The organism is Streptomyces sp. NPDC048637 (genome assembly GCF_040650675.1).
Classification (GTDB): domain Bacteria; phylum Actinomycetota; class Actinomycetes; order Streptomycetales; family Streptomycetaceae; genus Streptomyces.
The window spans coordinates 228,160-284,867 of the sequence record NZ_JBEZHQ010000004.1 but is presented as its reverse complement, the minus strand read 5'-3'; the positions used below and the strand labels follow the sequence as shown (position 1 = coordinate 284,867).

Below are 56,708 nucleotides of genomic sequence, written 5' to 3'. Positions count from 1 at the left end.
TCCTCGCCTACACCGACCACCCCGATCCGAAGGTGGGTCCGGACTCGTTCCTGATCCGGGTCAAGGCGGCCGGGGTCAATCCGGTGGACTGGAAGATCGTCGGGGGGTATCTGGACCCGATGATGGACGGTCACTTCCCGCTCATCCCCGGGTGGGATGTGGCCGGCGTGGTCGAGGCGGTCGGCGCGGACGCCACCGAGTACGCGATCGGCGACGAGGTCATCGGCTATGTCCGCAAGGACGAGGTCCAGCACGGCACCTTCGCCGAGCTGGTCGCCGCGCCGGTCAGGACCCTGGCACCCAAGCCGGCGTCGCTCAGCTGGCAGCAGGCCGCGGGGCTTCCGCTCGCCGGACTGACGGCCTATCAGGCACTGGGCCGGGTCGGTGTGACGGCGGGCGAGACCGTTCTGGTGCACGCCGCCGCGGGCGGCGTCGGCTCGCTCGCCGTCCAGATCGCGGTCGCGCAGGGAGCGCGCGTCATCGGCACGGCCAGCGAGCGCAATCATGAGTTCCTGCGCTCCCTGGGCGCCGAGCCGGTGACATACGGCGACGGCCTCGCCGGACGGGTGCGCGAGCTGACGCCCGAAGGCGTCGATGCGGCTGTGGACTTCGTCGGCGGTGGCGTCGTGGACGTCTCGCAGGAACTGCTCAAGGACCGCGGCCGGGTGGCCTCCATCGCCGACGGCGAGGTGAAGGCGAAGGGCGGCCACATGGTGTGGGTCCGCCCGGACACCGCCGACCTGACCGCCCTCGGCGCGCTCGCGGACGCCGGCAAGCTGACCGTGCCGGTCGCGTCGGCCTTCCCACTGCCCGAAGCGGCCGAGGCGTTCCGGCAGAGCATGACGGGCCGGACCCGCGGCAAGATCGTGCTGGATGTTTCCTGAGGCGGGAGCTGTGCGGCGTCCAACGGGGCGCCGTTGGCGGCAGGCCGAAGCTGCTCAGCGCAGTACGGCCGCCAGCAGGTCGGCGCCCAGCGCCGTCAGATCGGGCAGATTGAGGGTGTAGCGGACGTAACGACCGTGCCGACGGGCCGTGAGCAGGCCCGCGCGGCGCAGGACCGTGAGGTGGCGGGACACCTCCGGGGGTGAGAGTTCCCAGGCGTGGGCCAGCTCACGGGTGGTGTGCGGGCCGCGGGCCAGGGCGCGCAGCAGCCGCAGCCGTACCGGATGGGCGAGTGCCTCCAGCCGTCGTGTGACCGTTTCCAGCGATACCGGCTCTGCGGGACTCGGCTCGGCCACGGGGTACTGCACCACCGGCTGCCACCCGGGTGTGTGGACCGCCACCAGGTGCGGGCGGCCGAAGACACTGGGGATGAAGGTGACCCCGGTGCCGTGGGCCGCGGTCGCCTTGTCCAGCAGCTTGTCCACGATGATGCAGTCGCCGTCCGGTGCCAGGGTGACGGCGTCGGAGACCGAGGCGAGTGCCGCCCCGATGCCCTGGCGCTTGAGCAGGTCGTTCTTCAGGCGCAGGTCGGTGGCGAGCTGCACGACGACGCCCGCCCAGGCGGCGTCGAAGAAGGCCTCGGCGCACTGTTCGAGAGTGTGGCGCACCCGCGCCCGCACAGCGGCCGGGTCCGCGAGCAGCCGTTCCGCGAAGGCCTCTTGCCGCGCGCCGCGGGCCTGGGCGAGGTCCAGGGCCCGCTCGCGCGCGCTCGCGTCGGTGAGCGGCGACGGCGCGGCGAAGCGGCCCCGGCTGCTGCCGCACGTGGTGACGAGGGCGGCGGTCACATACGTGTCGTCGTCGATCCGGTCCACGTCGTCCAACTCCTCGGCGAGGGTCGGCCGGGGCCGGGCGGGGATCAGGAAGTCGGCCTGTGAGGAACGCCAGAGGAACTCCGCCTCCCGCAACCGCTCGGCCGGCTCCGGCCGCAGTCCGGCCCAGACATCCGCGGCCCAGCCGGCGAGCTGCGGATGATGCCCGGGTTCGGCCAGCACATGCAGCATGGCGGTCAGCTCGGCCAGCGGGGAGGCGGTGAACCGCAGCCGCTCGGACGGCAGGCCGCTGATGTCGATCCTCAATGTCACCCCCTCATCATCACGGACCGGTTGGCCGCCGACGGCGTCGATTGACGGTGTCCGTCAACCCACGGAGCCGGCCCGGCGGCCGAACCCACCGTTGACGCCATGGCAACCACCACCAAGATCCAGCCCCGCGCCCTCGTCCGGGCCTCCGGAGGCCCCCGCTATGCCGTCGCCCTGGCCGTGGACGCGCTCGGCACCGGCCTGCTGCGGCCCTTTCTGCTGCTCTACGGGGTGACGGTGCTGAGGCTGTCCGCGCCGGTCACCGGCACCGCCATGACGGTCGGCGTCGTCGTGGGTCTGGTGTGCATGCCAGCGGTGGGCCGATGGCTGGACCGGGGCGCACGCAGCACGGTCGTGGCCGCGTCGATGCTGGTGCGGGTGCTGGGCGTGGCGCTGCTGCTGGCCGCCCCGGCGGGGCACGTCTGGCTGTTCGCGGCGGCGGCGCTCTTCCTGGGCATCGGCAACCAGGCCTGGCCGGCCGCCCATGCGGCTCTGGTGGCCACGGTCGCCCACGGCCGGGACCGGGACGCCGCTCTCGCGGGCGGCCGCGCCCTGCGCAACGCCGGCCTGGGCGTGGGCGCGCTCCTTGCCACCGCCTGCCTGACGGGCGGCACCACCGCACTGCAGGCGCTGGCAGCCGTCACCGGGCTCGCCTATCTCGTTGCGGCGGCCTTGGCATGGTCGGTCCACCTGCGCGCGCAGCCGGCCGGCACCCCGGCCGAGGACAGGGACGACGACGGGCCCGCACCCCGGATGCGCGGGCTGCTGGCCGCCAACGTGCTCTACGTCTTCTGCCTCAACGTCCCCGAAATCGCGCTCCCTCTGGTGCTGGTGACACAGCTGCACGCCTCCCCGGTGTGGTCGGCGGCCATCTTCGTGGCCAACACGGTGCTGGTGGTCACCCTGCAGGTTCCGGTCACCGTCCTGATGTCCCGCTTCCGGCGGCGGACCGTGCTGGCTCTCGCCGGCGTGGTACTCACCGTGTCCTACCTCGGCTTCCTCGCGGCCACCTCGCTGGGACACGGCTGGGGTGCCCCGGCCGTCGCCATGGTGTCCGTGGTCTGCACTCTCGGCGAGATCATCTACGCCGGCAGCGCCACCGCGCTCGTCACCGCCCTCGCCCCGGCCCATGTCCTGGGACGCACCCTCGCCCGCTTCGAACTCTCCACGGGCTTCGGCCTCGCCGTCTCCCCGGCGGCCATCACCGCTCTCGCACCCCACGGCCCGGCCGCCCTCTGGGGCAGCCTCGCCGCTGCGACGCTCGTCTCCGCCGCCGTCGTCGCCCACTGAGCCGGATCCGGCGGGTGAAGTGCAACGGAACAGCCGTTGCCACCGAGAAGGACCGGGGAACGCGGCTCAGCGGTTGCTGCCGCCGGCCGCGAGCAGGCGCATGAACTCGGCAATCGCTGTTGGCGACGGTGTGCAGCAGCGGCGGACGCAGCCGGCTGTGCGGAGCCCGCCAGAGACCGGCACGGCCACCGGACGTCGCACGGTCACCGGGGCGCCGGGGCTACCCACAGAGGGTGGTGTCGAGGAGGGTCAGGACATCGCGCGGGCCCTGCTTGGTGGGCGGTCCGTCGGCGGTGACGGCGACCGTGACGGCGCGGCCGTCATCGGTGACACCGGTGCGTGTGCCGTAGCCGGGGATGTCCCCGCCATGACCCCACGCCAGCCCGCCGCAGCTCAGCGGCGTGCTGGTCACTCCCAGCCCGTACCGGACGCCGGACCCGATACCGGCACTCTCGGGGACCCTGACGGTGGTGCGCATCTGGGCGAGCTGCGCGGGCCGGAGCAACGTGCCGTCGAGCAGGGCGGTGAAGAAGCGGTTCAGGTCGCCCGGGGTGGAGATCACCTGCCCGGCAGCCCATCCCCAGGAGGGGTCCAGTTCCGTGATGTTCTGCAGCGGTCTCCCGGGCTTCACGGCGAAGTAGCCCTGGGGGTGCGCTTCCCGGATGCTCTCGTCGCCCGCGCCGGGGAAGTAGGTGTGGCGCAGCCCGGCCCGGTCGATGACCCGCTGCGTGATCTGCTCGGCGAGCGGGCGGCCGGTGACCTTCTCGATGAGCAGACCGGCCAGGAGGTAGTTGGTGTTGCTGTACGCCCATTTGGTACCGGGAGCGAACAGCGCCTTGTGTGCCAGCGCAGTGTCGAGCAGGGTGCGGGGCTGGACGTAGGTGTGGCGCTCCTTGCCGGTGGGGTCGCCCATGAAGTCGGTGTAGTCGGGCAGTCCGCTGGTGTGCTGCAGCAGTTGGCGTACCGTGATGCGGCGGCCGTCGATGCCCCCGCCGCGCACCAGGCCCGGCAGATACTGCTCGATGGGGGCGTCGAGGGCGACCTTGCCCTCGCCGGCCAGCTGCAGGACAACCGTGGCGGTGAACGCCTTGGTATTGCTCGCCGCCCGCACCTGCCCGTCGACCGGCACCTTCGCCCCGGTCCGCACATCCGCGACACCGGCGGTGAAGTGGTGGATGCGCCCGTCACGGCCGACGGTGGACGCCAGGGCGGCGGGGTACCGGTCCTCGTGCACCAGACGGTCCAGCCCCTTCCGCACGGCATCCGCGGAGCCGTCGGCCTGCGTCGCGGACGGGGGCAGTGCCGCGCCCACCGCCAGCGCGGCGGCCATCACGGCCGTCATCGCGATCACCCGCCGCCGCCCGGACACCGAGAGGCGCACCCGCGGAACCTGACCAGCGCGATCGAGCATGGGGAACCTTCCTTGTGCACCCGGCCGGGCACCTCGCGAATCCGGACCCGCTCAGCCTGCACGTCCAAGATCCACTGAACCATCCGGACAGCGGGTCCCTGCACAGTAGGGGTAACCCCCCGGCCTCGGGCAGCCGTTCACACCCCGCACCCGCCGCACGCCCCGCAGCCTCGCACGATCCCTCCAGCGCACGGACGCCCCGGACGTCACGCCCCGGCACGGGCCGTCGGGCTGCTGCGCGGCGGCCAGGCCGGCTGAAGAGGCCCCTCCGGAAGACAGGCCCTAGCCCTCCCCGTCCTGCTTCCGGTCCACGTACTCGAAGATCGAACCGTCCGGGTGGCGGGCCACCAGATTGCGGCCGATCGGTGTGGGCAGGGGGCCGGCGATGATGTCCGCGCCGACCGCCTTCAGGTCGGTCACCGCGTCGTCCACGTCCTTGACGGCGAGGGTCGCGGTGATCTTCCGCAGCACCGACAACTCCGCCTCGGGGCCGCTCATCAGGAAGAAGCACCCGACGGCCGCGACCGCCACCCCGCCGCGCTGGAAGCGGATGGCCTCGGCACCGGTCAGCCGTTCGTAGACGCCGATCGCGGAATCGAGATCACCGACGCACACCCGCAATGAGGTCCCCAGAATGTCCATACGGGCCACCCTAGTTGGGGGGCCTGCCGGTACGCGATCACTTGCCCATGATCAGACCGCTCTTCGCCGCGCCCCGGGACAGCACGATGTCCCGGATGCTGTCCCGGGCCCGTGCGTAGTCGCTGCGTCCGGGCTGCCCGGCCAGCGCCGCATTGAGGTTCACGACCCGGAATCCGTCGTTCACATCGGTGAGCTGGGGGAGGAACTCCGCCTTGCGGACCGTCCAGCGCCCGCCGGGAGAGGCCGGTCCGGCGAAGGTGAAGCGGGCCATCGAGCTCTGGTTGCCGCGGCCGTCCGGCTGGTCGCTGTGGTTGAACATATGGCCCGCGAGCTGGTCGCCCATTCCGTAGACGACCCAGGTGCCGTTGACCTTCTCGTACGCCTGTGGAACATGCGCATGGGTGCCCAGGATCAGATCGATGTCGGGCCGTCCCCCGGTGCGTGCGGCGGTCAGCGCGCGGGCCAGGGTGCGCTGTTGCTCGTCCGGCGGCTGCTGCCACTCGGTGCCCCAGTGGATGCTGACGACCACCACATCCGCACCGGCCCGGCGGGCCGCGCGGGCATCGGCGAGGATCTTCTTCCGGTCGATCAGATTGACCGCCCAGGGTGCCTTGCCGGGCAGCGGTATGCCATTGGTGCCGTAGGTGTACGAGAGTTGGGCGACCTTCGCGGGGCCGGCCCGCAGCAGCGTGATCCGGGAGGCCTCGGCGGCGGAGCGGGCCGAGCCGGCATGGCGCAGGCCGACCGAGTCCATGGCGCCGAGGGTGCGGTGCACCCCGTCGGCGCCGTCGTCGAGGGTGTGGTTGGAGGCGGTGGAGCAGGAGTCATAGCCGGCGTCCTTGAGGGCGGCGGCGACCTGGGGCGGGGACTTGAAGCTGGGGTAGCCGGTGAACGGCCCGCCGTCCCTGCCGTAGATCGTCTCCATATGGCAGATCGCCAGGTCGGCGCCGGAGACCACCGGTTTCACCCCGGCGAACATGGCGCGGAAGTCATGGCCGTGGCCGTGCGCGTCGTCACCGGACCGCCGGATGATCTCGCGGTGCGGCAGCACATCGCCGGTGGCCAGGAGGGTGAAGCCGGATGTGGCGGAGGCCCGTGCGCCGCCCGGCGGGGCGGGCGGCGCGGAGCGGGCGGGGCCGGCGGGCTGCTGGGTGCCGCAGCCCGCCGCCAGGAGGGTCAGCGCGGCTATCGCGGCCAGGCGTCGTTGTGGGGTCACACCCCATCCATATCGGGATTAATAGGATTTATCTGCCGGGGAGGGGCGTGGCTGGGCCGTCGGAGGGATGTGCGGAGGGGGCCGCGGAGGGGCGGACCGCCCGGCGGTTCGCGGGGGCGGGGCAGCCGCGCACCGCCGGTGCCGGGGTGCGCGGTCCGTGTCCGGGCCGGGCGGGGTGCGCCGCGGTCAGACGCGGCAGAGGACCTCGCCGTGCAGGATGCCGAACCAGCCGTCCTCCTCGGCGCCCCAGCTCCGCCAGGCCTGCGCGATCCGGTGCAGCTGCTCCGTCGTGGCGTGCCCGCCGTCCACCGCTCTCCGCGCGTACGAGGAGCTGACCGTGCGGTCCGCCCAGAGCTCGCTCCACCAGGACCGCTCCTCGGGCGTGCGGAAGAGCCAGGTGGCGGCCGTGGCGGTGATCGCGTCCGGGGCGAAACCGGCCTGCCGCGCCCAGGCGTGCAGCCGGCGTCCGGCGTCCGGCTCGCCCCCGTTGGCGCGGGCCACCCGCTGGTACAGCCGGAGCCAGTCGGTCATCCCGTCGCTCTCCGGGTACCAGGTCATCGCTGCGTAGTCCGAATCGCGGACGGCGACGATCCCGCCCGGCCTGGTGACCCGGCGCATCTCGCGCAGCGCCTGGACGGGGTCGCCCACGTGCTGCAGGACCTGATGGGCGTGCACCACGCAGAAGGTGTCATCGGGGTAGTCCAGTGCGTGGACGTCCCCGACCGCGAAGCGGACGTTGGTCACCCCGCGGCCGGCGGCCGTGGCGCGCGCCTGCTCCAGGACGTCCGGCGCGTACTCCAGGCCGGTGACCTGCCCGTCCGGCACCAGTGCGGCCAGATCGGCGGTGATGGTGCCGGGGCCGCAGCCGATGTCCAGGATCTGCATGTGCGGACGCAGTGCGCCGAGCAGGTATCCGGCCGAGTTGGCGGCCGTGCGCCAGGTGTGGGAGCGCAGTACGGACTCATGGTGGCCATGGGTGTAGACGGCGGATTCCTGCGGCATGGTCGGCTCCTTCACATGCGTCGGAGGGCGACCGGGCGGCGCGCGACGGCATCCCCGGTCGCCGCCCGGGCGCCGCTCGCGTCGCACTGCGGCCGCCCCTCGGTGTGGTGCTCACACCGTACGCCGCCATCCCGAATAATGAGAGTGGGGTCTCATGATTCGGGCAGCAGGCGATAGACCGTCAGCGCCTCGTTCTGCTTCTCCAGCGTCAACTCGCCTGGCGCGTGGGCCACTTCGCCGTCGAACGCCAGCGTGGTGCCCTCCGGGAGGTCGCTGATCCGCAGCCGGGACAGGCGCGCCTCACCGAGCACCGGAGAGCTGCGCGGGGTGCCCGTCAGAGCCGCCAGGAGCAGCCGGGTGCGGGCCAGCCGGCCGCCGTGCACCACCCGCACATCGAGCACCCCGTCCGCCAGATCGTGTCGCCGCACCGGGGCGAACCCCAGCCCCCGGTACTGGCAGTTGCCGACGAACAGCAGCCATACGGCGCGCCGCTCGCCATTGATCCGGAGGGTCAGCGGCTCGGCGGTGCGCAGCACCTCCCACGCCGCCAGCACCCCGGCAGGCCAGGCGCCGATCCGGCCCGCCCACCGCTCGCGGATCCGCACCACCTCCGGATACGCGCCGATCGAGAAGGTGTTGAGAAACTGCCGCCCCTCCAGATGCGGCCCGGCCCGGAAGCGCGCCACATCCACCGCGACGGCCTCACCGGTCTCCACGGCGCGGGCCGCCGCCGCATAGGTCTCGATCCCCAGGTCGTATGCGAAGTGGTTCAGCGTGCCGCCGGGCAGCACCGCGAGCGGCAGCCCGTGCCGTACCGCGACCGCCGCCGCGGCATTGACGGTGCCGTCCCCGCCGAGCACCCCCAGCGCACCGCCCAGCTCCTTCGCCCGCTCCGCGGCATCCTCCAGGGCCTTGTCCAGCGACGGCCCGTCCGGCTCGCCACACACCGTCACCTCGGCCTTCGGCAGCACCCCGTGCACCTCCGCGGCCCGGTCCGGGCGGGGGCCGGAACGCTGCCCCGACCTCTGGTTGGCCACCACGGCCAGACCGCGGCCGCCCGGCAGTGCGGGCGCCTGCGCGCGCGGCCGGGCGGGCGGCGCCAACTGGGCGCGGGTCGGTGCGAAACCGCGCACCGCGAACGCCGCACCGGCCCCCAGCGCGGCACCCGCCAGCACATCACCCGGATAGTGCACACCCGTATAGACGCGGGAGAAGGCCACCGACGCGGCGACCGGCGCCACCGCCAGACCCCACCACTTGTTCTCCATGGCCACACCGGTCGCGAACGCCACCGCCGAGGCCGCGTGCCCGGAAGGGAAGGAAGAGGTGAACGGCTGGCGGTGCAGCTGCCGTATCACCGGCACCGTGTCCAGCAGCGGGCGCTGCCGCCGTACGGAGCGCTTGCCGAGGGTGTTCACCGTCGCCGACGCCACGGCCAGCGAGGCCACGCCGCGCAGCGCGGCCCGACGCATCGGCCGGCCGCCCAGCGCGGCCGCACCGGCCGCGAGGCCGAACCACAGCAGCCCGTGATTGGCGCTCCGGGTCAGCCGGGGCAGCACCCGCTGCGCGCCCGGCCATTCGCGCGCGGCAATCAGGTCGAAGGTCCGCCGGTCGAGATGGGTCAGTAGCGATCGCATGCGCCACCTTGTACCCCAGACGGCCCGGAACAGGCAGGATCCCGCCGCGCGGGCACCACGCGCGGCGCCGCGGAGCGTCCGGACCCGTACGGCCCAGGGGCTGCCGGGCTCCCGCCAGCTGTGCTTCCATGCCCGGATGATCAGGAGACGTCAGGACAGCGACCTCGATGCCTGTGTGGCGGTCCTGGCCGAGGTGCACACCCACAGTGGCTATCCGCACCACTGGCCGGACGATCCGGCGCGCTGGCTGACCCCCGAGGGGCTGACCGCCGCATGGGTCGCCGGGACGGACGGCACGGTCACCGGCCACGCGGCGCTGTGCGGCGCCGAGGTCAGCCGGCTCTATGTCGCACCCGCCGCACGCGGTGCGGGCCTCGGCGGACGGCTGCTGCGCGCCGTCGCGGCGGAGGCGGCGGCCCGCGGCCTGCGGCCCGTACTGGAGGTGAAGACCACGGACACCGCGGCCATCGCCCTCTACGAGCGGCAGGGCTGGCGGCGCCGCGCCACCGAGCGGCAGGACTGGGGCACCGGCGAGGTGGTCACGGTGCACCGCTACGAGGCGCAGCCGGCGTGCCCGGCGTATTGAGCGCCGGTCCCGGAGCGCCGGTCCCACCCTCCGCTGACGTGTCGCCCCCGTCGCCACCCCCGTGATCTGCCAAGGTGGACGCGGCCGCCCTTCATGTGATGGGCCCACGATCGACCCGCCGTCGTGGAGTGGAGGTACGGATGCAGCGGACCGCCCGGGATCCGCAGCGCGAGCCGGACCCGGATCCGCCGGTGGGCCTGCCGGTCCTCCCAGAACTCGCCGCGCACCTCTCCGCGGCCGCCGACCGCACCGAAGCCGAGCCCTTGGGCGGCGCCGCGCCGCTGCGCACCGCCGCCTGCGGCTACTGGGAACGCCGTGGTCTGGTCACCACCCCCGACCGGGTGCTCGCCGCCCCCGGGGCACCGGCCCTGCTCCTCGCGCTGTACGCCGCGGCCGGCGGGGCGGTGGTGCTGCCGCGGCCCTGCTCCGCGTCGTACGCACCCCCCGCCCGGCTGCTGGGCCGGCCGGTGCACCTCGTCCCCGTACCGGCGGAATCGGGCGGGGTGCCCGACCCGTTCGCGCTGCTGGAGACCGTCCGCCGGGCCCGGATGCACGGCGACTCCCCGCGCGTGCTGGTCCTGTCCGTCGCCGACGACCCGACCGGCACCTGTCCCGCGCCGGAACAGCTGCACGAGGTCTGTGAGGCGGCGGCGGACGAAGGTCTGTGGATCATCAGCGACGAGAGCCGCCGCGATCTGCTGCACGATCCGCATGACACCGTGGTGCTCAGCCCCGCCGAGATGCTGCCCGACGGGGTCGTGGTGCTCACCGACCTGCGGGCCACGCTGGTGCCCGCCTCCTGGCCCGCCGCGCTGGCCCGCTTCCCCGGCACCGGCCGGGGAGCCGCCCTCCGGGCCGCCGTGCTGGACGCGCTCGCCGCGGTCCGTACACCGCTTCCGGGGCCGCTCGGCTGCGCCGTCACCCATGCGCTCGGCGAGCCCGACGAGGTGCGCGCCAGAACGGCCACCGTCGCCCGGGTGTACGGCGTGCTCGCCGCGGCGCTCCACCACATCGTCACCGAGGCCGGTGCCGTCTGCCGTCCACCGCACTCCGGCAGCCATCTGTACGCCGACTTCGAGCCGCTGCGCCGGCCTCTCGGGGTCCGCGGAATCGTGGAATCCCACGCACTGGAACGGAAGTTGGCGCCCTGGGCGGCACGCGGCGGACACCACTTCGGTGACGCACCGGGTGCCCTGCGGGTACGGCTCGGCGCCGAGGCGCTGCTGGGCGCCGGCCAGGAGCAGCGGCGGCGCGCCCTGGCGGCCCCCGATCCGCTGGAACTCCCGCACATCACCGAGGCGTTGACCGCCCTGTCCCGCGCGCTGGCCGGACTCACGACCTCCGCGGACGGCTGACCGCCGCCCCGCACGGCGCCCGGCCGCGCCCCACCTCACCCTGAACCCGCCCCGGTTCCGTCCGCCCAAAGGAGCCCCTCGATGACCGAACAGACCGAGCGCTCCCTTGCCGAGCAGCTCCCCGACACCGAGCGGCTCCCCGACACCGAACGGCTCCCCGACACCGAGCGGCTCCCGCCCGCCGCACCCGGCGACGGCGCCGGGCCGGGCGGGGGAGCGGGCGGGGGAGCGGGCCATCCCGCGGGCCCGGCCACCGGGCAGGCAACGGGGCAGGCCACCGGGCAGGCCACCGCGGACGCGCCGGTCCTCCCCCATGCCACCCCGCCCCCGCTCGCCGCACCACGCCCGCTGGGCGAACCCCGCACCTGGCCACGGGACTTCACCCACCGGCTGACCGCGCCGCTGCCCGGTGTCCGCGCCCTGGCCCGGATCGCCCGGGAGGGCAAACTGCGCCCGCCCCCCGAGACGCTCCGGGAGATCCAGCAACTGCCCTTCGCACCGGGCCCGATGCCGGCCGCCGACACCACCACCCTCGCCCTCACCTGGGCCGGGCACGCCAGCTGGATCATCCGGATCGGCGGGCTGACCGTACTGACCGACCCGGTCTGGTCCCGCAAGATCCTCGGCACGCCCGCACGGGTCACCCCCGTGGGCGTCCGCTGGGAGGACCTGCCGCCGGTCGATGCCGTCGTCATCAGCCACAACCACTACGACCACCTCGACGCCCCGACCCTCAAGCGGCTGCCGCGGCACACCCCGCTGCTGCTCCCCGCCGGACTGGCGCCCTGGGCCCGCCGCCGCGGCTTCACCCAGGTCACCGATCTCGACTGGTGGGAGGCGGTCGAACTGCCCGCCCCCGGCGGCCCCGTACGCATCGACTTCGTCCCCGCCCACCACTGGAGCAAGCGCACCCTGACCGACACCTGCCGCTCCCTGTGGGGCGGCTGGCTGCTGACCGCGCCCGACGGGCGGCGGGTCCACTTCGCCGGGGACACCGGCTACGGCCACTGGTTCGAGGAGATCGGCCGCCGCTACCCCGGCATCGACCTGGCCCTGCTGCCCATCGGCGCCTACGACCCGCGCTGGATGCTGCGGCCGGTGCACACCGACCCGGAGGAGGCGGTCAAGGCCTGCCAGGACCTGGGCGCCCGCGCCCTGGCCCCGATGCACTGGTCGACCTTCCTGCTCTCCGGCGAGCCGCCCCTGGAACCACTGCACCGGGTCCGCACCGCCTGGGCCGCCACCGGACGCCCCCGAGAGGACCTCTGGGATCTGCCCGTCGGCGCCTCCCGGGTGCTGGCCGGACGCTGAGCACCGCGGCCGGAGTCCCCTGGCCGGGACTTCCTTCGCTTGCACGTCCTGACCTGGTTTCTCTCCGGTAGCGGCGGTCCGGGTTCAGCGTTCACCGTCCGGGGCCGACCAGCGGTAGAGGACGTCCCGCTCCGTGGTCACCCACGTTCCGTCGCCGAGGAGCAGCACGGTCTCGACGTCGCGCATCGGGTAGTCGATCCGGCCGTGGAGTGCACCGGTCGCCGGGTCGGCCAGCCAATGGCTGTGTTCCTCCCAGATGTCCTCGCCGAACATGAGGACCCGGGCCTCGTTGTAGTCGTTGTGCAAGGTCACCAGGGCGGTGTCCGCGTCAACGTAGCCGCCCCGGAAGGAGATCCACAGCCGGTCATGGACCGAGCAGTCACCCGTGCCCGGTGGGGGGAAGTCGCTCAACCGCAGTACCGCCGCCACTTCGAGGGACGGAAGCCGGTGCCAGCGCACGTCCTGACCGCCCTCGTCGACGCTCATCTCCCCGGTGCCCGACGGGTTCGTGGACAGGGGGAACCGGCCGCGCAGCGCCGGGTGGGTGGCAGGCGCCGTCGTCTGCCTGCCGAGGACGATATGGCCGCAGGCCAGGGATGCCTGATAGTGCGTCCTTCGCGCACCACCGCCGGATGCGTACACACCCGTCAGATAGCCCTCGGGTCCCCACGTCAGCCCCACATACCGCTCTGCTCCACCGCACGGGAGGACGTTGCGCACCAGCTCATTTCCCGCGGAGTCCAGCGTGACGAAGAGGCTCTTGCCGGGGGTGTCCGACGGCAGTCGCAGCAGGATCTGGGTTTCCCGGTACGGCCCCGCCATGGCGAAGCCGACGTCGCCCCACCGGCCTGTGGACCAGGCGCCGAAAGACCGCTGCCACAGCCGGTTGCCGTCCCGGTCGACGGCTGTGTAGGAGGTCTCGTTCTGGAAAACCACGAAAGACAGGTCCGGAGCAACCCAGTCCTCCACAGATCTCCCGTGCGGAGCGGGCCGGGGGAACGCGGCGAGCAACTCCCGGTCCTCGGCCAGCTCGTACACCCGCAGCGAGTCCGGACCCTTGAGCGTCAGCCGTGGATGCGGCCCGCTCAGATCGAACCGCCCGTCTCCGGACAGGGCATACCAGACCCCCGGGATCCGGTACTCCGCCACCAGGCGAGGAGTGATCGTCACAGTGCTTCCTTCTCGTTGTCTTCCTCCAGGTCTGCCCTGGTCGCCTCGGCATGGACGCCTTCGAGTGCGTTGACGGTTCTCCCGGCTGCTTCCTGTGGGCGTACGGGTGCGGCCCAAGCCGGTGGGGCGGCCCCCGCGGGACGGCACGACATATCGACGGGCCCGTCACATCGACCGGCCCGTCACACGGACCAGGGGACGCTTCAGGACCCGCCCGCGCCCCCGCCCACCCTGACGCGCCGCCAGAGCGCCGGCGCCACCCCGATCACCACGGTCAGGGCGACCGCCATGGCCACGCCCTGCCACGCACTGCGGAACAGCGAACCGCTCAGCAGCCCGATCAGCTGATACGTCGCCGCCCACGCCAGACACGCCGGAACATCGCCGCGGACGAACCGTCGCAGCGGCACCGCCGCGAGCAGACACGCCAGCATGACCGGGATCCGCCCCGCGGGCATCAGCCGGGACAGCACCAGCACCAGGACCCCGTGCTCCCGCAGTTTGTGCTGTGCCCGGGCCAGCCGGTCCGGCGCGGCGCGGGCGCGCAGCCGTGCCAGCCAGCGCGAACCGTGGGGCGAGTGGCTGCCGCGCCGCCCGAGCGAATACAGCCCCACATCGCCGAGGAACGCGGCGCACGACGCCACCACGAAGACCATCAGCGGCGCGAACGGCGAGGTGTGATGGAAGGCGACCACCGCCGCCGAACTGACCACCGCTCCCGTCGGCACCACGGGCACCAGCGACCCGAGCACCACCAGCAGGAACAGCGACGGATAGCCGACCACCTGCTGCGTCGACTCCGGCGGTACGTTCCGCACCAGCTCACCGAAGAGCGTCATCACACGACCTTCGGCCGCACCGACTCGCCGTGCCCGAGCCGGTGCACCGTCACCTCCGGCGCCAGCAGCGCCGTCTGCCGCTCGAACTCCTGGCCCGGCGCGTGGAATTCATGCGGCCGTACGGCATCCATCCCGATCGGCCAGTACGTGCCGTAGTGCACCGGGACCGCGCAGCACGGCGCCAGCCGCGCCGCCGCCTGCGCCGCCCGCCGCGCGTCGAGATGCCCGTGGCCGAGGAACGGCCCCCAGCCCCCCACCGGCAGCAGCGCCACCTCGCACGGCCCGACCTCCGCCGCCATCTCCTCGAACAGCCCGGTGTCGCCCGCGAAGTACGTCCGGGCCGTGCCCCGCACGACATAGCCGAGCGCCGGCACCCGGCGCGGTCCGCAGGGCAGCCGCCGCCCGTCGTGCGCGGCGGACACCGCGCGGACCGTCACCGCACCGGCCGCGCACTCCTCGCCCGCCCGCAGCTCGGTGACCCGCAGCGCACGGGCCGCGGCCACCCGCCGCAGCCCCGGCACCGCGGCCGTCGCCCCGCGCGGCACCACCAGCCGGGTCCCCGGCGCGAGCCGGGCCAGCGAGGCGGGGTGCAGATGGTCGGCGTGCAGATGCGAGACCAGGACGACATCGGCCCGTGCGGCCTCGGCCGGCGGCAGCGCGCCCCGCCGACGCCGCAGATGGGCCAGCCGGCGCACGAACAGCGGATCCGTCAGCACCCGCACCCCGGAGTCCTCGACCGTCACAGTGGCATGCCCCCACCAGGTGACCTCCACCGACACCGAGCACCTCCCGTCCCGACGCGCCGCCCCCGTTTCCGCGGGCGGCCGTGCCGCTTCCCGTGTGCGTCCTCTCGATCCTCCACCATCCGGACCGGAAAACGGCCGGCGGGGAGCGGCCGGGTTCGGCGCACGGTGTTGCCCTGACCCGGCCCCGGGGTGTGCCGGGAGCTGCGTACCGGGAGCGGCGTACCGGCGGGGCCGGGCGGTGCGTTCCCGTATCCGCGGATGCGTCCGATGCCGTATACGGGGCAGCACTTGTCCCCCCGGCACGTGGTGCCATGCTGGCGGCAGGCCCGCACTGCCGGGGCGGGCCGGAGGGTGAGGTGGGACGGCGTGCGGATGCCGCGGTGGAAAGCCCTCAGCGGTGCCCTGTTCCGGGTGCTCGCGGTCTGGCTCGTGTCCAGCCTCACCCTGCTCGTGCTCGCCGGGCTGCTGCCCGACTTCCGGCTGCAGTCGCCGGGCGGCGACAGCCTCACCCGCACCGCCGCCACCGCAGCGCTGGGCGCCGGCGCGTTCGGCCTGCTCAGCGCGCTGGTGTGGCCCGTTCTCGTCCGTGCCCTGCTGCTGGTGCCGGCGCTCGTCCTCGGACTGCTGGTCTTCTTCCTCAACGGCTCTCTGCTGGTGCTCGCCCTCGCTCTGCTCCCCGAGGGACGCGGACAGGCCGCACCGGAGACCGCGGTGATCGTCGCGGCCGTGATGTCCGCCGCCTCCTCGGCCACCTCCGCCTTCCTCGCGGTGCGCAATGACGAGGCCTACCACCGCAGACTGGTCCGGCTCGCCGGCCGCCGCCACGGCCGCCGGGCCGGCACCGCCCCCGGCCCGGCCACCCCGGGCACGGTCTTCCTCCAGCTCGACGGCGTGGGCCACGACCTGCTGCGTGAGGCCGCCCAGGGCGAGCAGCCGCTGATGCCGACCGTCGCCCGCTGGACCGGCGCCGGCCACCGCCTCACCCCCTGGCACACCGACTGGTCCAGCCAGACCGGCGCCAGCCAGCTCGCCCTCCTGCACGGCAGCAACGAGGACGTGCCGGCCTTCCGCTGGTACGAGAAGGACACCCGCACCGTCGTCGTCAGCAACCGGCCCAGCAGCGCCGCCGAACTCCAGCGCCGCGCCATCGAGCGCACCGGCGACGGCGGACTGCTCGCCTGTGACGGCGCCAGCCGCGGCAACCTCTTCAGCGGCGGCGCCGACCAGGTGGCCCTGGTGATGTCGGTGGCGGCCCGGCGCGGCAAGTACAACCGCTCCCGCGCCGGCTACTTCGCCTACTTCTCCGACCCGGCCAATGCGACCCGCACCGCGGTCTCCTTCGTCGCCGAGGTCGTCCGCGAGCTCGTCCAGTCCCTGCGCACCCGCTTCCGCCGCGAACGTCCGCGGGTCACCCGAGGCGGCCTCTACCCCGTTATCCGGGCCTTCGCCACCGTCGTCGAGCGCGATGTGGTGGTCGCGGCCGTCATCGGCGACCTGCTCGCCGGCCGCAGCGCCATCTACGCCGACCTCGTCGCCTACGACGAGGTGGCCCATCACTCCGGGCCCGCCCACCGCGATGCGCTCCAGGTCCTGCGCAGCCTCGACCGGGCCCTCGCGCTGATCGCCAGGGCCGCCCGGCACGCGCCGCGCCCCTACCGCATCGTGCTGCTCTCCGACCACGGCCAGAGCCACGGCCCGACGTTCCTGGAGCGCTACGGGCTGAGCCTGGGCGATCTCGTCCGCGCCGGCTGCGGGCTGCCGGTGCCCCGCCGCGCGGGCCGCACACCGAGCGGAGCCGAGGCCAGGGAGGCCGCGCGGGCCGCGCTGCACCGCCCCGAGGAGGCGGCGGGACGGCGCCCGGAGCGGACGGCGGGGCCGGGCTCCTCCCAGCCCCTCGTACTGGGCTCCGGAAACCTCGGTCTGGTGTCCTTCCCCGACGTGCCCGGCCGGATCACCCGCGAGGAACTGGACCGCAGACACCCCGCCCTGCTCGCCACCCTCGCCAACCACCCCGGCATCGGCTTTCTGCTGGTCCGCTCCGCGGTGCACGGCCCCGTGGTGCTCGGCCCGGCCGGTGCCGAGCACCATCTCGACACCGGCCGTGTCATCGGTGCCGATCCCCTGGCACCGTTCGGCGACGGCGCGGCCAATGCCGTACGCCGCACCGACCGCTTCCCGCACGTCGCCGACCTCATGGTCAACTCCGCCTGCGACCCGACGACCGGCGCGGTACACGCCTTCGAGGAGCAGATCGGCTCGCACGGCGGACTGGGCGGCGCCCAGAGCCGCCCCTTCCTCCTCTGGCCCGTCGAGCTGACCCCGCCGGCCCCGGACGGCGAGCCGCTGACCGGCGCCGAACAGGTGCACCGGGTGCTGCGCCGCTGGCTGGGGGAGGCCCAGGGGCCGCAACTGCCCCTGGAGCCCGCTGCGGACGAACTCCGGCGCGGGGTACGTCCGCCCGAAGGTCTTCCGTCCCAGGACCCCGCTGCGCAGGACAAAACCCGCTGATTTTGGCGGACGCCACCGATCGCCGACGATGAACACCGCTCGGTAACCCCGGGTGCACAGCGCACGACGAGAGGCCCACCACACCATGAACGACCGGCACACGCGCCGCTTCGGTCTGGGAACCGCCACCTGCCTAGTGATGGGCAACATCATCGGTGGCGGCATCTTTCTGCTGCCGGCATCGGTGGCCCCGTTCGGCACCGTCAGTCTGGTCGCCTTCGGCGTACTGACCGTCGGTGCCGTCGCCCTCGCCCTGGTCTTCGGCCGGCTCGCCGAGCGCCATCCGGACACCGGCGGCCCCTACGTCTACGCACGCGAGGCGTTCGGCGACTTCGCCGGGTTCCTCTCCGCCTGGTCGTACTGGACCATGACCTGGGTCAGCAACGCGGCGCTCGCGGTCGCCATCGTCGGCTACGTCCACGTCCTGCTGCCCGGCCGCCCCTCCGGTGCCACCGACCTCGCGATCGCCCTCGGTGCGCTCTGGCTGCCGGCCCTCGCCAACTTCGCCGGCACCCGCTACGTCGGCCTGGTCCAGACGGTCTCCACCGTCCTCAAGTTCATCCCGCTGCTCTTCATCGCCGTCGTCGGCCTGTTCTTCTTCGACCCGGCCAACCTCGGCTCGTTCCACGAGGGCAGCGGCAGTGCGCTCGGCGGGATGTCCGCGGCCGCCGCGATCCTGCTCTACTCCTACGTCGGTGTGGAGTCCGCCGCGATGAGCGCGGGCGAGGTCCGTGACCCGGAGCGGAACGTCGGCCGGGCCACCGTCCTCGGCACCATCGGCTCCGCCGTGGTCTACCTCCTGGGCACCGTCGCCGTCTTCGGCACCGTCGCCCACGACAAGCTGGTGACGTCCCAGGCACCGTTCTCCGACGCGGTGAACGCGATGTTCGGCGGGCACTGGGGCGGCACGGTCGTCGCGATCGCCGCCGTCGTCTCGATCATCGGCGCCCTCAACGGCTGGACCCTGATGAGCGCCCAGTCCCCGTATGCCGCGGCCAAGGACGGGCTGTTCCCCGCACGGTTCCTGACCAAGCGGCGCGGTGTGCCGACCTTCGGCGTCCTGGCCGCCGTCGTCCTGGCCAGCGCCCTCACGGTGCTCAACTACCTGATCGGCTCCGGCGGCGTCTTCGAGATCCTGGTCCTGATCACCACCTTCTCGGCGACCGTGCCCTACCTCCTCGCCGCCGGCGCCCAGGTCTACTTCCTGCTCACCGGCCGCCGTGACAAGGTCCGCCCCGCCCGCTTCGCCCGCGATCTGACCCTCGCCCTGACCGCCTTCGGGTTCACCTTCTGGCTCGTCGCCGGCGCCGGCTACGCCGCGATCTACCAGGGCGTGCTCTTCCTGTTCGCCGGCATCCTCGTCTACGCCTGGATGGCGGCCCGCCGTACGGCCCGCCAGGAGGAGGCGGCGGCCGCGGAAGCGCTGCCTACGCCCGCGGACCACGAAGCGGTTCCCCCACCCACCGCAAGTGCCGCAGCGCCTCCGCATACGACCTGATCAGCCCCGTCTCGTGGTACGGGACACCGATCTCGGCGCAGTACGCCCGCACGATCGTCTGCGCACGCCGCAGATGTGGCGTCGGCATGCTGGGGAAGAGGTGGTGCTCGATCTGGTAATTGAGCCCACCGAGCAGGACGTCGGTCAGCGCCCCGCCCCGCACATTCCGTGAGGTCAGCACCTGACGGCGCAGAAAGTCCGGCCGGGCGCCGCCCGTCAGCGTCGGCATCCCCTTGTGGTTGGGCGCGAAGGTGCACCCCAGGTAGACACCGAAGATCGCCTGGTGGACGAGCAGAAAGGCGAGCGCCTTACCGGGCGACAGCACCAGGAACAGCGCGGTGAGATACAGGACGATATGCGCCAGCAACAGCGCCGCCTCGCTTCCCCAGTGCTTCATGGTCGGCGACCGCAGCGCCCGGATGCTCGACACCCGGAGGTTGAAGCCCTCCAGTGTGAGCAGCGGAAAGAACAGCTGCGCCTGATAGCGGCCGATGAAGCGGGGCAGCCCCGTGGCGGCCCGCGCCTGGTCCCGCGACCACACCAGGATGTCCGGTGTGACATCCGGGTCCAGCTCCTCATGGTTGGGGTTGGCGTGATGCCGGGTGTGCTTGTTCATCCACCAGCCGTACGACATCCCCACACCGAGGTTGCCGAACAGCAGCCCGCCGACCTCACTCGGCCGGCGCCCGCGGAACACCTGCCGGTGCGCCACATCGTGCGTGACCAGCGCGACCTGCGCGAACACCAGCGCCAGGAACGCGGCCACGACCAGCTGCCACCAGCTGTCACGCAGCGCGAAGAACGCCACCCAGCCACCGGCGAACGCCATCGTCACGAGCGCGAGCCGCACGGCGTAGTAGCCCGGCCGGCGCTTCAGCAGCCCCGCCGCCACCATGCGGCGCGACAGCCGTGCGAAGTCGCTGCCTGCGGCCGCAGCCGGACCGGCAGCCGAACGGGAGAACTCAAGACTCGTCGTCATACCGAGGAGTCTTCTGGCCCGGCACCCGCCCCGACAGCCGGTCCGCCCCCGCACCGAGCCGGGGGTTACCGCTACCTCAGGGGTGTGCCTGTGCCCCCAGGCCGGCGCCGACGAGCACGCCCCGCCCGCCCCAGGGCGCCGAGGCAGCCACTCTCAGGCCTCGCGCGTATCACCTCCGTGACGGACCGGGTGCGGGTCATCCGCCCGGGGGCCGGCCGGACTCCCCGGCGCCACCACCTTCCGCACCACCTTCTGCACCGCCCTCCGCACCGACCTGACCCGGCAGGTCGACCTGGCCGTCGCCCTGGCTGAAGACGGGCAGCGCCCGCACCAGGTCGGGAGGAAGGGCGAGGCCCTCCTCGGTGGACGGGTTGACCGCCAGCCACAGGTCGTCCGCCGGCCAGTTCGCGGCCAGCTCGACGACGGGGATGCTGAGCGCGGCGCCGGGATCTCCACCCGCCGCCACCAGCGCGTCCTCGGTGGTGAAGACGGGGATGTACCGATTGCCGTCCTGCTCGATCACCGGCAGCGAGATGGCGCCCTCCGGACGCGGCTCCTCGCCCTCGGCCGGCGGTGCCTGCGGCAGCAGGGCCGTGCTGTTCGCGAGCTCGACCAGGGTGGCCTGGGTATCCGCCGCCTCCGCCGCGGACGGCGCTCCCTCGGGGGACGGTGCCCCGCTCGGGGGAGCGTTTTCGTCGGGTGTCGGGGTGCTCATGGCGTGTCCTCTCGTCGGCGTTGCTCACCGGCCACCCGCTCGACACGGGCGGACACGGCTTTGCCGCAGTCGCCGCCGGATGCCGCCCAGCGGCACGGGGCCGGGGCAAGCGTGGCAATACCCCCCAGGCTATGCCGCCCCACGTTCTGCGCAACGCTCACGATCAGCGATGCGGTGCCGCCGGCGCCCGTTCCGCCACCCCGGAAGAAGGCAGCACTGCTGGTCGGGCGGCCCCCAGCGGCCGAGTCGCGCGGGGAACGGGCGGCATCGGACGGTCGCAGCGGGGCGCGACGGCGCGGAGTCAGACGACGTTGCGCGCACCAAGAGCTTGGTCTCTTTCTGTCGAGTTCGGTCGTTATTGTTCACCGTGCAACCATCTCGGATGGTCGCAAGTCCTCCACATGTCACACGATTTCATCAGACTATGGAGGGGATCTCCCTTGCTCAAGCGTCCTGTCGTCGCTGCTGCCGCCGCTGTCACCGCCGGCGCGCTGTCCTTCCTCGCCGCCACCCCGGCTCAGGCCGCGGAGTACCACTCGGCGTTGAAGATCCGTGGAGTCCAGTACGACGCGCCCGGTCGGGACTCCAACAGCTGCTCCTCGGGCAACACCGACGAGGAATACCTGACGATCAAGAACTACTCGTCGTCGGCGACCATCAACCTCAAGGGCTACGTCGTCAAGGACGCCACCGGCAACCGCTTCACCTTCACCGCCGGCCACTACCTCCAGCCCGGGGACTACGTGAACCTCCGCGGCGGCCACGGCACCGACTCGGACAAGCACAACGTGGTCTACCGCGACAACTGCAACTTCATGTGGAACAACGACCGCGACACGATCTACCTGTACAAGCCCTCCGGCAGCCGCTCGGATGTCCACTCCTACACGAAGAGCGGATCCGACTCCGACGGCAACGGCTACATCCGCCATCACAGCTGAGCGGGGCGCACGCGGGCTCACCTCCTGAGCGGAGGTGACGGCCACCACCGTGCACGCGGCACTGCCCACCAAGGCCGTACAGGACCCGGCACCGGACCGGCCCCCACCCCGTACGGCCGAACCGAGCGAGGTGTCATGCGCGTGGAATGGGGCGCCGCAGAGCTACGGTGCGAGGACCGCTACCTCATCTGGCACCACCACGAACCACTGCTTCCGCCCGCTGACCCTCGCGCCGCGTAGGCAGGGTGGCCAGAGGTCCCCTTCTTGATCGACCACGGCTGCTCCCTGCCGTCCAGTAGCGGATCAACGTTCCTGACGTGAGCTGTCGGCAACGCCGTCACCGCGGTCCACCGGAAGCGGCTGCGTCATTACCTCCCGGGTAATCGACCCCCACCCCACCACCCGGCAAGGTGAAGGCATCGGTTCACGGGCCGGCGCACTCCGGCCCGTGAACCGATGCCAGACAGTGGTGCCGTTCGGGCACCACGGGGGTCACGCATCACGCATCACGCATGAGGCATGAGGCATGACGCATCACCAGGAGTGGGAGTACGCCATGACGCAGCATCAGGAGCAGATCGTCCAGCAGTCGCCGAACGCGGAGGACCGGTACGCGGCGGCCGTCGCGCGGTACTTCGAGGCGTGGAACGCGCGTGAGGAGGGGGCGCTGGGCAAGGCCGTCGGGGCGGCGTGCTGTGCGGACGTCACGTACACCGATCCGTTGGCCGATGTCGCGGGGCACGAGGGGCTGGCGGCTGTGATCGCCGGGGCCCATGTGCAGTTCCCCGGTCATGTGTTCCGGCAGCTGGGTGAGGTGGACGGTCACCACGACATCGCGCGGTTCGGGTGGGAGCTGGTCAGTGTGGCGGACGGGTCGGCGCCGGTGGCCGGGTTCGATGTGATCCGGCTGGGGGAGGACGGACGGGTCCGGTCGGTCCTCGGGTTCCTGGACCGGGTGCCTGCTGTGTGAGGCCGCCCCGCCCCTACCACTCCACCTCCCGCAGATACTCCGCCGTCTCGGGATCAGCCGGCAGGAGGGTTTCCACCGCGAGTTCGGAGACGGTCACGTCCATGGGGGTGTTGAAGGTGGCGATGGTCGAGATGAAGGACAGCACCGTGTTGTCGTGTTCGATCATCATGGGGAGGGCGAAGGGGCAGTGCTCGCCGAGAGCGGCTGTTTCGTGGCCGCCCGGTGGCAGGGGGTAGGCGCACACCTCGTCGTAGAGCGCGCGCAGGGGGGCGGAGCGCATCAGGGCCAACTGCCGCTCCACCTGGGAGAGAAGGTGGGCGCGCCATTCCCGGTAGTTGCGGATGCGGGGGGCCAGGCCGTCGGGGTGCATGGTGATCCGCAGGGCGTTCAGCGGCGGCTGCAGCAACGACGGGGCTACCCCCGCCAGCAGCATGGAGATGCCGCGGTTCGCCGCCTGGACGTGGTAGGTCCCGTCGACCACCAGCGCGGGGAACGGTTCGTAGCCGGTCAGCAGGCGTTCCATACCGGAGCGCAGGGCGGCCATCGACGGGTCGTCCAGCGGGGTCTCCGGGAAGGTCGGGGCGTAGCCCGCCGCGATCAGCAGGGCGTTGCGCTCCCGTACGGGGACGTCGAGATGTTCGGCGAGCCGGAGGACCATCTCCTGGCTGGGGCGGGAGCGGCCGGTCTCGATGAAGCTGATGTGGCGGGCGGAGGAGTCGGCGCGCAGCGCCAGTTCCAGCTGGCTGATCCGGCGCCGGTCGCGCCATTCGCGCAGCAGCGCGCCGACACCCGTGGTCCTCTCCGGCGAGGATGCCGCAGCAGTTGTCATGGGAGGGACGGTAGCCGAGGGGCGGTGGTGTGGGCCGACCGGCCGTACGGGAAGGACGGTGGTCGGGGCGCGGAGCGGTGCGATGCGGTGCGGTGCGGTGGACCGTACGGGAGGGGGAGTGCCGTGCCGCCGTTACGGGGGAAAGCGTCGCCGGCGTGCCAGGCTGGGCCCGGCGCGGCCGCCGCGGCAGGAGGTGGCGCCCGGACAGCGAGACGTATCGGGAGCCGGCTCATCGGCAGCCGGCACACGGCGAGAGGCGAGCGCAATGAATGCTCAGGTGGAACCGCTCAGCGCGACGGAGATCGAGGAGCGCCTCGCGGAGCTGTCCGGTTGGTCCGTGGACGGTGAGCTGCTGCGCCGTCACTACCTCTTCCACGGGCACTTTCCGGCCGCCGCCATGGTCATCCATATCGCGCAGATCCAGGAGGAGTTGGGGCACCACGCCGACCTCACCCTGGGCTACAACCGGATCGACATCGCGCTGAACACCCACAGCATCGGCGGCCGGCTCACCCACCTCGACTTCGGTCTCGCCCGCCGTATCGAGGACATCGCTCCGGGCCACGGGGTGCGCTGACCCCGCAGGGGCTCAGCTGCCGGTGCGGGGCCGCACCACCCGCCCCGCACGTGCCAGCTCCACGTTGAACTGGGCGCCGGACAGCAGCGACAGATGGGAGAACCACAGCCAGATCAGGAACACCACCGGCCCCGCGAGCGAGCCGTAGAGCCGGTTGAAGGTGCCGACGTACGAGGCGTAGAGGGCGAATCCGGCGGAGGAGACCAGCCAGAGGAGCACGGCGACCACGCCGCCGGGGGCCGCCCTGCGCACACCGCGGGAACTGGGCGGCCCGGACCGGAACAGCACCATCGCCAGCACCGTCGCCAGGAGCAGCAGCAGTGGCCACTTCAGTACGTTCCAGGTCGCCTCGCCCGCCTCACCGAGCCCCACGGCCCGGCCCAGCGCGGTCGCGATCGGCCCGCTCACCAGCAGCGCCACCGCACTGCTGATCAGCAGCGCCATCAGCAGCAGCGCCGTGCACAGGATGCGCGGTGCCTTGCGCCACGGCGGCCGGTCGTCCTTCGTGCGGTGCATGGCGTGCAGTGCACGGCGGAACACCGCCAGATAACTGCAGGACGACCACAGGGCACTGACGAGGGCACCGCCCACCACCACCCATGCGGCGGTCTGCTGCTGTGCCATGCCGACCAGCGCCCGGTGAACGGTCGGGCCCGCCTCGGCCGGGGCGATCGCACTGATCTGGTTGATGAGCTGTTCGGTGGCCGGCGGATCGGCGAGACCGATCAGCGACACCGTGACGATCAGCGACGGCAGCAGCGCCAGCACCGAGTAGTACGTCAGGCTCGCGGCCCAGTCCGTCACATCGTCGTGCCACACCGACAGTGGCGTACGGCGCAGCGCGGTACGGCACTGGGCCAAGGTGGGAAGCGCGGCCGGCTGCCTCGGTCCCGCCGCCCCGAGTGCCCGGTCCAGCACTGTCCGGTCCAGCCCGCGGCGCATACCGCTCCCGCCCATGTCGTATCCGTCCTCTCCGTCGGTCCGCCCTGCATCATCTCCCGGCCCGGGTGCCGCCCACGACACCCGGACGGCCGGTGCCCCGCTCACGCCAGCCCGCGCGCCCGCCTGAACCGCACCAGCGCGTCCGCCAGGTCCACCACCGGATCCGGGTAGTCGTACGCCGCGCGCTCGGGCCCGGACAGCTTCCACGGCTGGTGCACCGCCGCGCCCGCGAGACCCGCCAGCTCGGGCACCCAGCGCCGGACGTACGCGCCCTCGGGGTCGAACCGCCGGGCCTGGACGAGCGGATTCAGCACCCGGTTGGGCCGGGTATCGGTGCCGGTACCGGCCACCCACTGCCAGTTGAGCTGATTGTTCGCCACGTCGCCGTCCACCAGCAGGTCCAGGAAGTGCCGCGCGCCCACCCGCCAGTCCACATACAGCGTCTTGGTCAGAAAGCTCGCCACCAGCATCCGGGCCCGGTTGTGCAGCCACCCCTCGTGCCGCAGCTGCCGTATCCCCGCATCGACCACCGGATAGCCGGTACGGCCTTCCTTCCACGCCGTCACCTCGGCGCCGTCATAGCGCCAGCGGTCGCCCTTGGTGCGGTAGTCGGCGCGGGCTGCACCCGGCCGGGCCGCCAGTACCTGATGGTGGAAGTCCCGCCAGGCCAGCTGCCGTACGAACGCCTCGGCACCGGCGTCGCTCCGGCCCGCCGCCTTGTGCACCAGCTCGACCGGTGAGAGACACCCGAAGTGCAGATACGGCGACAGCCGTGAGGTGGCATCGCCCGCCAGATCGTCCTGCCGGTCCTGGTAGCCGGCCATTCCCGACCGCTGCCACGCCCCGAACCGGCGGCGCCCCGCCCGTTCACCGCCCGCCGGCAGCGCGGGCGAGGGCTTGCCGTCCGGGCACAGCACCCGCGCAGACGGCAGGTCCTCGGACCGCACCTCGGCGGGGACGTGTACGGACCGCGGCGCGGGCAGCACCGACCGCCGCCCCGCGGCCTGCCAGCGCCGGAAGTACGGGGTGAAGACGGCGAAGTGGTCCTTGCCCGGCCCGGAGGGCAGCACCGCGCCGGGCGGCAGCACCGTGATCACCGCGTCATGGACCACCAGTGCCCGCCCCGCCGCCGCCAGCTCCGCGCCCAGCCGCCGCTCCCTGCGCAGCGCATAACCGCTCACCCCGGCCGCGAGATGCACCGCCCCGGCCCCGGTCTCCGCCGCCACCCGGCAGACCTCGGTGACCACGTCCCCCGTACGGATGACCAGCCGACCGCCCCGTTCGCGCAGCCCCGCATCGAGATCCGCCAGCGCACCGGCCAGAAATGCCGCCCGGTTGGGCACCATGAACCCGGCGTCAGCGATGCCCGTGTCGACCACGAACAGCGGTACCACCTGTGCCGCGGCACGCAGGGCGGCATCCAGCACCGGCTGATCGTGCAGCCGGAGGTCGGAGCTGAACAGGCAGATCGCTGCATCCATGCCCTACCTCTACACCGAACCGGTGCCTCGCGAGCCGCCTGCGACGGCGCCCGCGGGTCAGGCGAAGGGCAGCCCGCGCCACGGCGAGGACGGGTCCTGGGTGAGGACGCGGTGGAGATGCACCGCCTCCGCGTACTGCGGCCCGAACCAGCCGTTGTCGAACGCCAGCATCCGGCCCAGGGCGTAGCCCGCGGCGAACTCCTCCCACGAGCCGTACACCTCCTTGGCCCGCGCGGCGACCTGCTGCACGGCCTGCTCGGCCTGTTGCGGTGCGCACAGCCGGGCGCCCAGGCCCCACCGGACGAGGTTGACGGCATGTGCGTGGTCCAGCGCGACCAGGGACACCACCCGGCCGTCGGCCGGCAGCAGCCCGTCCGTGCGGAACCGCTCCTCGTAGCGGGTCACGAGCTCGGGGACGGCGGGGGTGTCCGCGGCGTCCCGGGAGCCCGTGGTCCCCGGCTCCTCGCCGGCCGCGTCCGCCGGGTCCTCGGCGTCCCGGGCGCGGGCCCGTGCGCGCAGCGCCGTCTCGGTCTCCGCCGGGACGAACTGCCCGCCGAGCAGCTGGTCCAGACGCTGCTGCCAACTGGCGGGGTCGGTCACCGACCACTGGTCGCGCAGGGTCTGTGCGTCCGCGGCGTGGTCGAGGAAGGCCGTACCGAGTTCGTTCCACGGCACGCTGTGGTGCACCGCGATCGGCGCACCGCACGCCAGCCCCTGCGCGACGGGGCCGTGCAGCGGACCGCCGTAGTGCGTGACGAGCAGTCCGCCGGGCCGTACCCCGAGCTGGGCGCGGAGCCGCTGCCAGCCGGCGCGGTGGGTGGGCGACGCGGCGAGATACGCGGCGCACGGCGTCCCGGGGTTCACCGCGAGCCGCCACTTGTCGTTCGGCCAGTCCTGCGCCAGCTCCTCCACCGAAACCCGGTCGAAGAACTGCTGCGCCTGCCACGGCGGCAGCATGCCGCGGGTCAGGACGGGAATGCATTTACCGCCCGCCGCCGGGTCGTCGTAGACGGGCAGCGGGTCCTGCCCCTGCTGCGGGACCGCCAGATACAGATCCTCACCGGCGATCGCCGCGACCTGACCGTCCCTGTCCCCACGCGCCGTTGCTTCGCACAGCCGCCGCTCGGTATCCGTCGGCGGCATCCATCCCGGAGTAGCCACAGGCCAAGAGATTACGAGCACCTCCTCTCCCGCGGGAACCTGGGGTTGCCGGACCGGTACCGGAGATTGCATGCGCACCACCTGTCACGGAGGCTCAGAGCATGAGCAACCCCGACCTGCCCGGACCCGGGCACCACCACCCGCACGACGGCGCCCAACCCGACTGGGAGGAGTTCGGCCCGCTCCTCGAACAGGGCGCCGAGCTGTACACGCCGCTCTACGAACAGGCCGCGGCCTGGCTGCGCGAGCCGGCCACCGCCGTCGCGGCCGGCCCCGGCCCCGGCGGCGTGCGCAGAGTGCTCGACATCGGCAGCGGACCGGGCGTCGTCAGCTGTCTGCTGGCCCGCGCCTTCCCCGACGCCGAGGTGGTCGCGGTGGATGCGACCGAGGCACTCCTGGAGCGGGCCCGCGACCGGGCCGCCCGCCTCGGCCTCGGCGACCGCTTCCACACCCATCTCGCCGAGGTCCCGGACGGACTCGACGCCCTCGGCGGCGCCGATTTCATCTGGTCGAGCAGGGCCCTGCACCACATCGGTGACCAGCGTGCCGCGGTCGCCGCCCTGGCCGGTCATCTGCGGCCCGGCGGACTGCTCGCCATCGTCGAGGGCGGCCTCGCCCCGCGCTTTCTGCCGCGCGACCTCGGCATCGGCCGCCCGGGTCTGCAGTCCCGGCTCGACGCGGCCGGCGAGGAGTGGTTCACCGGGATGCGCGCGGCGCTGCCCGACGCCGCCGACGAGATCGAGGACTGGCCCGCCTTCCTCGCCGACGCCGGTCTGCGCACCCCGCGTACCCGCAGCTTTCTGCTGGATCTGCCGGCCCCGCTGCCCGCCGGTGCCCGCGCCTATCTCGTGGCCACGCTGTCCCGCGCTCGCGACATGTACGGCGACCGCCTCGACGAGGACGACCTCGCCACTCTCGTCCGCCTCATCGATCCCGAGGACGCCGCCGGTATCACCCGCCGCCCCGACGCCTTCTTCCTGTCGGCGCAGACCCTCCACACGGCACGGGCGCAGTAGCCCACGAGCCGGCGAGCCGTCCGCGCCCCGGTCAGCCCTGATCCATCGGCTTGGGATGGATCACGGCGAAGGTCGCGCCCTGCGGATCGCTCACCACGGCCATCCGGCCGGCGATCATGTCGAAGGGCCGCTGCAGCGCCGCGCCACCGGCCGCGGTCACCTTCTCGACCGTCTCATCGGTGTCGGCCACCGAGAAGTACGCCAGCCAGTGGGAGGGGGTGTCGGCCGGCATCTGCTCGGACATCGGCTGCATGCCGCCCACCGGACGGTCGTTCACCGTCAGGGAGTAGTAGGTGTCGGCGCCTTCCATGGGGGCGCTCTCGATGCCGAGGGCCGCCTTGTAGAACGTGGCGGCGGCGGACGGGTCGGTGGTGTTGAGCTCGTTCCAGATCAGCGCGCCGTGCTCGTTGACGATGCCGGCGCCGGGGAAGTCCATGGCCTGCCAGACGCCGAACACCGCTCCGGTGGGGTCGGCCGCGATACACATCTTGCCGAGCGTCATCACGTCCATGACGGGCATCAGGACCGTGCCGTCGGCCCCCCGCACGGCCTGGGCGGTGGCGTCCGCGTCGGCGGTGGTCAGATAGGTGGTCCACACGGTCGGCGGCGCGGGCTGGCCGCCCATCGGGACCGCGGCCATGATTCCGGCCACCGGCCTGCCGTTGAGCTCACACACCGCGTAGCCGCCGCTCTCCGGGGGGCCGATCTCTCCGGTCCACCCGAAGACCTGGGAGTAGAAGTCGATGGCCGCTTGCTGGTCAGGGGCCGCGAGGTCGATCCAGCAGGGCGTCCCGGGCTGGTAGGGAGCTGTGACTTCAGGCATCAAGGCCTCCTCGATGGGGCACCTCCCTTCAGGCACGGGGGAGGAGCGGAACGCGGAGGGGTACCGGCCCCGGTCGGCACGCCTCGGGAGCCACCCCACACTCACCCTCCACACTCACCGCCGTCCGCCGGGCCCGCCACTCGGATACACCACGGCGCCGCCCGGACGAGCCGGACGGCGCCGCTACGGGCTGCGGATCAGGCCACGTCGAAGGTGGCCGGGTCCGGGCCGAGGCGGTTGCCGGAGTCCAGACCGGCCAGGGTGGTGAGGTCCGCGTCATCCAGCTCGAAGTCGAAGACGTCGATGTTCTCGGCGATGCGCGAGGGGGTGACGGACTTCGGGATGGCGACATTGCCGAGCTGGACGTGCCAGCGCAGCACGATCTGGGCGGGGGTCTTGCCGTGCTTGGCGGCGAGCTCCGCGATCGTCGGCTCCTCCAGGAGGCCCTTGCCCTGGCCGATCGGCGACCAGGCCTCGGTCACGATGTTGTGCCGGGCGTGGAAGGCGCGGGAGGCGGCCTGCTGGAACCGGGGGTGCAGCTCGATCTGGTTGACGGCCGGGACGACGGACGTCTCGCCGAGCAGCCGCTCCAGGTGCTCGGGCAGGAAGTTGGAGACACCGATGGCCTTGACCCGGCCGTCCGCGGCGAGCTTCTCCAGGGCCTTGTACGTCTCGATGTAGGTGTCCCTGGACGGGAGCGGCCAGTGGATCAGATAGAGGTCGACATACTCCAGGCCGAGCTTGGCGAGGGAGGTGTCGAACGCGCGCAGCGTCGCGTCGTGGCCCTGGTCGGCATTCCAGAGCTTGGTGGTGACGAAGAGCTCGTCACGGTCGATGCCGGAGGCGGCGAGCGCCTTGCCGGTGCCCTCTTCGTTGCCGTAGATCGCCGCGGTGTCGATGCTGCGGTACCCGGCGTCCAGGGCCTGGCCGACGGCGGTGGCCGCCTGCTTGTCCTCGACCTGCCAGACACCGAAGCCGAGCTGCGGCATCGCGACGCCGTTGTTGAGCGTGATGGACGGAACCTTGCTCACGGGGGAATCGATCCTTACGTCGGCATTCGTCTTCAGGGATGTCAACGATCATCCGCTGTCGCGCATTCCCGTGCAGCGGGACGGGATGCAGGAAATGCCGCGCGTTCCTGGGTGCGCGCCGTGGGCGGGGCCGGGTGACCGCCCGCGGCCGGGGGTGCGGAGCGGGTCGCGGCGGTGAGTTCGCAGAGCGCGAACGACCCGGCGCAGAGGACCACGAGTCCGGCGCACAGTTCCAGGGCGCCGAGCAGGCCCGGAAGCCCCTCGGGGACCGCGGAGGCGCCGGGGGAGAGGCCGTCGGTCACCGCTTGCCCGAGCCACAGACAGCCACCGCAGGCGAAGGCCGCGGCACTGCCGGACCAGGCCAGGGCCAGCGGCGTACGGACCCTCAGCCGGGGCAGCAGGCCCGGCAGGACCAGAAGCAGCAGCCCGGCGGCGCCGGCGAGCGAGAGCAGGCCCGCGGCCCAGTCCGACGCGGAGCTGATGACGGTGCGGGCGGCCACCTCGTCCGCCGCCACACCCAGCGTCGAGCCCGCGCCCCACAGAAGGTGGACGGTGCCCAGTGCCGCGAGCAGCACCGCGGCGGGCAGCAGGAAGATCCGCTGTAGGGCCCGGGTGCCGGTGTCCGGCAGCGCGTGCAGCGGGCGGCGCAGCAGGCCGCCCCAGCGCTGGTGTGCGTACAGCCCGAAGGCGCCGAGCAGGGTGACGGCCTCGACGGCGAAGCCGCCGTAGACGACGCCGAACACCCACGGGGCGAGGAAGCCACCGGCGGACAGCGGATTGCGGGCGCCGGTGACCAGGGCGGTCACGCTGCCGCCGGCGAGGCCCGTCAGCAGCGGGATGAGCAGTCCGGACGCCATCCACAACGGGAAGGCCAGCAGCCAGGCCGGGGTGCGGCGGCCGGCCGGGCGGGTGAGGGTGTGTGCCACCACGGCGGCGATGGCGTCCATGACGAAGGTGACGGCATTGGCCGTGACCCAGGCGGTGCGGCCGACGCGGTGGGTGTCGATGACGCCGATGTCGAATCCCAGCACCCACAGCAGCTTGAGCGTCAGGTACGGGACACAGGCGACGACCGCGAGCCGGCCGAGGAGCGTGAGGCGTCGGGTATCCATGGCAGGAGCCTCGTCGGCCGCGGCGTGGACGGCCTCCGTCCGGCGGACGATCCCGGTCCGCCGGACGGGGGAACGCCACGGTGCCGGCCGGCGCCCACCGCGGCCCGCCCGTCACGTCTGGTACAGCGCGTCCACCTCGGCCGTGTAGGCCGTCTCGATCGCCTTGCGCTTCAGCTTCAACGACGGGGTCAGCAGCCCGTGTTCCTCGCTGAACTGGTTGGCCAGTATCCGGAACGTACGGATCGACTCGGCCTGGGAGACCAGGGTGTTGGCGGCGACGACGGCGCGCCGGATCTCGGTCTCCAGGTCCGGGTCGCGCACCAGGTCGGTGGGCGGCATCTCCGGCTTGTCACGCATGGCCAGCCAGTGGGCGACCGCCTCCGGGTCCAGGGTCACCAGCGCGGCGATGAACGGCCGGTCGTTGCCGACGACGATGCACTGGGCGACCAGCGGATGCGCCCGTACCCGTTCCTCCAGGCCCACCGGCGAGACGGTCTTGCCGCCGGAGGTGACCAGCACCTCCTTCTTGCGGCCGGTGATGGTCAGATAGCCGTCCTCGTCCAGCGCGCCCAGGTCACCGGTGGAGAACCAGCCGTCGTGCAGCACGGCATCGGTCGCCTTGGGGTCGTTGTGGTAGCCGTGGAAGACCTGCCCCCCGTACAGCCAGATCTCGCCGTCCTCCGCGATGTGCACGGTGGTGCCCGGGACGGGGGTGCCGACGGTGCCGAAGCGGGTCCGCTCGGGCGGGTTGGCGGTGGCGGCCGCGGTGCTCTCCGTCAGGCCGTAGCCCTCGAAGATGCGCACCCCGGCGCCGTCGAAGAACAGCCCGAGCCGGCGCTCCATCGCGGAGCCGCCCGACATCGCATGCCGCACCCGGCCGCCCATCGCCGCCCGGACCTTGCTGTAGACCACCTTCTCGAAGAACTGATGCTGCATCCGCAGCGCGGCACTCGGACCGGACCCGGTGCCGAAGGCCTTGTTCTCCTGCGCCTCGGCATAACGGACCGCGACCTCGACGGCCTTGTCGAACGGCCCCACCTTGCCGTCCGCCTCCGCCCGGCGCCGGGCCGCGGCGAAGACCTTCTCGAAGATGTACGGCACCGCCAGGATGAACGTGGGCTGGAAGCTCTGCAGGTCGGGCAGGAGCGCACGGGCCGCCAGCTCGGGCTGGTGGCCGAGCTTGACCCGGCCGCGGATCGCGGCGACCTGGACCATCCGCCCGAAGACATGGGCCAGCGGGAGGAACAGCAGGGTGGCGGCCTCGTCACCGGACTTGGAGGTGAAGACCGTCTCGTGGCGCAGCACGATGTTGTCGGCCTCGGCCATGAAGTTGGCGTGCGTGATCACACAGCCCTTAGGGCGGCCGGTGGTGCCGGAGGTGTAGATGATCGTGGCGGTGGCGTCCGGGGTGACGGCCATCCGGTGGCGGTGGACGACATCGTCGTCGATATGCGCACCGGCCGCGGTCAGTTCGGTCACCGGGTCGGCGTCCAGCTGCCACAGCTTGCGCAGCTGCGGCAGCCGGTCGATGACCGAGCCGACGGTCATCGCGTGGTCCTCGTGTTCGACCAGACATGCCGAGACGCCCGCGTTGTGCAGCATCCAGAAGACCTGCTCCGCCGACGACGTCGGATACAGCGGTACGGACTGGACGCCGATGGACCACAGCGCGAAGTCGAACAGGGTCCACTCATAGCGCGTACGCGACATGATGCCGACGCGGTCGCCGAACCGGATGCCCTGGGCGAGCAGGCCCTTGGCCAGGGCGAGGACCTCGTCCCGGAACTGTCCGGCGGTGACGTTCTGCCAGGTCCCCGCGTCGTCCTTACGCGCCAGCGCGACGCGGTCGGGATCGGCGTCGGCGTGCTCGTAGACGGCATCCGCCAGCCCGCCGACCCGGGGCGCGGTCGCCAAAGGCGGGACGGTGAACTCGCGCAATGACCCAGCTCCTCGTGGTGTTGCTCACAAGGCCGCGACCGTACCCCACCGTGACGGCATCCGGCAGGGCCTTACCACGTGGCGAACGCGGTCGCACAGGAACTGGCCAACTGGAGAAAACGGGTTACTCCGGAGAAGCAGGGACATGATCCAGCTGGTTCAACGCCGGACGATCACGACGCCGGGACCATATCTGCACCAAATCTCTGCACGTGACAGCGGATCAGCCGGCCTGTTGGGAGCTCCGCCGCCGATCAGGGGAGCTGCAGGCGGTCGCCGCCCGCGAGGATCGCGTCGGCCAGTGCCTCCGCCGGGCCCCGCGCCGCGCGGTCGCGCTGTCCGTACAGAAGAACGAAATCCACGCCGCCCAGTTCCGGAAGTCCCGCACGTGGCTGAATCCGGACCAGACCTGGCGGGATCATGCCCCTCGTATGTGCCATAACGCCCAGACCTGCCCGGGTTGCGGCGATCAGCCCGTTCAGGCTTCCGCTGGTGCAGGCGATCCGCCACTCCCGGCCCGCGCGCTCCAGCGCCTCCAGCGCACGGGCGCGGGTCAGCGCTGGGGGCGGGTAGACGACCAACGGGACCGGGCGCTGCGGATCGAGGCGCAGCCGCTCGGCTCCCACCCACACCAGCCGGTCGCGCCAGACCAGCCGTCCGCGCGAGTCCTCCGGCCGCCGCTTGGCGAGGACGAGGTCCAGCCGACCGGCCGCCAGCAGCTCGTGCAGGGTCCCCGACAGTTCGACGGTCAGCTCCAGATCGACCTCGGGGTGGTCCCGCCGGAACTCTTCGAGGACCTCGGGCATCCGGGTCAGTACGAAGTCCTCGGAGGCGCCGAAGCGGAGTCTGCCGCGCAGCCGGGTGCCCGCGAAGAAGCTCGCGGCGCGCTCGTTCGCCTCCAGGATCGTGCGGGCGAAGCCGAGCATCGCCTCGCCGTCCTCGGTCAGCGCCACGCCATGGGTGTCCCGGGCGAACAGCCGGCGCCCGGCGGCCTCCTCCAGCTTCCGTACGTGCTGGCTCACCGTCGACTGCCGCAGCCCGAGCCGATGCGCGGCCTGGGTGAAACTCAGCGTCTGCGCGACCGCGAGAAAGGTGCGCAGCTGGGCGGGTTCGAACACGGGCCCTCCGTCCCTGGTCGGCCCTGGGCCTGCCGACTCCCGGGGCGCTCATCGCGAAGTGCAATAACAGTGACCACGGTAAGCGGGGTTCCCGATCGCTGCAGGTCACGGCACCCTGGAGAGGGCCGGCCCAGCACCGTGCCCCGAGCCGCCGAACGACCGAAGAGAGACCATGCGCCGCCCCCCTTTGCCCAAGCTCCTGTCCCGGCTTCCCGTGGACGGCTACATCCTGGCGTTGGTGGGCACCGTCGCCCTGGCCGCGCTGCTGCCCGCCCGCGGACCGGCCGCCACCGCCGCCGAGGGTGCCTCCACCGGAGCCGTCGCGCTGCTCTTCTTCCTCTACGGCGCCCGGCTCTCCACCCGTGAGGCGATGGACGGCCTGCGCCACTGGCGGCTCCATCTCACCGTCCTGGCCTGCACCTTCGTCGTCTTCCCGGTGCTCGGCCTGGCCGCCGGCGGACTGGTCCCCCAGATCCTGCCGCCCACCCTCTACACCGGCCTGCTCTTCCTGTGCCTGGTGCCGTCCACGGTCCAGTCCTCGATCGCCTTCACCTCCCTCGCCCGCGGCAACGTCCCGGCGGCGATCTGCGCCGGCTCGTTCTCCAGCCTGGCCGGCATCGTCGTCACACCGCTGCTGGCGGGTCTGGTCCTGCACGGGGACGGCGGCGGCTTCTCCGCCGGGTCACTGGTCTCGATCGTCTGCCAGCTCCTGCTGCCGTTCCTCGCCGGGCAGTTGCTGCGGCGGTGGGTCGGGGGCTGGCTCATCCGCCACAAGAAGGCCCTCGGTTTTGTGGACCGCGGTTCGATACTGCTCGTCGTCTACGCCGCCTTCAGCGCCGGTGTGGTCCAGGGCATCTGGCACCAGGTCTCCGTGCCGCGGCTGCTGTGTCTGCTGGGGGTGGAGGCCGTGCTGCTCGCGGTGATGCTGGCCGCCACCTGGTACGGCTCGAAGAAGCTCGGCTTCCACCGGGCGGACCGGATCGCGATCACCTTCGCGGGTTCCAAGAAGAGCCTGGCGGCCGGCCTGCCGATGGCCAGCGTCCTCTTCGGCGCACAGGCCGGGCTCGCGGCGCTGCCGCTGATGGTGTTCCACCAGATGCAGCTGATGGTGTGCGCGGTCCTCGCGAAGCGCTTCGCGGCATCGGCGGCATCGGCGACATCCGTGGCATCGGCGGCATCCGCGGCACCGGAGCCGGCGGTGGCGGCGGTGGCGGGCGCCGCTGCGGGAAGCGCGGCGGTGGCGGAGGCCGCGGGGGACGTGGTGATGAGCGGGGCGCGGCGTTAGGGGGGTGGTGTCTCCCCCCGAGGCGTGCCGTTCGGTTCAGGGGGAGCCCGCGTCCGGGCCCCGTGAGCCCGGCCCCGCCCGGTCCGGTCCGGCCCCGCCCGGTCCGGTCCGGCCCGTAAGACACCCGTGGCCTGCCCGGCGCGGTCGCGTCCGGGCAGGCCACGGCGTCGTCCGCCGAGCCGATCAGTCCCTCACACCGCCGCGCTGATCAGCTCTTCGCGCCGCCGCGCCGATCAGTACTTCGTGCCGCCGCGTACCCGGTCCAGCGACAGCCCCAGGACCAGTGGGCCGTTCGCCGGGGCGTTGTCGGTGCGTACGCCGGACAGTTCGGCATCGGTCAGCGCCCGCCGGTAGACGCGTACCTCGTCCAGTGCGCCGGTGAACTGGACGCGGCTGTCGGGCTTCTGGCCGAGATGTACGCCGAAGACCGAGCCGCGGCTGGCCGACCCCGGGACATCGGGGGCGACGGTGGTCTCGTCCCCGTCCACGGTGAGCAGCAGCCGGCCGCCACTACGGCGCAGCGCCAGATGGTGCCAGCGGCCGTCGTTGTAGGCGTTGTTGGTCACCGCCTGGGCGGTGGCGGCCGGCCGGGCGCCGTCGACGGCGGTGCGGCGGGCGACGAGCCGGTCGTGGGCGGGGTCGCCCGCGAGCGAGACCTGCGGGGCCCTGGCGCCCACGCCGCCCATCCACAGCAGCGGCTGTTCGCCGGTCGTGGCGCCGTAGCGGAACCACAGGCTGCAGGTGAAGTCGTCGGTGCCCAGGGGGAGGGAACCGCGGAAGGGGAGACGTACCGCATCGTCGGTGCCGTCGAAGGACAGTGCCTGGCCGAAGCGGCCGTCGGTGCCGCGGGCGCCGCCCAGGACGAGCGCCGGCCGGGCGCCGGGGGCGCTGTCGCGGGTCGTGGGGTCCGGAGCGCGCCGCGGGCCGAGCCAGTCCTCGGTGAAGCGGGCGAAGCGGATCTCGTCCCGGGCGTCGACCGTGCCGCCCTCGTACATCAGGCCGGTGACGTCATGGGAGAGGGCGACCAGATCGGAGTAGCCGGACCAGTCGGTGGTGACTTGGGCGCCACGGTCGACGCCCTCCCAGGTACGGCCCTCGTCATAGGAGGAGCGGATGGTCATGGTCCGGCGCCGGTCGGGGTCGGCGGGTGCCGCGAACAGGGTGCGGCTGCGGCCGGTGCGCGGATGCGGCAGACGCAGCGCCGAGCCCTGCACCATCGGGGTGTAGAGGTCGGGAAGGGCGCGGAACGGTGCGGCGAAGGAGTCGCCGCCGTCGAGGCTGACCGCCGCCGTGCGATGGCCCAGATCGGTGCCGTCCTGTTCCCGGCCGTTGACGTAGACCGAGCCGTCGGAGCGTTCCAGGAGGGTCATCTCCGAGGGCTTTTGACGGAACGTCCCCTCGGCCGAGACGGGCCAGGTGTCCAGTGCGCCGACCTTCCAGGTGGCGCCGCCGTCGTCGCTGTGGATCAGGGCGGCGTGGTTGGCGGTGACCCGGTGGTCGGCATAGCTCTCGGCGTTCATGCTGAACACCAGCCGGCCGGCGTGCCGTCCGTGGGTGAGCTGGATGCCGTGCACGGGCCCGGTGGCGTACCAGGAGTTCCACTGCGGAGGGCGGATGCTGGCGGTCAGGTCCCGGGGCGGGGACCAGGTCGCGCCGTCGTCGTCGCTGTACTGGAGGTGCGGGGTGCGATCACAGGGGACATCGCAGCTGAGGCCGTCGGTGCGGCCCTTGTTGTAGGTCTCGGCGAGGACGATCCGGCCGGTGCGGCGGTCCACGATGGGCGCGGGGTTGCCGTGGGTGTCGCCGTTGCCGTGGTTGATGACCTGGAGCGGTCCCCAGGTCCGGCCGCCGTCGGTGGAGCGTTTGAGGACGAGGTCGATATCGCCCGCGTCGCCGCAGTCGTGCCGCCGGCCCTCGGCGAACGCGAGCAGGGTGCCGCGCGCGGACTGTACGACGGCTGGTATCCGGAAGCAGTAGTAGCCCTGTTCCTGGGACGCCTTGAAGAGGATCTGCTGGTCGAATCCGCCGGCGGGGGCGGCGGGGGAGCCCGGCGCACCGTCCGGCGCGGCATGGACGGGGGCGGTCGGCAGGAGGGCGAGGGCGGTGGCGGTCAGCGCGGCGAGCAGGGCCGCGGCGCGGCGGCGCCGGGGTCTGTGGCGGGGGCTGGGGTGTGCGCGGAGAACTGACGTCATGGTCCGGCCTGCCCTTCGAGGCATCGGCGTCGGGTCATCAGGACATCCCACGTCCTATGTGCATCGCGACGGAAGCTACTGCCGCGTGCGGACTGCGACAAGGAGCGTGCGCCGGTTCTCCCTGCCACAGACGGAATTCACTCTCCCGGCCCGCAGGTACTGCGCCGGGTGCGCTGGGGGCGCTGGGTGCGCCGGGTGCGATGCGGGGGCCGGGAGTGCGGCGTGTGCCGGGTGTACCGCATGTACCGCCTGTGCCGTGCACGCCCGCCGGGCCTCACGGCCGCAGCACCACCTTTCCGAGGTTGGCCCTGGCCTCGATGATCTCGTGCGCCTTCGCGGCCTCGTCCAGGGGCAGTTCGGCATGGATGGCGGCTCGCAGCCGGCCGGATCCGGCCAGCTCCCACAGCTGTGCGCGGTGCTCCTCGTACAGCTCCCGGTGGACGGTGGAGAAGTGGCGCATCGTCAGCCCGGTGATGGTCTTGGCACCCGCCAGCAGTTCATACGCCGGGACCGTGCCGCCACCGGAGTTGAAGAAGATCAGCCGGCCGCCGGGCGCCAGTGCGGCCAGCGCACACGGCAGCAGCTCGCCGCCGACGCCGTCCAGGACGATGTCGACCGGCGCACCCCAGGACTCCTGGTCGTAAACCACCACCTCGTCGGCCCCCAACCCATACAGGAAGTCCGCCTTGGCGGCCGAGCTGACGGCGGCCACCACCCGATGCACCCCCTGGAGCTTGGCCAGTTGGACGGCGAGATGCCCGGTGCCGCTGGCCGCGCCGGTGATCAGTACGGACTCGGTGTCCCGAGGTGCGGCGGTGCTGAGCGCCGCGAGCGCGACATGCCCGCTGCGCACCAGCGCCACCGCCTCCACGGCGCTCGCCGCGTCCGGAATCCGGCTCGCCAGAAAGGCGGGCGCGAGGGCGAGTTCGGTGTAGGAGCCGGTGAGGGTGAGCGAGGTGACGCGGTCGCCGGGGGCGAAGCCGGTGACGTCCGGGCCGAGCGCGACGACCGTACCGGCGATCTCGCCGCCGGGCATGGAGGGCAGCGGATCGCCGCCGCCGTTGCCGTCACCGCGCACCCGCCGTACGCACGGCAGCGTGACGCCGATCGCCTCCGTACGCACCAGGAGTTCACCCGGGCCGGGCACCGGCTCCGCCGCCTCCTGGACACACAGGACGTCGGGACCGCCGTAGGAATGGAATCGGACGCGGCGCATGGACGGGCACCTCCAGGGTTGTCGGCGGGCGGGTGCCGCCTGGCTTCATTGGGTTACCCAACGATAAGCACAATCCATTGGTGCTGCCAATGGTTTTTCGTTGGGTCCTCCAATGGGTTTCTCGGTACGGTGGCCCCATGGCCGACACTCCCTACGCCCCCAGCCGTATCCGCGCGCTCCCCAGCTGGCTGCTGGGCCGCGCCGCCGCCCGCGGCCACCGCCTGGTCGCCGACGCCCTCGCCGCCGAAGGCATGCGGATGATGCATCACGCCGTGCTCTCGGCGGTCGCCGAACTCGGTCCGGTCTCTCAGGCGGAGCTCGGCCGGACGCTGGCCATCGACCCGAAGGACATGGTCGCGATCGTCAACGACCTGCAGAAGGACGGGCTGGTGACCCGCACCCCCGACCCCAGCGACCGGCGCAAGAACGCCGTCGAGATCTCCGCCGACGGCCAACGGCGGCTGCGCCGCACCCAGCAGCTCGGCGACGAGGCCAACGCGGAGTTGACCTCGGCCCTGACCCCGGCCGAACGCGAGCAGTTGATCGCCCTGCTGACCCGGATCGCGCTGCCGGAGGGGTGAGGCACGGCCGCCGGCCCGTGCGAGGGTGCGCGCCTCAGTCGGTGGCGGCCGCCGCGCCCAGGGCGAGCCGGTGCTCCCCCGCGTACACGTTCATGGAGGCGCCGCGCAGAAACCCGACCAGGGTCAGCCCGGTCTCCACGGCCAGATCGACGGCGAGCGAGGACGGCGCCGACACCGCGGCCAGCACGGGTATGCCCGCCATCACCGCCTTCTGCGCCAGTTCGAACGACGCCCGGCCGGAGACCATCAGCACACAGGAGGACAGCGGCAGCCGGCCCTGCTGTACCGCCCGCCCGACGATCTTGTCGACGGCGTTGTGCCGCCCCACGTCCTCCCGGATGTCGAGCAGCTCGCCGTCCGTCGTGAACAGCGCCGCGGCATGCAGGCCGCCCGTCCGCTCGAACACCCGCTGGGCCGCCCGCAGTCGGTCGGGGAGCGCGCTGAGCGTCGCCGGTGCGATCCGGACCGGGGTGTCGGGGGAGGTGTCCAGGGGCCAGCGGGCAGAGGTGCGCACCGCGTCCAGGCTGGCCTTGCCGCACAGCCCGCACGACGAGGTCGTGTAGACATTGCGCTCCAGGGTGATGTCCGGAACCGGAACCCCCTCCGCGAGCCGCACATCGACCACGTTGTAGGTGTTGTTCCCTCCCCCGCTCCCGGCTTCTTCCTCGTGCTCGGCTTCGTTCGCGTGGGGGGACGCCCACGGGCGGGCGGTGCCCGCACCGGTGGCCCCCGCGCAGTAGACGATGTTCGCCAGTTCGCCGGCGCTCGCCAGGACGCCCTCGCTGACGAGGAAACCGGCGGCGAGCGCGAAGTCGTCACCGGGCGTGCGCATGGTGATCGCCAGCGGCTTGCCGCCGAGCCGGATCTCCAGCGGTTCCTCGGCGACGAGGGTGTCCGGGCGGGTGCTCACGGCACCGTCGCGGATGCGGATGACGCGGCGTCGCTCGGTGACCCGTCCCATGTCTGATCAGTCCCGTCCGCACCGGTCCGGCGCGGTCCCGGTGCTGTATGTGCCGTGATGTGTCGTTGGCCGAATGTGTCGTTGGCCGAAGCGGCCCTTGATGCGGATCGCCGTGGGTCACCGGGTTGTCGTTGGGGGCGAGGTGACCTTGGCGTTCTCATTCTCCAGCACATGCCGGGGAGGCGGTCAGCCGTGCGGGAGCTGTACGTGCCGTAGCCGCGCACGCACAGCTCGTCGCCGGGCGGGGGGCGCTCCTCGGCCATCCGGGCCGCGCCCCGGGTGAACCGTCCGCGCCCGGCGTCCGCCCTCCTGCGCTGACCAGGTGTCAGTTTCGCAGTTCGCGGCCGCCGAACGCACCCGAACCATCGGCCGCGGACCAGGCCGCCGCCAGCCCGGCCTGGTCCAGCCTCCGCCAGTCCGGGGTGTCCTGGACCAGGAACCGGCCCAGCCGCCGTCCCAGCTCGACCATCGCCCGGCCGGTCGCCCCGCGCTCGGCGCCGTACGCGTCCAGCGCATCCGGCCGCTCCGGTACGGCGCGCAGCGCGGCCTCCAGGGCGGCGGCGTCCTGCAGCGCCTTCACCGCGCCACCGGCCGTGTGCGGGCGGGCGACGGTGGCCGCATCGCCCGCGAGCAGCAGCCGCCCGGCGGTGTAGCGCGGCGCCGTGAAGTCGTACATCGGCTGGAGGAACACCTCTTCGCGGGGCGTCAGCCCGACCAGACCGCCCCAGTAAGGCGGCAGCAACTCGCTGGCGACATGGGCGAGATGGGTGTGCAGGGCGTCGGTGAGGGTGCCGGGCGGCAGGCTGGTGGGGGTGTCCAGCGCCAGGTCGAGGCCGGCGGGCGGGGCGGTGTACAGGACCCAGTTGGCACGGTGGCCGCCGTGGCCGTCCGGGATGCGGTAGATGATGGCATGGCCGCCGGGGAACACGGCGTAGATGCAGTCCTCCACCGCCCAGGGAGTGGCCGGCAGGCCGGGGAGGTCGAGCGCCGCCAGCCGCTCGGCCGGGACGGCGCCGCGCCAGGCCAGATAACCGGCGTAGCCGGGCCGTACCTCGGGAAACGCGGCGGTGCGGACCGTCGAGCGATAGCCGTCCGCACCGATGACCAGGTCGAAGCGCTCCGTACGGCGCCCGTCGTGGTGCTGTACGCCGCCGCTCCTGCCGCTGCCGTCGCCGCCGTCGAGATGCAGTGTGGCGCCGTCCGCGGAATCGCTGACCCCGTCCACCCGTACGCCCGGCCGGAAGACGGTGTCCTCCGGCAGCCGGTGCCGTAACTCCCGCCAGAGCGGCCCCCAGCAGTACGAGCGGAACGGGAAGGGCAGGGAAGCGAGTTGGCGGCCGAGCGGTGCGGCGCCGTCGCGGAGGTACCAGCGGCGGGTGGTCAGCTGCACCCAGGGCATCGTGGTGTCCAGGTATCCGGCGGCCGCGAGCTCCGCGTACCGGGCGTTGTGCACCGCCAGGCCGACGCCGCGGTCCGCGAGGCGGCCGGAGGTACGTTCAAGGATGGTGATCCGGCCCGCGCCGGCGCGATGCGCGGCAAGTGCCGCGGCGCAACCGGCGACGCTGCCACCCACGACGGCGACATCGGCCCCTGCGATCCGGATGTGATCTGTGTTCATACGGCGGGTCCCCCCTGCACTGTGCGGCGGCCGGTGGTCGGTCGGCGGCCTGCTGTCGACGCACATTCTCACAGGAGTGGTCCCTTTCCGGACGTGTTCCGTGCGGCGAGCAGCGGGTCGTCCCGGAGGGCCGGGCAGGCGCCCGCGGCGACCTCGTGCATGAGCCCGGCGAGCGGGTCGGCCGGCCGCGCGAGGAACGGGGGGAAGACGGAGGGATGGCCGGGCCACGGTGTGGGTAGGTGCTTGAGCCGGGGCCGGGTTCAGCGCCCCGGATCCGGGACCGGCCGACCGCCGTGGCCCGCGAGGAACGGCCCGGTGGCGGGATCTGTGGGGGATCCCACCACCGGGCGTACCCGAAGAAGCTGCTCGCCCTTACGGGTGGGGGAGTGGGGAGTCACCGACACCGGCGCCCTCGCTCACCGCTGCGGGGGCCGGGCCCAACTCCTCCGTGTCCCGGCCCTCTTCACCGTTCCGGGTGCCCTGCTCGTGGGCGTCACCACCGCCTGGCACCGGCTCGCCATCACCCCCGGTGCCAGGGACCGATGCCGGCACCGGCGCCGTCCCACCGGGCCCGGCCGGATTCAGACCCACCCGGTCCGATCCGCGAGACCCGCCCAGGTCACCGGTCTCCCTCCGGGTAATGTGCAGCCGATCACGCATCACGTGCCCGAAGCACGGCACCGCACCAGGCACCCGACCGATCACGAATGGCGAGACGCACATGAGCGAAGGGACAGCACCGGCGGCCGGCGAAGCGGCCTCCGTCGCCGACGAGGCGGCCCGTGAGCGGCTGCTCTACCTGCGCGGCAGCATCGACAACCTCGACGCCGCCCTGGTGCATCTGCTGGCCGAGCGCTTCAAGTGCACCCAGCAGGTCGGTGAGCTCAAGGCCCGGCACAGTCTGCCGCCCGCCGACCCGGCCCGGGAGGCCGCGCAGATCGAGCGGCTGCGCCGGCTGGCCGAGGACGCCAAGCTGGACCCGGCCTTCGCCGAGAAGTTCCTCAACTTCATCATCGGCGAGGTCGTCCGCCACCACCGGGCGATCGCCGACCGTACACACGAGGCGATGGCGGAGCCCGCCGAACCGGCCGGACCCACCGCGGGCTGAGCCCCCCCACGCACGACGGACGGCGTGGCACCGCCAGTGCGGCACCGCCGGCGGGGGACCGCCCGCGGGGACCCGCCCGCGTGGGGTGCCTCGTCGCCGGTGGGCCCGCAGCGCACTGGCCACGACGACCGCAGCGCACCAGCCACGAAGACCGCCGCCCTGGTCGCGGTCCGGCGCGAGCCTCGGGCGCACCCGCACACGAAGGATGGCGCAGCTCGCCCTTGACCGTCGTCCGCGTCCCACCCCACGGTCGCCTCACCCAGCTGGCCCCGTCGTCCACGCCGAGTGACACTCGCCATACCTGACGCCGGACCGTGCCGCAGTGTCACCGCGCCCACTACCGTCCAGTAACACGGTTCCTCAGGGAGCCGCCGAGCGCCACCACCCTGCCCCTCCGGCCGTGCACCGAGAGCGGAGACACACGATGGCCACCACCCCCGCATCACCTGCTGAACCGCGGCGGAGCGCCCGCCCCGGGACCGCCCCGATCCTCACCCTGAAGCCCGGTACGTCCTGGCAGGACGCCTGGCAGCGCAGTCTGGCCGCGGCCCCCGAGGCGTTCCGCGACGACCAGGCCCTCAACCTCTGGGGCGCCGCCTGGCATCCGGACGGCCACCCGCTGCCCGCCACCAGCCCCGTCGACGGCAGTCCCATCGCCGGCCCGCCCCGGCTCGACGCGGATGCCGCCCTGCACGCCGTACGCGCCTCCCTCGACCAGCACCGGGCCTGGCGCCAGGTCCCGTTGGCCGAGCGCAAGGCCCGGATCTCCGCCACTCTCGACGCGCTGACCGAACACCGCGAACTGCTCGCCCTCCTCCTCGTCTGGGAGATCGGCAAACCCTGGAAGCTCGCGCAGGCAGACGTCGACCGGGCCATCGACGGGGTCAGCTGGTATGTCTCCGAAATCGACCGGATGCTCGCCGACCGCACACCGCTGCCCGGCCCGGTCAGCAACATCGCCAGCTGGAACTACCCGATGTCGGTCCTGATCCACGCGATGCTCGTGCAGGCGCTGGCCGGCAATGCGGTGATCGCCAAGACCCCCACCGACGGTGGTCTGGTCTGTCTCACCCTCGCCTGCGCCCTGGCCGTCCGGGAGGGCGTTCCGGCCACCCTCGTCAGCGGCAGCGGCAAGGAGCTCTCGCCCTCCCTCGTCCGCTCACCGGAAATCGGCTGTGTCTCCTTCGTCGGCGGCCGCGACACCGGTGCCCGGGTCGCCACCGCCGTCGCCGACCTCGGCAAACGCCACATCCTCGAACAAGAGGGCCTCAACACCTGGGGCATCTGGAACTTCACGGACTGGCCGACCCTGACGCCGCTGCTCCGCAAGACCTTCGACTACGCCAAGCAGCGCTGCACCGCCTACCCCCGCTTCGTCGTCCAGCGCGAGGCCTTCGCCGACTTCCTCACCGCCTACCTCCCGGCCGTCCGCAGCGTCCGCTTCGGCCACCCCCTGGCCGTGGCCGACCCCGCCGATCCGCTCCCCGAACTCGACTTCGGCCCGCTGATCAACGCCGCCAAGGCCAAGGAACTCGCCGACCTCACCACCGAGGCGATCTCCCGGGGCGCCGTCCCCCTGCACCGCGGCAGCCTGGCGGACGGACACTTCCTGCCCTCCCAGGACACCTCGGCCTACCTCCCGCCGACCACCCTCCTGGCCCCGCCCCCGTCCTCCCCGCTCCACCACGCCGAGCCCTTCGGCCCCGTCGACACCCTCGTCCTCGTCGACACCGAGGCGGAACTCCTCGCCGCCATGAACGCCAGCAACGGTGCCCTGGTCGCCAGCCTCTCCTGCGACGACAAGGAGACCTACGACCGCCTCGCGCCGCAGATCCGCGCCTTCAAGGTCGGCCACGGCAAGCCCCGTTCGCGAGGCGACCGCGATGAGCTCTTCGGCGGCTTCGGCAACTCCTGGAGCGGTGCGTTCGTCGGCGGCGAACTCCTCGTCCGCGCGGTCACCGAAGGCCCCGCGCCCGAACGCCTGCCGGGCAACTTCCCCGACTACCACCTGATGCCGTGAACAGGCACTGAACCGGCGGCACTGGGCATGTCGCCCGTCACCAACGTGCCGGGACAACACACCTAGCCGATCCCCTGCCGGTCGGGGGACGAGGCGAACCGCCGGTCCGGCGCCGCCGGCACCGCACGCTCCACCGCCTGCAACAGGAGCGTGCGGTGCCGCACCAGCGGCTCCCGCCGCGGCTCCGGCGCGAGCAGCAGCAGATCCTCGATCCCGGCCAGCATCCGCCGGGTGACCTGCGGACTGTGCACCGCGGCCGCCCGGATCTCGGTCAGTCCCAGGTCCACCAGATCGGTCCAGCCCGGGACGTTCTGCACCAGCCGCACCGCACTCCGGCGGTCCCGGTGCTGCACCGCCCCGAGCGGCCGCCCCACCACCGCCGCGAGAATCTGCACGATCCGGTCCAGGCACTGCACGGCCGTGGTCGGATCGTTCACCGCCGGCGACAGCGCACGCAGCGCGATGTCCGACAACTGCCGCAGCCCGAGGCCGAGATCCTGGTGAAAGGTGCGCTCCACCCCCACCGACACCGTGCGCCGCAACGCCCACCGGGGCGGCACCGTCCCGCCGTGCACCGCCAGCACCGGCGTCCCCGGCAGCACAAAATCGCCGATCCGCGGAATCAACCGCAGTACGACCCCCTGCCGCCGCGCCACCCGCACCAGCCGCGCCACATGCACATCCAGCACCACCCCGGCCCGGCCCGTGTGCGCGACGCGGCCCGTCTCGGGCGCCAGGGAGGCCCCGTGCTCCGCGCCCTCCCCGCCGGTGCCCTGCCGCGCCAGCATCCGCAGCGTCTCCCGGGTGATCCGGTCGACCACCGGGCCCACCTGCATCAGCCGCAGCGTGGCCGACACATACGCGATGAACAGCACCAGGCTGAGTCCGACCAGGACCATCGTGAGCAGGTTCTGCACCACGGGCACCGAGGTGACCTGGCGGACATCGGTCTCACTCTCGTACGAGGTGAGCACCAGCAGCGAGAACAGAAAGGTCGCCAGGAAGACCGTGAGCGTGATCTTGCTGATCCGGCTCCGGATGAAGATCCGCACCACCCGCGGGGTGAGCTGACCGCTGGCCATCTGCACCGCGACCAGCGAAATGCTGAAGACCACACCGATGAAGGTCATCATCGCCGAGCTGATGGTCGTCACGATCGTCCTGGTGTCCTCGGCGATCGACACCAGTTCCCGGACCGCCGCGTACGCCTTCTCCCGCTGTAGCAGCGCGACGATCTCCAGATCGAGCCTCGACGCCCCCCACCACAGCAGCACCGCACACACCAGCCCCGCCGACGGCGCGAACCAGAAGGTGTCCCGCAGATGCTCCCGCAGCGGCGAAAGCGCACGTGGCCTGCGTGGACCACTGATATGCACGACATGTCCCTGATTGCCCATAAATCGAGGTTATGTGGGCGACTGATATGCAGGTGAAGGGCACTCCGAAAGCTTGGTATTGTTGTCCATGTCGCCGCGGGGAACGCCCCGTGACGATCACACCTAGTCCGGGTGGCGGAATGGCAGACGCGCTAGCTTGAGGTGCTAGTGCCCTTTATCGGGCGTGGGGGTTCAAGTCCCCCCTCGGACACCAGCGAAACCCCTGCTGAGCAGGGGTTTTCTGCATTTCTGGGGCGGCGGGGCAAGAGGTGTCCAAATTGCCTGTTCCATCCCCTTTGTTTGGGAGTATCCTGAAGACCGGCCTACGGGGCGAGCGAGGGAGTTCGACCGGACTGGCCTCGGGGAAGGGAGCTCTGGCTCTCGCCGAGGACAAGAGGAAAGGTCGGGCTGAGAGGCCGAAAGGTCGTAAGACCGGACGGCGACCCCCAAGCACCTGATCCGGACAATGCCGGCGAAGGGAGCCCACCTCGTAGGTCTTTTGTGCGCGCCGGCTCATTCGCTCCGCATCATGTCCGCGCACTTCTCCCCGATCATCATCGTCGTGATGCACGGATTCACGGCCGGCAGGAACGGCATCACCGAACCGTCGGCCACCCGCAGACCCGTGACGCCCTTGACGCGCAGGTGGGGGTCGAGCGGCGTGGCCTGATCGTCGGCGGCGCCCATCCGGACCGTGCAGGCGGGGTGGTAGACGGTGTTGTGCGTGGTGCGGATGTAGTCGAGCAGCTCGGTGTCGGAGCGGGCGGAGGGGCCGGGGGCGAGCTCGGTGCCGGCCCAGTCGGCCATGGGGGACCGGGAGATGATCTCGCGGGCGAGGCGGAGGCCGTGGATCATGACGCGCTGATCGTGTTCGTCGGTGAAGTAGCGCGGGTCGACCTTGGGCTTGTCACGGAAGTCGCGGGTGCGCAGACGCACGGTGCCCAGGGAGCGGGCGCGGGTGACGTTCGGGGTGAGACAGAAGGCGTTCTCCGAGGTGGGGTAGCCGCGGCGGTAGGTGTTCATGTCGAAGGGCACCTGGCCGTAGTGGAACATCAGGTCCGGGCGGTCCAGGCCCGGCTCGGTGTCGGCGAAGATGCCGATCTCCCACCACTGGGTGGAGGAGCGGACCATGCGCTGCTTGGCGTCCCACATGATCACGCCCTCCGGGTGGTCCTGGAGGGAGGAGCCGACACCGGGGGAGTCGACGATCGGTTCGATGCCGGTGGCGCGCAGATGGGTGGCCGGGCCGATACCGGAGAGCATGAGGAGCTTCGGGGAGTCGATGGAGCCGCAGGAGACGACGGTCTCGCGGCGGGCGTTGACGGTGCGGGTGTGGATCAGGTCGGGGGCGAGGTAGTCCACGCCGGTGCAGTGCCGTGCGGAGTCGAAGTTCAGACGCCTGGCCTGGAGTCCGGTGCGTACCTCCAGGTTCTTGCGGGTGCCCATCACGGGGTGGAGGTAGGACACCGAGGCGGAGGAACGGGTGCCGTCGGGGCGGCAGTTGATCTGGAACCAGTTCGCACCCCGGATGACGGTCCGGCCGGTGTTGAAGGGGGTGGTCGGGATGTCGGCCGCCGCGCAGGCCTCCAGGAGGGCCACCCCGCACGGGTCGTGGGGCGGGACGGTGCGCAGGACGACCGGGCCGTTGCGGCCGTGGTGGTCGCCGGGGCCGTCGTTGCTCTCCAGCCGCTGGAGGAGCGGGAAGCAGTCGGCCGCGCTCCAGCCCGAACAGCCCATCGCGGCCCACTCGTCGAGATCCTCGGCCGGGGGCCAGAAGGCGATACACGAGTTGTGCGAGGAGCAGCCGCCCAGCACCTTGGCGCGGGCGTGCCGCAGGAAGCTGTTGCCGTTCTCCTGCGGTTCGACCGGGTAGTCCCAGTCGTAGCCGGACTCCAGCAGCCCCATCCAGCGGTCCAGGCGCAGGACGTTCTCGTCGCCGACGTCGGAGGGGCCGGCCTCCAGCAGGCAGACGGTGACCGCCGGATCCTCGCTGAGCCGGGCGGCCACGACGGCGCCGGCCGTGCCGCCGCCGACCACGACATAGTCGAACTCGTCCACAGGTGCCTCTTGGGACATCGTGCCGTCTCCAGATCAGGGGGTGGGGTTGCCGGCGTCGCCCGAGGTGCCGCGGTCCGCTTGGACGGCGGCATGCATGGCGAGGACGCCCGTGCGCTTGCGCTGGACGAACCAGTAGTAGGCGAAACCGCCGATCGCCACGACGCCGATGAACAAGAAGGCGCCCCAGCGCAGATACCAGTGCTGCGGGCCGGTCGCGTTGTAGACCGCGGCGCGCGGCCAGGCGAGGTTGAGGGACATCGCGATGCCCCAGAGCACCGCCAGGATGTTGACCGGAAGGCCGAACCTGCCGAGGGAGAACTTGCCCTTGGCCGGGGTCCAGTTGCCCCGCAGCCGCTGGAACAGCATCGGCAGGGTGACCGACAGATATGCCAGATAGATCATGATGATCGCGATGCTGGTGATCACCGAGAAGATCTGCGGCTGGTTGACGTTGATGACGAGGATGCCGACCGCCACCAGCCCGATGACGACGGCCGGCAGCACCGGTGTCTGGAAGCGCGGGCTGACCTTGGCGAGCAGGGAGGCCGCCGGGAGGTTGTTGTCCCGGGCCATCGCGAACGCCAGCCGGATACCGGCGGTGTGCACCGCCAGTTCGCACACGGTGATCGCGATGACCACACACCAGAGCACGATCTGGCCCACGGTCGAGCCGAGCGTGGAGAGCACCACGTACTGCAGCCCGTCCACCTTCAGCTGCTCGGCCTGCAGATCGGGCACCGAGAGCAGGGCGAAGAGCAGGATCAGACCGCCGATGAGGAAGGACGCGACCAGCGCCCGCAGGATCGCGCGGGGGGCGTTGCGGCCGGGGTCCTTGGACTCCTCACCGAGTGACGAGGCCGTGTCGAAGCCGTACATGACGTAGGCCGAGGCCAGTGATGCGGTCAGGAACGCGCCGAAGTAGCCGAGGCTCTCGCCCTTGCCCAGACCGAAGGTGTCGGTCACCACGTCGGGGCCACGGGTGACATGCGCGGCGAGCAGCAGGATCAGGACGATGGCGGCGATCAGCTCGATGGCCACGCCCGCGGAGTTGATCCGCGCCATGAGCTTGACGCCGAAGGCGTTGACCAGGGTGGTGAAGGTGATCAGCACGGTGCCGAGGAGTACGGCGTTCTCGGCCGCCGACTTGCCGGTGCCGTCGCCGATGAACTGGAACCACGACGAGATCTGCGGCAGCGTCACCTGGTAGGCCAGCGCCACCGCGGACAGCGAGACCATGGTCGCGGTCACCATCATCCAGCCGCCGAGCCAGCCGATGTGCGGGCCGCCGAGCTTCTTGGCCCAGTTGTAGACCGATCCGGCCACCGGGTAACGGGCGGCCAGCTCACAGAAGCACAGCGCCACCATCAGCTGTCCGGCGAAGACCATCGGCCAGGACCACCAGTACGCCGGTCCGCCATGGGCGATGCCGAAGTAGAACAGCTGGAAGGTGCCGGTGAGGATGGAGATATAGCTGATGCCGGCGGCGAAGGTATGGAAGTTGCCCAGGGTGCGCTTGAGTTCCGGTTTGTAGCCGAGCTCGGCGATCGCGTCGTCGTCGTGCGAACCGTCGGCCCGGGTGCCGGGGCGGGGGGACTCGGGACCGGTCACTCGAACCACCTCTGCGGCCGTGGCGCGGTGTTGCGCCAGACATGCTTGGCCTCCTGGTACTCGGCCAGCCCCGCGGGGCCCAGCTCGCGGCCGACGCCCGACTGCTTCATCCCGCCCCACTCCGCCTGTGGCACATAAGGATGGAAGTCGTTGATCCACACCGTCCCCGCGCGCAGCCGGGCGGCGACCCGGTGGGCACGCTCGCTGTCCTGCGTCCACACCGCCCCGGCCAGCCCGTACACCGTGTCGTTGGCGAGCGAGACCGCCTCGTCCTCGTCACGGAACCGCTCGACGGTCAGCACCGGGCCGAAGCTCTCGTCGCGGACGACGGACATGTCCGGGGTGCACTCGTCCAGCACGGTCGGCAGATAGTAGAAGCCGTTCGCCAGCGACGGATCGTCGGGTGCGGAGCCGCCGCAGAGGAGTACGGCGCCCTCGTCGAGCCCGGCCGCCACATACGCCTCGACCTTCGCGCGGTGCGCGGCCGAGATCAGCGGGCCGGTGCGGGCATGCTCGTCGAACGGCCCGCCGAGCCGGATCCGCTGGGCGCGGGAGACCAGTTCGTCGACGAAGGCATCGTGCAGCTCCTCCTGGACGAGCAGCCGGGCGCCCGCCGAGCAGACCTGTCCGGAGTGCAGGAAGACCGCCATCAGGGCGTAGTCCACGGCGGTGTCGAAGTCGGCGTCCGCGAAGACGATGTTCGGGTTCTTGCCGCCCAGCTCCAGCGCGATCTTCTTCACGGTGGGGGCCGCGGCGGCCATGATGCGCCGCCCGGTGACCAGACCGCCGGTGAACGACACCATGTCCACCCGCGGGTCCTCGGTCAGCAGTGCTCCCACGGCCGGGCCGGTGCCCAGCACCAGATTCGCGGCTCCGTCGGGCAGTCCGGCCTCGGCCAGCAGCCGCATGAGGTGGATGGCGGTGTGCGGGGTCAGCTCACTGGGCTTCAGGACGAAGGTGTTGCCCGTGACCAGACAGGGCGCGACCTTCCAGGCGGTCTGCAGCAGCGGGTAGTTCCACGGGGTGATCAGCGCGCAGACGCCGACCGGCTCGTGGCGTACCGTGCTGTCGATCTCCGTGGCACCGGCGTCCACCACCCGGTCGGTGCCCCCGGCCGCGCCGAGGTTGCCGAAGTGGCGGAAGCAGTTGGCGATGTCGTCCATGTCGTAGCCGCTCTCGACCAGCCGCTTGCCGGTGTCCAGCGACTCGGCCCTGGCCAGCGCGTCCCGGTCGCGTTCCAGCAGCTCGGCGACGCGCAGCAGCAGCCGGCCGCGCTCGGCCGCCGGGGTGCGGGGCCAGGGCCCGTCATCGAAGGCCGTGCGGGCAGCGGAGATCGCCGCCGCGGCTTCCTTCGGCCCGCCCTCGTCCACGGTCGCGACCAGCGTGCCGTCGGCGGGGCAGCGGATCTCGCGCACCTGCCCGTCGGCCGCTGCGGTCCACTGACCGCCGATGAACAGCTCCGGCATGGTGGTGCCTCCGGTCTCCGGGCTCGTACGGGGCGGTCGCGGCGGTCGCGGCCGCCCCGGCCGGCGGTGTCAGGCCGCCGGTCGGCCCGCCGTGCGGACCTCGGTGACGATCACTGCACCGAGAGTAAGACGGGCGGTGCGGCTCCGCACGGTACGAGGGGCCGGGGGAGAGGGGAGCGGCACCGGGTGGGGCCGACGGAGTGACGGGCGCGGGCGGGACGGGAGAATGGACGGATGTGCAGCGAGCTGGGCCGCGCTCGGAAGCCGCGGCGGGACCGGGCGGAGTCGGCCACGGGGCCGCACCCCGTCCCCGACATCGCGGCGTACCTCTCCGGTCGCTGGACCATCGAGCGGACCGTGTACGACCTGCGGACCGGCGCCGAGGGCAGCTTCCGCGGCACCGCCGAGTTCCGGCCCGACGCGGCCGGCGAGGCGCTGCTGCACATCGAGGAGGGGCAGCTGAGGTGGAGCGGAACGGTGGCCCCGGTGAGCCGCACCCTGCGCGTGCGGCCCCGCCCGGACGGCACCGCGGGGATCGACTTCGCCGATGGCCGGCCCTTCCACGACCTCGACCTCAGGACCGGCCGCTGGACCGCCGTCCACCCCTGTGCCGCGGACCGGTACGAGGGGACCTTCACCGCCGTCGGGCCGGACGAATGGCATCTGGAGTGGCGGGTCGGCGGTCCGGCCAAGGACCAGTTGCTGCGCTCGGTGTACCGGCGGCCGGGGTGACCGCGGCCGTGCGCCGCGTACCCACGCCTGTCCGGCATTTGTACGCAGCGCACGGCACCCCCCGGGGACAGGTGTCCCGGGGGGTGCCGGCGTCGGTCAGGAGAGGGGTCAGGCGGCGGGCAGCTTCCCCCGTCCGAAGAGCTTCCGCTCGTCGTGCAGGGCGAACGGCGTGGTTCTCAGATCGGCGATCTGGATGCCGAAGATCTTCAGTTGCAGCATCAGCTGGGTCTTCAGGTCGTAGCCCGCGCTGAGCGCCCACGCCGGGGCACCGCCACCGGTCGCCGCCGCGGCACGTCCGGTGAGGTGGACGGACAGATCGCCGCCGACGCCCGCCGTGTCGTAGAGGAACACCTGGGCCCGCGCCCCGATACGGGCCGTCGCGGAGGCCGCGCCCTCGACCCGCGGCGCCGCGCCCTTCGTCTGCTGCCGGGCTTCGTGCAGCGCCTGCCAGCCGTGGCTGCGGTCGTACTTCGCGCCGACGGCGAACGCACCGGAGGTGCGCTGGTCGGCGTCGACCACGATGCGGCCGTCCGCGGTGAAGCGGTAGGTGAAGGTGACCTCGGTGCTGACCACGACGGGAACCGGGCCCACCCAGAAGACGTGCCGTCCGGTGACCGCGGCGAGCGGCACGGCGACCTCGCCGGTGTCCGCGGTACCCCGCACCTTGCCGTGCACCTGCCAGCCATAGGCGTAGGAGCCGCCGAGGCCGACGGCCGCGCGCTGCGGCAGCAGGTTCAGCCCGCCGCGCTTCTCGTACTGGAAGATCAGCTCGGGCCGGAACGACACCTCGCCGGACAGCCGGGCCGGAGATTTGGCGGTCGCCTGCACGCCCTTGGGCAGCGGCACATTGACGCCCAGCCGCAGGGTGGTGAGCGCCTTCCGCGCCTCGGGCGGCAGCGTATCGCCGGAAGAGCTGGGGGCGGGGTGGGTAGCGGAGGGAGCGAGCTGGGTGCGGACCCCGGAGGAGGCGGACGCCGAGGGGCTCGGGGAGCCGGATGCGGTGGCCTCAGGACTGCCGGACGGAGTGGCCGGATCGCCGGACGGAGTGGCCGGGCCGCCGCTGTCCGAACCGGTGCCGGAAGCGGGCTTCTGCACGGTGACACCCGAGGAGAGCGGCTTGACCGAGACCTCACCGGGCCGCAACGCCGTGCGCTGGTCCACCTTCTGATCCCCGAGCAGCTCCGAGAGCGTGGCGGGGGCGGTGGTCACCCGGACCTTGCCGTCGCGGGAGCCGGTGACCTTGCCGACCTTGAACAGCGCACCCGAAGGGGCGTGCCGGTTGGGCGCGGCGGCGATCACATCCCCGGTCCGTACGGTCTTGCCGGCGGACGGCTTGAGCTCCGCCTGCTTGCGGTGCGCGTCGTACGACGAGAGCTGCACGGAGACCGAATTGCCGGAACGGGTCGGCGCGTCGGACGGCCTGGCGACCGCGGCACCGCCCTCAGGGCCGGAGGCCCGGGCATCGTCCGGCACGGCACCGGGGGCCGTCGGCCCGGTCGCCGGTATGCCGGCCGAGGAGGTGCGCGGTGTGTCGGGGCCCGAGAGCAGAGCGTGGGTGCCGAGGGCAGCGGGGACGAGTACGCCGACCGCGGCGGCGGGCACCGCGATACGACGCCAGGAAACAGCCATGGGATTCCTCGATGGTGCGGGGAGACGGGGAGGAACAGCGGGGCCGCGCACCGAACGCCGGCACGAGTCCGGACGGCTGGGGAAAAGTCGTCCAACATCGAACATCTGTAGGGGTTCGGGCGGCTTCCTCGTAGCATGGCGACGAATGATCGCTTTCGCCATGGGGAAAGACACCGAGTCGGGAGGGGACGGGTGGAGACTTCCACAACGGTGCCGGAATCCGCCGCTGCGCTGCACGCCGGCATCGACGCGCTCACCGATGAGGTCATCGACGGGCTGCGGGCCCAACTCCCCTCCTACGCCGCCGTGCCGGCGGGCCGGCTCCGGCCAAGGGTGATGGCGTCCCTGCGCAACGGCCTCTCGTTGGTGGAGCGCTGGGCCGAGGAGCGGCGGAGCGCGCGGGGCACCGGCCGCGGCGACGGCCCGGCTCACGGCATCCCGGCGACACACCTCGACGAGGTGACGGACCTGGCCCGCTCGTTGCCCGTCGAGGACATCATCTCGGCCTACCGGATCGGGACGGATATCGTCTGGCGGCGGTTCGGTGAGGAGATGACGGCCCGGGGCGGGACCGCCGAGGACCTGCTGCCGATCGCCGAGACGCTGCGCGCCTGGGTCGACGCCAACACCCTGCGGATCGTCCGCAGCTGCCGGGTCGGCCTCCAGGGCGACGACCCCGCGGCGGACCGCCGGCATGCGGACATGGTCCGGGCCCTGCTGCTTGGCGAGGCGCGGTGGGACAAGTCCCTGGCCGGCTTCGGGACATGGGGCGCCGGGTCCGCCGGCGACGGCCCGGCCGACGGGCACCGGACCGAGAGGCACACCGATGACGCGGAGGCCGTGGACGGATCGTACGAGCACAGCGCCCTCCGCCTCCCCTTCCGTGCGCGGCTGCCCGACGCTGCCCCGCCCGGCGACCCGGGTGGCGCCCCCGCCGCCGCGGGCCACGCCGGCCCCGGCGACCGCGCTTTCCACCGGATCGCCGGTCTGCTGCGCCCCTGGCTCGCCCTGGACGAGGCGGGCCGCGCTCTGGTCACGACCGTGGACGGGGATGTGGCGGGACTGCTGGTCGGGCGTCCGGCCGGGCTGTGCCGCAGTCTGATCCTGGGGCTGGGCGCCCCGGCGCCCGGCTCCGGACTCGCCACCGAATTCACCCGGGCCACCCAGGCGCTGCGGGCCGCCGCCGGATTCGGCCTCGTCGGGGCGTTCACCCGCGAGGAGCTGGGGCTGCGGGCCACGGTCGTGGCGCTGCCGGCCGTGGGGGAGCAGCTGGTACGGCTCCGCCTGGCCCCGCTGACCGAACGGGGCGAGGAGGGCGCCCAGTTGGCGGAGGCCGCGGGCGCCTATCTACGGCAGGGGCTGCGGCTGGAGGCTGCCGCACGGACCCTCTACGTCCACCCCAACACCCTGCGCAACCGCCTCCGGCGCTTCGAGGAGATCACCGGCACCAACCTCCGTGACCCGGCCGATCTGGCCGAGGTCTGGTGGGCGCTGACCCATCGTCGGTTCCACGGGCCGACGAGCTGAGCCGCATACCGTGAGCTCCGCCCGGTCCCGGGTGCCCATGGTGCCCCTCGGGACCGGACGGGGTGCCCGCCGACGGCGTCAGTTCTTGACCGCCCGCAGTGCGTACAGCAGCGGAATGATCGGCTCCGACGGCGGAAGGCGCCACCAGCCGTTCTCGCCCGGCACCATCGCCTCGAACCGCTTCCAGGGCAACAGCTCGGTCTCCCGCACCAGTTGGACGGTCAGCCCCGCGCCGGTCACGGCGGAGATGACCTCTCCGAGGCCGTGCCGCCACTCATAACTCGTCGTGGCTCCCTGCACCGGCGGACCATCGGTGTAGGTGCACGGCGTATCGCTCCTGAGGGGACCGCGTCCCCCTAAGTAGTCGTTCCGGAGCCGGAGATCCTGCTGGTCCGGGCCGCCGGCCGGCCCCAGGGAGTCCAGCAGCGGATGGAACTCGACCAGATAGAAGGTCCCGCCGGGCCGG

Annotated in this window: 47 protein-coding genes, 1 tRNA gene and 1 riboswitch (2 of these 49 only partly in view); of the genes, 18 read left to right on the top strand and 30 right to left on the bottom strand. The window is 72.4% G+C overall.

Translation table 11 applies throughout. From position 1 onward, the window contains the following. Positions 1 to 884, top strand: the 3' portion of a protein-coding gene (locus tag AB0C46_RS08655; protein WP_362826805.1) for an NADP-dependent oxidoreductase. The gene continues 40 nt to the left of window position 1, outside the view; the window shows 884 of its 924 coding nt (coding positions 41–924); its start codon lies beyond the left edge, outside the window; its stop codon occupies positions 882 to 884. A gap of 54 nt (positions 885 to 938) precedes the next feature. On the opposite strand, the gene AB0C46_RS08650 is transcribed toward AB0C46_RS08655, so the two are convergent. Continuing rightward, positions 939 to 2,024, bottom strand: a complete 1,086-nt coding sequence (locus tag AB0C46_RS08650) for a helix-turn-helix domain-containing protein (protein ID WP_362826803.1) — start codon at positions 2,022 to 2,024, stop codon at positions 939 to 941. 99 nt (positions 2,025 to 2,123) lie between these two features. On the opposite strand from AB0C46_RS08650, the gene AB0C46_RS08645 reads away from it, so the two are divergent. Continuing rightward, positions 2,124 to 3,311, top strand: a complete 1,188-nt coding sequence (locus AB0C46_RS08645) for an MFS transporter (RefSeq protein WP_362826802.1) — start codon at positions 2,124 to 2,126, stop codon at positions 3,309 to 3,311. 220 nt (positions 3,312 to 3,531) lie between these two features. Here the strand turns inward: AB0C46_RS08645 and AB0C46_RS08640 are convergent, their stop codons facing one another. The 5 genes from AB0C46_RS08640 to AB0C46_RS08620 all read right to left on the bottom strand — a co-directional run bounded on the left by AB0C46_RS08640 (position 3,532) and on the right by AB0C46_RS08620 (position 9,219). Next, a complete protein-coding gene (locus tag AB0C46_RS08640; RefSeq protein WP_362826801.1) occupies positions 3,532 to 4,722 on the bottom strand; it encodes a serine hydrolase domain-containing protein in 1,191 nt (396 codons plus the stop codon). Between the two features lie 282 nt (positions 4,723 to 5,004). Then, the gene (locus AB0C46_RS08635) at positions 5,005 to 5,364 is read right to left on the bottom strand and encodes a VOC family protein (protein ID WP_362826799.1); all 360 of its coding nucleotides are present in this window, start codon (positions 5,362 to 5,364) and stop codon (positions 5,005 to 5,007) included. A gap of 37 nt (positions 5,365 to 5,401) precedes the next feature. Then, positions 5,402 to 6,580: a CapA family protein gene (locus AB0C46_RS08630; protein ID WP_362826797.1), complete on the bottom strand. Its 1,179-nt coding sequence runs from the start codon at positions 6,578 to 6,580 to the stop codon at positions 5,402 to 5,404. A 186-nt stretch (positions 6,581 to 6,766) separates the two neighbouring features. Then, positions 6,767 to 7,582: a class I SAM-dependent methyltransferase gene (locus AB0C46_RS08625; RefSeq protein ID WP_362826796.1), complete on the bottom strand. Its 816-nt coding sequence runs from the start codon at positions 7,580 to 7,582 to the stop codon at positions 6,767 to 6,769. A 152-nt stretch (positions 7,583 to 7,734) separates the two neighbouring features. Then, a complete protein-coding gene (locus AB0C46_RS08620; protein WP_362826795.1) occupies positions 7,735 to 9,219 on the bottom strand; it encodes a phosphatase PAP2 family protein in 1,485 nt (494 codons plus the stop codon). 136 nt (positions 9,220 to 9,355) lie between these two features. Here AB0C46_RS08620 and AB0C46_RS08615 point away from each other — a divergent pair, with 136 nt between their 5' ends. The 3 genes from AB0C46_RS08615 (at position 9,356) to AB0C46_RS08605 (ending at position 12,471) form a co-directional block, all read left to right on the top strand. Then, positions 9,356 to 9,805, top strand: coding sequence for a GNAT family N-acetyltransferase (locus AB0C46_RS08615; protein WP_362826794.1), 450 nt, complete (start codon positions 9,356 to 9,358; stop codon positions 9,803 to 9,805). Between the two features lie 140 nt (positions 9,806 to 9,945). Continuing rightward, the gene (locus tag AB0C46_RS08610; RefSeq protein ID WP_362826792.1) at positions 9,946 to 11,160 is read left to right on the top strand and encodes an aminotransferase class I/II-fold pyridoxal phosphate-dependent enzyme; all 1,215 of its coding nucleotides are present in this window, start codon (positions 9,946 to 9,948) and stop codon (positions 11,158 to 11,160) included. 81 nt (positions 11,161 to 11,241) lie between these two features. Then, positions 11,242 to 12,471, top strand: coding sequence for an MBL fold metallo-hydrolase (locus AB0C46_RS08605; RefSeq protein WP_362826790.1), 1,230 nt, complete (start codon positions 11,242 to 11,244; stop codon positions 12,469 to 12,471). A gap of 84 nt (positions 12,472 to 12,555) precedes the next feature. On the opposite strand, the gene AB0C46_RS08600 is transcribed toward AB0C46_RS08605, so the two are convergent. From AB0C46_RS08600 to AB0C46_RS08590, 3 genes are all read right to left on the bottom strand, one after another. Then, positions 12,556 to 13,641, bottom strand: a complete 1,086-nt coding sequence (locus AB0C46_RS08600) for a hypothetical protein (RefSeq protein ID WP_362826788.1) — start codon at positions 13,639 to 13,641, stop codon at positions 12,556 to 12,558. Between the two features lie 203 nt (positions 13,642 to 13,844). After that, on the bottom strand, positions 13,845 to 14,480 hold the full coding sequence (locus AB0C46_RS08595) for a VTT domain-containing protein (RefSeq protein WP_362826786.1): 636 nt from the start codon (positions 14,478 to 14,480) through the stop codon (positions 13,845 to 13,847). Continuing rightward, positions 14,480 to 15,259, bottom strand: coding sequence for an MBL fold metallo-hydrolase (locus AB0C46_RS08590; RefSeq protein ID WP_362826784.1), 780 nt, complete (start codon positions 15,257 to 15,259; stop codon positions 14,480 to 14,482). Before AB0C46_RS08590 ends, AB0C46_RS08595 begins: the two co-directional genes overlap by 1 nt. A 339-nt stretch (positions 15,260 to 15,598) precedes the next feature. On the opposite strand from AB0C46_RS08590, the gene AB0C46_RS08585 reads away from it, so the two are divergent. Both AB0C46_RS08585 and AB0C46_RS08580 read left to right on the top strand, forming a co-directional pair. Further along, entirely contained in the window at positions 15,599 to 17,734 is a 2,136-nt protein-coding gene (locus AB0C46_RS08585) for a phage holin family protein (protein ID WP_362827016.1), read from the top strand. A gap of 85 nt (positions 17,735 to 17,819) precedes the next feature. Continuing rightward, positions 17,820 to 19,232, top strand: a complete 1,413-nt coding sequence (locus tag AB0C46_RS08580; RefSeq protein ID WP_362826783.1) for an amino acid permease — start codon at positions 17,820 to 17,822, stop codon at positions 19,230 to 19,232. Here AB0C46_RS08580 and AB0C46_RS08575 read toward each other — a convergent pair. After that, positions 19,162 to 20,211 carry an acyl-CoA desaturase gene (locus AB0C46_RS08575; protein ID WP_362826781.1) on the bottom strand — a complete coding sequence of 350 codons (1,050 nt, stop codon included), beginning with the start codon at positions 20,209 to 20,211 and terminating at the stop codon, positions 19,162 to 19,164. The two genes, AB0C46_RS08580 and AB0C46_RS08575, sit on opposite strands and share 71 nt — an antisense overlap. A gap of 196 nt (positions 20,212 to 20,407) precedes the next feature. After that, a complete protein-coding gene (locus tag AB0C46_RS08570) occupies positions 20,408 to 20,926 on the bottom strand; it encodes an SseB family protein (protein WP_362826779.1) in 519 nt (172 codons plus the stop codon). Between the two features lie 440 nt (positions 20,927 to 21,366). On the opposite strand from AB0C46_RS08570, the gene AB0C46_RS08565 reads away from it, so the two are divergent. Continuing rightward, positions 21,367 to 21,867 carry a lamin tail domain-containing protein gene (locus AB0C46_RS08565; RefSeq protein WP_362826777.1) on the top strand — a complete coding sequence of 167 codons (501 nt, stop codon included), beginning with the start codon at positions 21,367 to 21,369 and terminating at the stop codon, positions 21,865 to 21,867. Positions 21,868 to 22,423: 556 nt separating this feature from the next. Then, positions 22,424 to 22,837, top strand: a complete 414-nt coding sequence (locus AB0C46_RS08560) for a nuclear transport factor 2 family protein (RefSeq protein ID WP_362827014.1) — start codon at positions 22,424 to 22,426, stop codon at positions 22,835 to 22,837. A 13-nt stretch (positions 22,838 to 22,850) separates the two neighbouring features. Here the strand turns inward: AB0C46_RS08560 and AB0C46_RS08555 are convergent, their stop codons facing one another. Next, complete coding sequence (locus AB0C46_RS08555) at positions 22,851 to 23,666, bottom strand: helix-turn-helix transcriptional regulator (RefSeq protein ID WP_362826775.1); 816 nt, start codon at positions 23,664 to 23,666, stop codon at positions 22,851 to 22,853. Between the two features lie 265 nt (positions 23,667 to 23,931). Here AB0C46_RS08555 and AB0C46_RS08550 point away from each other — a divergent pair, with 265 nt between their 5' ends. Further along, positions 23,932 to 24,243, top strand: coding sequence for a 4a-hydroxytetrahydrobiopterin dehydratase (locus AB0C46_RS08550; protein ID WP_362826773.1), 312 nt, complete (start codon positions 23,932 to 23,934; stop codon positions 24,241 to 24,243). A 12-nt stretch (positions 24,244 to 24,255) separates the two neighbouring features. Here AB0C46_RS08550 and AB0C46_RS08545 read toward each other — a convergent pair whose 3' ends face one another. The 3 genes from AB0C46_RS08545 to AB0C46_RS08535 form a co-directional block, all read right to left on the bottom strand. Beyond that, positions 24,256 to 25,200 carry a YihY/virulence factor BrkB family protein gene (locus AB0C46_RS08545; RefSeq protein ID WP_362826772.1) on the bottom strand — a complete coding sequence of 315 codons (945 nt, stop codon included), beginning with the start codon at positions 25,198 to 25,200 and terminating at the stop codon, positions 24,256 to 24,258. A gap of 86 nt (positions 25,201 to 25,286) precedes the next feature. Next, positions 25,287 to 26,666: a deoxyribodipyrimidine photo-lyase gene (locus AB0C46_RS08540; RefSeq protein ID WP_362826770.1), complete on the bottom strand. Its 1,380-nt coding sequence runs from the start codon at positions 26,664 to 26,666 to the stop codon at positions 25,287 to 25,289. Positions 26,667 to 26,723: 57 nt separating this feature from the next. Further along, complete coding sequence (locus AB0C46_RS08535; protein WP_362826769.1) at positions 26,724 to 27,809, bottom strand: DUF1266 domain-containing protein; 1,086 nt, start codon at positions 27,807 to 27,809, stop codon at positions 26,724 to 26,726. Between the two features lie 119 nt (positions 27,810 to 27,928). Between AB0C46_RS08535 and AB0C46_RS08530 the strand changes: the two genes are divergently transcribed. After that, on the top strand, positions 27,929 to 28,843 hold the full coding sequence (locus AB0C46_RS08530) for a methyltransferase domain-containing protein (RefSeq protein WP_362826767.1): 915 nt from the start codon (positions 27,929 to 27,931) through the stop codon (positions 28,841 to 28,843). Between the two features lie 31 nt (positions 28,844 to 28,874). On the opposite strand, the gene AB0C46_RS08525 is transcribed toward AB0C46_RS08530, so the two are convergent. From AB0C46_RS08525 to AB0C46_RS08505, 5 genes are all read right to left on the bottom strand, one after another. Further along, positions 28,875 to 29,666, bottom strand: coding sequence for a VOC family protein (locus tag AB0C46_RS08525; RefSeq protein ID WP_362826765.1), 792 nt, complete (start codon positions 29,664 to 29,666; stop codon positions 28,875 to 28,877). A gap of 197 nt (positions 29,667 to 29,863) precedes the next feature. After that, the gene (locus AB0C46_RS08520) at positions 29,864 to 30,697 is read right to left on the bottom strand and encodes an aldo/keto reductase (RefSeq protein WP_362826763.1); all 834 of its coding nucleotides are present in this window, start codon (positions 30,695 to 30,697) and stop codon (positions 29,864 to 29,866) included. Between the two features lie 41 nt (positions 30,698 to 30,738). Next, positions 30,739 to 31,809: a hypothetical protein gene (locus tag AB0C46_RS08515; protein ID WP_362826762.1), complete on the bottom strand. Its 1,071-nt coding sequence runs from the start codon at positions 31,807 to 31,809 to the stop codon at positions 30,739 to 30,741. Positions 31,810 to 31,920: 111 nt separating this feature from the next. After that, positions 31,921 to 33,747, bottom strand: a complete 1,827-nt coding sequence (locus AB0C46_RS08510) for an AMP-binding protein (protein WP_362826760.1) — start codon at positions 33,745 to 33,747, stop codon at positions 31,921 to 31,923. A gap of 254 nt (positions 33,748 to 34,001) precedes the next feature. After that, a complete protein-coding gene (locus AB0C46_RS08505; protein ID WP_362826758.1) occupies positions 34,002 to 34,865 on the bottom strand; it encodes a LysR substrate-binding domain-containing protein in 864 nt (287 codons plus the stop codon). 172 nt (positions 34,866 to 35,037) lie between these two features. Here AB0C46_RS08505 and AB0C46_RS08500 point away from each other — a divergent pair, with 172 nt between their 5' ends. Then, positions 35,038 to 36,150, top strand: a complete 1,113-nt coding sequence (locus tag AB0C46_RS08500; RefSeq protein ID WP_362826756.1) for a bile acid:sodium symporter family protein — start codon at positions 35,038 to 35,040, stop codon at positions 36,148 to 36,150. 233 nt (positions 36,151 to 36,383) lie between these two features. On the opposite strand, the gene AB0C46_RS08495 is transcribed toward AB0C46_RS08500, so the two are convergent. Then, on the bottom strand, positions 36,384 to 38,342 hold the full coding sequence (locus tag AB0C46_RS08495; RefSeq protein ID WP_362826754.1) for a sialidase family protein: 1,959 nt from the start codon (positions 38,340 to 38,342) through the stop codon (positions 36,384 to 36,386). A 274-nt stretch (positions 38,343 to 38,616) separates the two neighbouring features. After that, positions 38,617 to 39,558 carry a zinc-binding dehydrogenase gene (locus tag AB0C46_RS08490; protein ID WP_362826752.1) on the bottom strand — a complete coding sequence of 314 codons (942 nt, stop codon included), beginning with the start codon at positions 39,556 to 39,558 and terminating at the stop codon, positions 38,617 to 38,619. A 137-nt stretch (positions 39,559 to 39,695) separates the two neighbouring features. On the opposite strand from AB0C46_RS08490, the gene AB0C46_RS08485 reads away from it, so the two are divergent. Continuing rightward, positions 39,696 to 40,139 carry a MarR family winged helix-turn-helix transcriptional regulator gene (locus AB0C46_RS08485; RefSeq protein ID WP_362826751.1) on the top strand — a complete coding sequence of 148 codons (444 nt, stop codon included), beginning with the start codon at positions 39,696 to 39,698 and terminating at the stop codon, positions 40,137 to 40,139. A 34-nt stretch (positions 40,140 to 40,173) separates the two neighbouring features. On the opposite strand, the gene fdhD is transcribed toward AB0C46_RS08485, so the two are convergent. After that, positions 40,174 to 41,100: a formate dehydrogenase accessory sulfurtransferase FdhD gene (gene fdhD / locus AB0C46_RS08480; protein ID WP_362826750.1), complete on the bottom strand. Its 927-nt coding sequence runs from the start codon at positions 41,098 to 41,100 to the stop codon at positions 40,174 to 40,176. Positions 41,101 to 41,425: 325 nt separating this feature from the next. Beyond that, positions 41,426 to 42,718 carry an FAD-dependent monooxygenase gene (locus AB0C46_RS08475; protein WP_362826749.1) on the bottom strand — a complete coding sequence of 431 codons (1,293 nt, stop codon included), beginning with the start codon at positions 42,716 to 42,718 and terminating at the stop codon, positions 41,426 to 41,428. A gap of 721 nt (positions 42,719 to 43,439) precedes the next feature. On the opposite strand from AB0C46_RS08475, the gene AB0C46_RS08470 reads away from it, so the two are divergent. Both AB0C46_RS08470 and AB0C46_RS08465 read left to right on the top strand, forming a co-directional pair. Then, positions 43,440 to 43,826, top strand: coding sequence for a chorismate mutase (locus AB0C46_RS08470; RefSeq protein ID WP_362826747.1), 387 nt, complete (start codon positions 43,440 to 43,442; stop codon positions 43,824 to 43,826). A gap of 424 nt (positions 43,827 to 44,250) precedes the next feature. Continuing rightward, positions 44,251 to 45,846 (top strand): aldehyde dehydrogenase family protein, encoded by a 1,596-nt coding sequence (locus AB0C46_RS08465; RefSeq protein WP_362826745.1) that lies wholly within the window; start codon positions 44,251 to 44,253, stop codon positions 45,844 to 45,846. A gap of 62 nt (positions 45,847 to 45,908) precedes the next feature. Here AB0C46_RS08465 and AB0C46_RS08460 read toward each other — a convergent pair whose 3' ends face one another. Then, on the bottom strand, positions 45,909 to 47,222 hold the full coding sequence (locus AB0C46_RS08460) for a DUF2254 domain-containing protein (protein WP_362827013.1): 1,314 nt from the start codon (positions 47,220 to 47,222) through the stop codon (positions 45,909 to 45,911). Positions 47,223 to 47,348: 126 nt separating this feature from the next. Here AB0C46_RS08460 and AB0C46_RS08455 point away from each other — a divergent pair. Further along, positions 47,349 to 47,436, top strand: a tRNA-Leu gene (locus AB0C46_RS08455). Between the two features lie 141 nt (positions 47,437 to 47,577). Further along, positions 47,578 to 47,720: riboswitch (TPP riboswitch) on the top strand. Positions 47,721 to 47,735: 15 nt separating this feature from the next. On the opposite strand, the gene AB0C46_RS08450 is transcribed toward AB0C46_RS08455, so the two are convergent. From AB0C46_RS08450 to AB0C46_RS08440, 3 genes are read right to left on the bottom strand one after another with little or no spacing between them, the layout of a single operon-like run. Then, positions 47,736 to 49,298, bottom strand: coding sequence for a GMC oxidoreductase (locus AB0C46_RS08450; protein ID WP_362826744.1), 1,563 nt, complete (start codon positions 49,296 to 49,298; stop codon positions 47,736 to 47,738). A 15-nt stretch (positions 49,299 to 49,313) separates the two neighbouring features. Then, complete coding sequence (locus AB0C46_RS08445) at positions 49,314 to 50,888, bottom strand: amino acid permease (RefSeq protein WP_362826742.1); 1,575 nt, start codon at positions 50,886 to 50,888, stop codon at positions 49,314 to 49,316. Then, positions 50,885 to 52,354: an aldehyde dehydrogenase family protein gene (locus AB0C46_RS08440; protein ID WP_362826740.1), complete on the bottom strand. Its 1,470-nt coding sequence runs from the start codon at positions 52,352 to 52,354 to the stop codon at positions 50,885 to 50,887. Before AB0C46_RS08440 ends, AB0C46_RS08445 begins: the two co-directional genes overlap by 4 nt. Before the next feature lie 234 nt (positions 52,355 to 52,588). Between AB0C46_RS08440 and AB0C46_RS08435 the strand changes: the two genes are divergently transcribed. Further along, positions 52,589 to 53,086: a DUF6314 family protein gene (locus AB0C46_RS08435; protein WP_362826738.1), complete on the top strand. Its 498-nt coding sequence runs from the start codon at positions 52,589 to 52,591 to the stop codon at positions 53,084 to 53,086. Between the two features lie 108 nt (positions 53,087 to 53,194). Here the strand turns inward: AB0C46_RS08435 and AB0C46_RS08430 are convergent, their stop codons facing one another. After that, complete coding sequence (locus AB0C46_RS08430) at positions 53,195 to 54,715, bottom strand: hypothetical protein (RefSeq protein ID WP_362826737.1); 1,521 nt, start codon at positions 54,713 to 54,715, stop codon at positions 53,195 to 53,197. Between the two features lie 192 nt (positions 54,716 to 54,907). Here AB0C46_RS08430 and AB0C46_RS08425 point away from each other — a divergent pair, with 192 nt between their 5' ends. Beyond that, a complete protein-coding gene (locus AB0C46_RS08425) occupies positions 54,908 to 56,242 on the top strand; it encodes a helix-turn-helix domain-containing protein (protein WP_362826735.1) in 1,335 nt (444 codons plus the stop codon). A gap of 78 nt (positions 56,243 to 56,320) precedes the next feature. Here AB0C46_RS08425 and AB0C46_RS08420 read toward each other — a convergent pair whose 3' ends face one another. Further along, positions 56,321 to 56,708, bottom strand: the final stretch of a protein-coding gene (locus tag AB0C46_RS08420) for a class I SAM-dependent methyltransferase (RefSeq protein WP_362826733.1). Its footprint extends 485 nt past the window's final position; only the last 388 of its 873 coding nucleotides appear in the window; the start codon falls outside the window, past its right edge — the gene reads right to left on this strand; its stop codon occupies positions 56,321 to 56,323.

Bases quoted from the DNA above. Each gene is read 5' to 3' on its own strand.
- AB0C46_RS08645 (WP_362826802.1), top strand. From the start codon at position 2,124: ATGGCAACCACCACCAAGATCCAGCCCCGCGCCCTCGTCCGGGCCTCC.
- AB0C46_RS08640 (WP_362826801.1), bottom strand. From the start codon at position 4,722: ATGCTCGATCGCGCTGGTCAGGTTCCGCGGGTGCGCCTCTCGGTGTCC.
- AB0C46_RS08635 (WP_362826799.1), bottom strand. From the start codon at position 5,364: ATGGACATTCTGGGGACCTCATTGCGGGTGTGCGTCGGTGATCTCGAT.
- AB0C46_RS08625 (WP_362826796.1), bottom strand. From the start codon at position 7,582: ATGCCGCAGGAATCCGCCGTCTACACCCATGGCCACCATGAGTCCGTA.
- AB0C46_RS08620 (WP_362826795.1), bottom strand. From the start codon at position 9,219: ATGCGATCGCTACTGACCCATCTCGACCGGCGGACCTTCGACCTGATT.
- AB0C46_RS08615 (WP_362826794.1), top strand. From the start codon at position 9,356: ATGATCAGGAGACGTCAGGACAGCGACCTCGATGCCTGTGTGGCGGTC.
- AB0C46_RS08610 (WP_362826792.1), top strand. From the start codon at position 9,946: ATGCAGCGGACCGCCCGGGATCCGCAGCGCGAGCCGGACCCGGATCCG.
- AB0C46_RS08605 (WP_362826790.1), top strand. From the start codon at position 11,242: ATGACCGAACAGACCGAGCGCTCCCTTGCCGAGCAGCTCCCCGACACC.
- AB0C46_RS08595 (WP_362826786.1), bottom strand. From the start codon at position 14,480: ATGACGCTCTTCGGTGAGCTGGTGCGGAACGTACCGCCGGAGTCGACG.
- AB0C46_RS08585 (WP_362827016.1), top strand. From the start codon at position 15,599: ATGCCGCGGTGGAAAGCCCTCAGCGGTGCCCTGTTCCGGGTGCTCGCG.
- AB0C46_RS08580 (WP_362826783.1), top strand. From the start codon at position 17,820: ATGAACGACCGGCACACGCGCCGCTTCGGTCTGGGAACCGCCACCTGC.
- AB0C46_RS08575 (WP_362826781.1), bottom strand. From the start codon at position 20,211: ATGACGACGAGTCTTGAGTTCTCCCGTTCGGCTGCCGGTCCGGCTGCG.
- AB0C46_RS08570 (WP_362826779.1), bottom strand. From the start codon at position 20,926: ATGAGCACCCCGACACCCGACGAAAACGCTCCCCCGAGCGGGGCACCG.
- AB0C46_RS08560 (WP_362827014.1), top strand. From the start codon at position 22,424: ATGACGCAGCATCAGGAGCAGATCGTCCAGCAGTCGCCGAACGCGGAG.
- AB0C46_RS08555 (WP_362826775.1), bottom strand. From the start codon at position 23,666: ATGACAACTGCTGCGGCATCCTCGCCGGAGAGGACCACGGGTGTCGGC.
- AB0C46_RS08550 (WP_362826773.1), top strand. From the start codon at position 23,932: ATGAATGCTCAGGTGGAACCGCTCAGCGCGACGGAGATCGAGGAGCGC.
- AB0C46_RS08545 (WP_362826772.1), bottom strand. From the start codon at position 25,200: ATGGGCGGGAGCGGTATGCGCCGCGGGCTGGACCGGACAGTGCTGGAC.
- AB0C46_RS08540 (WP_362826770.1), bottom strand. From the start codon at position 26,666: ATGGATGCAGCGATCTGCCTGTTCAGCTCCGACCTCCGGCTGCACGAT.
- AB0C46_RS08535 (WP_362826769.1), bottom strand. From the start codon at position 27,809: ATGCCGCCGACGGATACCGAGCGGCGGCTGTGCGAAGCAACGGCGCGT.
- AB0C46_RS08530 (WP_362826767.1), top strand. From the start codon at position 27,929: ATGAGCAACCCCGACCTGCCCGGACCCGGGCACCACCACCCGCACGAC.
- AB0C46_RS08525 (WP_362826765.1), bottom strand. From the start codon at position 29,666: ATGCCTGAAGTCACAGCTCCCTACCAGCCCGGGACGCCCTGCTGGATC.
- AB0C46_RS08515 (WP_362826762.1), bottom strand. From the start codon at position 31,809: ATGGATACCCGACGCCTCACGCTCCTCGGCCGGCTCGCGGTCGTCGCC.
- AB0C46_RS08500 (WP_362826756.1), top strand. From the start codon at position 35,038: ATGCGCCGCCCCCCTTTGCCCAAGCTCCTGTCCCGGCTTCCCGTGGAC.
- AB0C46_RS08495 (WP_362826754.1), bottom strand. From the start codon at position 38,342: ATGACGTCAGTTCTCCGCGCACACCCCAGCCCCCGCCACAGACCCCGG.
- AB0C46_RS08490 (WP_362826752.1), bottom strand. From the start codon at position 39,558: ATGCGCCGCGTCCGATTCCATTCCTACGGCGGTCCCGACGTCCTGTGT.
- AB0C46_RS08485 (WP_362826751.1), top strand. From the start codon at position 39,696: ATGGCCGACACTCCCTACGCCCCCAGCCGTATCCGCGCGCTCCCCAGC.
- fdhD (WP_362826750.1), bottom strand. From the start codon at position 41,100: ATGGGACGGGTCACCGAGCGACGCCGCGTCATCCGCATCCGCGACGGT.
- AB0C46_RS08475 (WP_362826749.1), bottom strand. From the start codon at position 42,718: ATGAACACAGATCACATCCGGATCGCAGGGGCCGATGTCGCCGTCGTG.
- AB0C46_RS08470 (WP_362826747.1), top strand. From the start codon at position 43,440: ATGAGCGAAGGGACAGCACCGGCGGCCGGCGAAGCGGCCTCCGTCGCC.
- AB0C46_RS08465 (WP_362826745.1), top strand. From the start codon at position 44,251: ATGGCCACCACCCCCGCATCACCTGCTGAACCGCGGCGGAGCGCCCGC.
- AB0C46_RS08450 (WP_362826744.1), bottom strand. From the start codon at position 49,298: ATGTCCCAAGAGGCACCTGTGGACGAGTTCGACTATGTCGTGGTCGGC.
- AB0C46_RS08440 (WP_362826740.1), bottom strand. From the start codon at position 52,354: ATGCCGGAGCTGTTCATCGGCGGTCAGTGGACCGCAGCGGCCGACGGG.
- AB0C46_RS08435 (WP_362826738.1), top strand. From the start codon at position 52,589: ATGTGCAGCGAGCTGGGCCGCGCTCGGAAGCCGCGGCGGGACCGGGCG.
- AB0C46_RS08430 (WP_362826737.1), bottom strand. From the start codon at position 54,715: ATGGCTGTTTCCTGGCGTCGTATCGCGGTGCCCGCCGCCGCGGTCGGC.